We start from the raw sequence: 42,403 nt of genomic DNA, 5'->3' as shown, positions 1-42,403 counted from the left end.
ACTTTTGTGGCGGTTCCTTTGTTTATCTACATCCTTATGTCATCGTACTCTGGACCGCGTATGGCATGCGGTACATACGGACATGTCGGCTTGATTTTCTTATTGTTCTCTCGGGCCATTGCGACAATTTCATCGACGAGGTCTTTTGCGAGGCCTCTGTTGCGCTGTTCCGGTACTGTATAGGTGCCGGTCACATCATAATAGTCTTCTTCATCTGTATAGATCAGTTCTGCGATGGATTGACCTTCTTCTTCAATATAGAGTTTGCCCGGTTCTTTCTTCATCATATTATCATCCTCCTAGGACAATGCCTTTGTGATCTGCGGCACCACTTGCTTCTTGCGTGATACCACACCTTCCAAAACTGCCGAGTTTTCATCCAGTGAAACATCGAATGCTTTTTCAACGGAACTTGAATTCTCCCCAAGGGCAAGTATCTTCGAGTTGGAGTTGATGATGTCAGTGACGACGAGGACGAACAGACCATAGCCCTCTGACTCGATCTGAGCTCTTATCGCGTCTTCAAGTTCCGTTTTCCTGTCAAACACTTCATCGACATCGACGACGTTCACTTGGGCGATACGTGTGGTGCTTCCTCCCATATCGAAAGATTTCGCATCCCCTGTAATCAACTCCTCAGCTGACTTATCGCTTGTTGAAGCGCCAGCTTTCAGCATTGCCAGGCCGAAGGACTCGATATCGACATCAGCAATCTTCTGGAGTGCTTCTGCTGCCGCTTCATCTTCTTTCGTCGTGGTAGGGGATTTGAATAGCAAAGTATCGGAAATGATGGCCGACAACATGAGTCCAGCCATTTCCCTGGAGATCTCCAGATTATTTTCCTCATATACTTTCTTCAATATCGTTGCAGTGCACCCAACCGGTTCTGCACGGTAGTACAGCGGCCCTTCCGTGTGGAAGTTCGAAATTCTGTGGTGATCGAAAACCTTCACTATTTCAGCTGATTCGATGTTTTCTGCAGATTGCTGGAATTCATTGTGGTCGACCAATATAACGGGGGTGCCCGCTTCAAGCGTCTCCAGATACTCTGGAGACGATACGCCGAATTCATCGAGTGCGTATTGTGTTTCAGGGTTCACTTCGCCAAGGCGGTAACTTTTCACATCATTGTCGAGCTTGGATTCGATATCCGCTGCGACGATGGCGGAAGTGATCGTATCTGTGTCTGGATTTTGATGACCGAATATCTTCGTTTGAGTCATGGTTACATTCTCCTTTAGGTTATGTTCTACTATTCCCATTTTATCACCGGACCATGCATTCATCTAGGGTTCTATTGTGGCACCAAGTGTATTTTTGAAGTGGTCGAGTGCGTAACGGTGCCCTTCCGGATTGAAGGAGGCCACACATGATTCCGGCACGACGATGCCATAACCATGGTTGTAGGCGTCAACCGCCGTGTGCATGATGCAGATGTCTGTGACCAGTCCGGTCAGCGTTACGGTGTTGATGCCCCTTTCCTGAAGCAGCTGATCCAGAGGTGTGCCGGCAAATGCGCTGTAGCGTCGCTTGTCGAGGAAGAATACATCGGGGTCTCCCTTGATGGTCTCATATGCCTCGCGAACGGTGCCGTAGAGTTCGCGTCCCGGCATGCCCTCTATATTGTGCGGCGGGAACAGCCGGGATTCTGGATGGTGCATGTCTTCTTCGTAGTGAAGGTCCATCATAAAGAAGATGGGCGTGCCTTTTTTGTGGGCTTCCCTGATTTTTTCGGCGATGTCCCCTTGGATGGCGCGCCCTGCTTCTCCCGCTGTCAATTTGCCGTCGGGTGCAGCGAAATCATAAGAGTAGTCGATGACCAATAATGCATTTTTCAATTTCATTTCCTCCTTTATGTTGTCGGGTGTAGTGCTGCCTTTATTGTGCCACATTTGGGCGCTTGTATCTAAATAATATATCCATCATCAGAACCAGGGTGATTGCTGCGGCAAAGAAGATGAAGTAGAAGGACCCTTTGCTGGCACTGATGACCGCACCTCCAATGACCGGCCCGACGATACTGCCGAGACTGAACATGATGCCAGCCATCAGATTGCCAGCCGGCAAGTTATATTTGGGTGTGATGTCGGTCATGTAGCTGATGCCAAGCGAATACATGGAACCCACGGCGACACCTGCCAGGATGAACAATATAAGCAGCATGACAAAGGAAGTATTGAACGCTTCCATGGCCAAAAAGAGCAGGATGCCTGTGGCGAGCAGAATGGGCATCAGGCGCCGGCGGCCGATGCGGTCGCCAAGTATGCCGATCGGTACCTGAAGCAGTATGGCACCGAGGCTGAAGGCCGGGAGTATCCAGGTGATGGCCGACAGGCTGAAGCCATTGCGGATGGCGAATACCGGAAAGTTGCTGTTCAAGGATGCCTCGAACACACCAAACAGCATCGGGAACAAAAAGGCGATCCAACTTGTGGCGAGCACATTTTTGAAATTGCGGAATGTATTGAAGACGGTGATCGGGACCCCGGAATCGATTGGTTTTGCGTCTGATGCGTCCCTCAGCAGAAAGATGAGTGGCCAGCCGACCATGGTCAACAGACCCGAGACGATGAACGGGAGCGGCTCCCATACCGTAACAAGTTCACTGATTTTAGGGCCAATCATGAAGCCGAAAGAAAAGAACAGGCCATAGAATGCGACGATGCGGCCGAGTTTATGCTGCGGCGTCGTCTGGGTAAGCCACGTCTGGGTGCTGAAGTGCAGCACGTTATCCCCGATTCCGACAAGGAGCCGGAGCAGGAACCACAGCCAGATGGTCTCAAGCACCGGAAACAGCAGAAGGGAGAGCCCGACTATGATGCCGCCGGTGATGATCATCGGCTTGAATCCATATTTCCTGAGCGGCGCTTCGATGAAAAGAGATGAGAGCAGGACACCTATGTAAAGCCCTGAAGCATGAAGGCCGTTCAGCGTGGCATTCACTTCCTGCTGTTCAAATATGAAAGAAATAAGCGGCAGCAGCATACCTTGTGAAAACCCCGATATCGCGACGATAAATGAAAGTACGATGAAGCGCATCCTGAAACTATCCAATTTCATGTGATCCCTCCAGTCATTTCTGTTTGTATGGAAGTCAGATGTGCTAAAATGAGTATAACTGATTTTAGCACTCCATGGAGGGACGAGACAAAATGTATCAACACGAAGATGACAGTTTCATGCTGCACACTGATCTATATCAAATCAATATGGGCAAGACCTATCTGGAGCAAGGACTTGAGGACCGTACGGCGGTGTTCGACCTGTATTTCCGCAACATGCCATTTGACAATGGCTATGCGGTCTTTGCCGGACTGCAGCGCATCATCAATTTCCTGAGCAACCTGAAATTTACAGAAAGTGATATCGACTATCTGCGCTCCATCGGCTACGAGGAGACTTTCCTAGACTACCTCAAAGATCTGAGGTTCACCGGCAAGGTACGTGCTGTCGAGGAGGGGGAGGTCGTCTTCAGCAACATGCCGCTCGTGCAGGTCGAAGCGCCCATCATAGAGGCTCAGCTTGTCGAAACCGCTTTGCTCAATATCGTCAATTTCCAGACGCTCATTGCCACAAAGGCGAGCCGCATGCGCCAAGTTGTGCCGAATGACACGCTGATGGAATTCGGTACACGCCGAGCCCATGAGTTCGATGCGGCCCTATGGGGTGCACGGGCGGCCGTCATAGGCGGCTTTGATGCCACGAGTAATGTCCGCGCAGCGAAGCTGTTTGGACTGGAAGCGAGCGGCACGCATGCGCATTCCATGGTGCAGGCCTATGGTGACGATTATGAAGCGTTCAAGGCATATGCAGAAACTCATAGGAACTGTGTCTTCCTCGTAGATACGTTCGATACGTTGAAGTCCGGCGTGCCAAATGCCATCCGTGTGGCGAAGGAGTACGGCGATAAGATCAATTTCATCGGTATCCGACTGGATTCCGGGGATATCGCCTATCTGTCAAAAGAAGCCCGTAAGATGCTGGATGAAGCAGGTTTGACGGAAGCCAAGATCATCGTTTCGAACGACCTGGATGAAATGACGATCCTGTCACTGTTATCCCAAGGCGCAAAAGTAGATGGTTGGGGCATAGGCACCAAACTGATAACAGCCTTCGACCAGCCGGCACTCGGAGCAGTCTATAAGCTTGTGGCGGTTGAAAATGAGGCAGGCGAACTCGAAAACAGGATAAAAATTTCAGGGAACCCCGAAAAAGTGACGACGCCCGGCAAGAAGAACGTCTACAGGATCATCAACCGCAATACCGGCATGTCAGAAGGTGAATACATCACCCATTTCGGGGAAGAGATGAAAGAAGATCCGCTGCTGATGTTCCACCCGATCCATACGATGAAGCGCAAGCTGATCCGGTCATATGAGGCGGTGGAACTGATGAGGGATATATTTGTCGACGGGGAATGCGTGTACGAGCAGGAAACGATCGATGAGATCAAAGCCCGGCACGCCGCAAGCCTCGAAGTGTTGTGGGAGGAATATCAACGCTTCTTGAATCCGGAGGAGTATCCGGTCGACTTGTCGAAGGAATTGTGGCAGATAAAACAGGATCTTATAGAAGAAGCAAGCAATAAAAAATTGGAATAAGGAAGTGATGCAAGTGTTGCAGCAGGAAATAATGGAGAAACTTCATGCCAAACCCCAAATAGAACCTGAAAGTGAAGCGCGTGAGATCATTGATTTCATTAAGGAGTATGCGCTGAAGCACCCGTTCATCAAGTCGTTCGTGCTCGGCATCTCAGGCGGCCAGGACTCCACCTTGCTCGGCAGGTTGGCTCAGATGGCCACAGATGAGCTGAATACGGAACGTGAAGGGAAGTATGCCTTCCACGCATTGCGCCTGCCCTATGGAAAGCAGAACGATGAACAGGATGCCATCGATGCACTAAATTTCATCCAGCCGACCTACAGGGCGACAATCGATATAAAACCTGCCGTTGATGCGAGCATCGCCGCCCTGTATGAGGCAGGTTACGAGTTGAGTGATTTCGTCGAAGGCAACGAAAAGGCGAGGGAACGCATGAAGGTCCAGTACGCTGTCGCCGCTAAAACAGGCGGTGTGGTACTTGGCGCCGACCATGCGGCTGAAGCCATAACCGGCTTCTATACAAAGTATGGTGACGGGGCAGCGGATCTGATGCCACTCTATGGCCTGAACAAACGCCAGGGCAAGCAGATCATGAAATACCTGGGTGCCCCGGACCACCTTGTCAATAAAGTGCCGACAGCAGACTTGGAGGATGACCAGCCGATGATCGGGGATGAAGAGGCGCTCGGCGTCACCTATGATGCGATTGATGATTTCCTCGAAGGACGCGAGGTCTCCCCAGAGGACTACAGGACCATCACCGGGTGGTATAAACGGACGCAACATAAACGCGATCTCCCGTATCATAGATATAGCCGACCTGCCTATGACCAGACGGACACCAATTAAAAAACTCAGATCAGAAAGGTAGAATGGAATGATTGCAACGATATCTGAAAACCCCTGGCTGATGGTGCTGGTCATATTCGTCATCAACATCATCTATGTCAGCTTCCTGACGATGCGGACGATTGCGACCTTGAAAGGCTACCGCTATACCGCAGCAAGCTTCAGCATCATGGAAACATTGGTCTATGTCATCGGTCTCGGCCTCGTACTTGAGAATCTTGACCAATTCCAGAATGTCATCGCCTATGCCCTCGGTTTCGGGGCAGGGATCCTTGTCGGACTCAAGATAGAGGAAAAACTGGCACTTGGCTATTTGGTCGTAAATGTCATTACAGCTGAAAAAGACAAGGATCTGCCGACCAACATACGGGACCTGGGTTACGGGGTGACCCACGGCTATCAATACGGCCGCGACGGCCAACGTACGACGATGCAGATATTGACACCGCGCAAATACGAACGGAAACTGATTGCGACCATAAAGGAACTCGATGAAAAGGCGTTCATCATCGCCTATGAACCGAAGAACATCAATGGTGGTTTCTGGACCAAAGGGGTCAGACGTAAACGTCTGAAGAACTACGAACCTGAAAATGTAGAAGAAGTGTTGGAAGAAATCTACGAAGAAAAGGAACTGGAAGATGACAGGGATGCCAAAAAAGAAGAAATTTAGAGTAGAGCGCGATGAATCACCGGCTGATTGCCTGGCGCGCATGCGGGAGGCGGGCTATACTCCTGTCCGCCGCATGGAACAGCCAGTCTTCATCGAGCGGGGAGGCCGACGTGTGGTCGACCATCAGGAGATTGTATTTGAAGGTAAAAGGATTGAAGAATAGACGGGTAAAATGATTTACCCGTCTATTTTTTCGAACGTTTTTAAATTATATATATAAAAAGTTCGTTTTATGAGATATTTTGTTATAATGAGATAGAAATAAATCTAAGGAGTGTTTATATATGATCTCCCGTTATTCGCGAGAAGAGATGTCAAATATCTGGACAGAAGAAAACCGTTTTGAGGCATGGCTTGAAGTTGAGATACTGGCTTCAGAGGCATGGGCGGAGCTCGGTTACATACCAAAGTCGGAAGTACAGGAAATCAGAAAGAATGCAAAGATCGATGTGGAGCGCATCAAAGAAATAGAGATGGAAACACGCCATGATGTCGTCGCATTTACACGTCAAGTATCGGAAACGCTTGGAGAAGAACGCAAGTGGGTACACTATGGCCTGACTTCGACGGATGTGGTCGACACGGCACAGAGTTACCTCATCAAGCAGGCGAACGAGATTATAGAAAAAGATCTTGAAGCTTTCATCGAAGTGCTTGGGGAAAAGGCAAAAGCGCATAAGACGACCTTGATGATGGGACGTACACATGGGGTCCATGCAGAACCGACGACATTCGGCATCAAAATGGCCCTATGGTATATGGAAATGAAGCGTAATCTCGAGCGCTTCAAAAATGTCCGCAAAGAAGTGGAAGTCGGCAAGATGAGCGGGGCGGTGGGCACGTTCGCCAACATACCGCCTGAAGTAGAGAGCTATGTATGTGAACACCTCGGGCTCGGGACAGCTGAAGTCTCTACCCAGACGCTGCAGCGCGATCGTCATGCCTACTATATTGCGACGCTTGGATTGATTGCGACGTCCATCGAGAAGTTTGCGGTAGAGATCCGCGGCTTGCAGAAGACGGAAACACGCGAAGTCGAAGAAGCATTCGCCAAAGGCCAAAAGGGGTCAAGCGCCATGCCGCATAAGCGTAATCCGATCGGCAGCGAGAACGTGACTGGATTGTCCAGGGTGCTCCGCGGCTACATCACCACCGCCTATGAAAACGTACCGCTCTGGCATGAACGTGACATCTCCCATTCATCTGCTGAGCGCATCATGATGCCGGACGTCACCATCGCACTCGACTACATGCTCGGGCGTTTCACGAACATCGTCCGCAACCTGACTGTGTTTGAAGATAACATGAAAGCGAACATCGACAAGACCTTCGGCCTGGTCTACTCCCAGCGCGTCATGCTTACGCTGATCGATAAAGGGCTTGTACGTGAAGAAGCGTATGATCTGGTGCAGCCGAAAGCAATGGAATCATGGGAGACGAAAGTGCCGTTCCGTGAACTTGTCGAAAAGGACGAACGCATCCAGGAATTGTTGTCACCAGAAGAAATCGAGGACTGCTTCGATGAAACACATCACTTAAAACGCGTTGACATCATCTTCAAGAGGGCAGGTTTGGAATAAGCGTGCATTGGATGCCTGAAATATGATAATCTGAAACCAAAAGGGAACAAGGGAGCTTTTCGATGGGTAGATTATTGAAGTTTATGGTGCTGTTTCTGCTGGTTCTACAGGCAGCCGCCTGCGGCAGAGGATTGGAAGAGGCTGAGACTCGACCGCACGAGACTTTCGAGCGCGCCTACGATCCGGCTGAAATCGGTAAGCTTCAAGCAGTGCCGGATATAGCAGTGGTGGACGGCCTGACCTATGTGGACGGCATACTTATTGCCAACAAAGAATATGCCCTGCCTGAAGACTACAATCCTGGACTGCAGCCGGAAGTGATCGAATCCTATAAGCAGATGTTCCGCGACGGGGCTGAGGAAGGGCTTGATTTCATCATGGTCAGCGGATTCAGATCCTACGATTATCAAGTCGGCCTATACAATAGATATGTGGCAAGGGAAGGCAAGGAAGCGGCCGACCGCTACAGTGCCCGGCCGGGGCACTCGGAACATCAGACCGGCCTGACGATAGATGTGGGTTCGGCGGAGAGCACTGCGAACCTGAAGACGGAATTTGGGGAAACGCCCGAATATAAATGGATGAAAGATGTAGCCCACGAGTACGGCTTCATCGTCCGCTACCCTGAAGGGAAGGAAGATATTACAGGGTATATGTACGAACCATGGCATCTGCGCTATGTCGGAGATGAAGCGGAAGCGATATACGAAAGTGGACTGTCCCTTGAAGAATATCTTGGCATCGACTAGAATGACCTGGGCCCTGAAACCCAGGTCATTTTTTTATTCGCAGCTTCTGAAATCATCCATATAGCAGGCCAGGATGCCCGTAAAAATGCTATAATATGTTTATGAATTTTGATGGGAGTTTTGTATATGATGGAAGAGTGCAGACATGTATTCAAACTGGATCCGGCCGAAGAAATCGGGGATGAGGCACTGGCCCGCATCTGTGAATCCAATACAGACGCGATAATCATCGGCGGAACAGATAACATCACTGAAGACAACGTACTCAATCTGATGGCACGTGTCAGACGGTTCGCAGTGCCACTGGCGCTTGAAGTCACCTCTCCTGAAGCCGTCATACCGGGTTTTGACCACTATTTCATTCCAGCGGTATTCAATACGGGGGACATCAAGTGGCAGCATGGCATCATGCTCGATGCATTGGCAGACTATGGGCATCTGCTCGATTATGATGAAGTCTCCCTGTTGCCGTACCTCATCATGAACCCTGACAGTAAAGCGTTCAAGAAAGCACAGGGCAGGGAAATTACGGAAGAGATGCTGCCGCATTACATCAACATGCTGGATAAACTATATCAAGTACCCTACATATATATCGAGTACAGCGGCGTGTACGGAAACCCTGAACTGATGAAGCGCGTGCGTGAAAATACAACCCGTTCCCACATAATATATGGCGGTGGGATATCGACCAGGGGACAGGCAGAAGAAATGGCGGAGCATGCCGATACAATCGTCGTCGGCAACGTCATCTACGATAGTATGAAGAAAGCATTAAAGACAATCATAAAATAAATTGGAGTTTTGGATATGGATCTCAGCTTGATGAATAAGGAACAGAAAAAAGCAATAAAGACTACAGAGGGCCCGCTTCTGATCATGGCCGGGGCAGGAAGCGGCAAGACGCGCGTCCTGACGCACCGCATCGCCTATCTGCTCGGCGAGAAGGAAGTGCCGTCACGCAACATCCTTGCGATCACTTTTACGAATAAGGCAGCGCGCGAAATGAAGGAGCGGGTTGCAGCCCTTGTTGGCGGTGGGGCGGCGAGTATGTGGATATCAACCTTCCACTCCATGTGTGTTCGAATACTAAGGAGCAACATCAACTACATCGGATATGAAAACAGCTTCTCGATCCTGGATCCGACAGATCAGAAATCAGTAATCAAAGATATCCTGAAGCGGCGCAATCTGGATGTCAAGCAACACAACCCGAGAAACATCATCGGCTACATATCAGACAAGAAGAATCAACTCATCAAACCGGACCAGGCAATCAGTGAAGCGGCTTCCTATCCGGATACCCTCTATAGTGAAATGTACAGCGACTACCAGCGCATCCTCTACCGCAATAGTGCACTTGATTTTGATGATCTGATAATGCTGACGATAGAACTATTCGATAAGGAACCGAAAGTGCTTGAACATTACCAGAACCGCTTCCAATATATACATGTAGATGAGTATCAGGATACAAACCACGCCCAATACCGGCTCATCAATCAACTGGCCAAAAAATACCGCAATATATGCGTCGTCGGGGATTCCGACCAGTCGATCTATAAATTCCGCGGCGCGGATATTACAAATATCCTCAACTTCGAGGATGATTATCCGGAAGCGACCGTCATAACACTCGAGCAGAACTACCGCTCAAGCAAGAACATACTGGACGCTGCGAATGCAGTCATAGAAAACAACACAGAACGGAAACCCAAAGCCCTGCGCACTGCGAGGGACGGCGGGCCGAAGCTGCAGCTCATGGTATCGGACTCGGAACGTGGTGAGGCGGAAACGATCATCGGCAACATCCAATCACTCTCAGACGAGCATTCCTACAGCGATATGGCCGTTCTGTATCGGACCAACGCCCAATCACGTGCCATAGAGGATGCCTTGGTCAAATCGAACATCCCCTACAAGATGGTGGGCGGGATGAAATTCTACGACCGTAAGGAAATCAAGGATCTCATGAGTTATCTGAAGGTGATATTGAATCCGAATGATGACATCAGTTTCGAGCGCATCGTCAACACACCAAAGCGTGGCCTTGGGCCGAAGACGATCGATAAGCTGAAGGCCCATGGCCAGAACACGGGCATCAGTATATTTGAAGCAATCAAGGAATCCGATTTCATCGGTATACCGAAGACAGCGGTCGTCAAACTCATGGGGCTTGTCGATTTGCTGGAGGGCCTGAAGCACAAATCGCGCTTCCTGACGATCACGGAACTTGTGGACGAAGTCTTAAAGCATAGTGGCTACAGGAAGATGCTTGAAGGGGAGAAGTCGATTGAAGCGACAAGCCGGCTTGAGAACTTGGAAGAGTTTAAGACGGTCACCATGGAGTTCGATCGGGACAATGAAATATCCGACGAATTGCTCTTTACTTTCCTGAGTGATATGGCGCTCGTATCGGATCAGGACAGTGTGGAAGATGACTCGGGTGTGACGCTTATGACGATGCACGCCTCAAAAGGCCTGGAATTCAAAGTCGTCTTCGTAGTCGGACTGGAAGAAGGCATATTCCCATCGAGGCGGGTGGCCTATGATGATAGGGAACTCGAAGAGGAACGGAGGCTCATGTATGTTGCATTGACCCGGGCCGAAGATCGGCTATTCCTCTCACGTGCCAACAGCCGGATGATCTTCGGCAAGACGGAGTCGAATATCCAGAGCCGTTTCCTCTCTGAAATACCTGAGACGCTTGTGGAGGGGAAGGAAGCTGTTGGAGGTTCTGCTTCTGATGGCATGAAGAAAAGGAGCGGGAAGCCTAAAAGGAGCCGCGTGCTTACAAACAACAGTGGGGTCACTTTTTCAATTGGGGATAAAGTGGAACATAAAAAATTCGGTGACGGCATCATTTCCGGCATCAAAGGTGAAGGGGATAGCCAGGAGCTTGATATCGTATTTACGAAAGCGGGAGTCAAACGTCTGCTCGCCAACTTTGCACCGATAGAGAAGAAGGAGTAGGTTGATTCATGGAAGAAAAAATTAAAGCACTGCAGGATAAGCTCAACCGCTATAACTATGAATACCACGTTCTGGATGCCCCTTCTGTTCCGGATAGTGAATACGACAAACTGCTGCATGAGCTCATTGAACTTGAAGCGGCATATCCTGAATTCAAAACGGATACTTCACCGACGGTAAGGGTCGGCGGTGCCGTACTCGACCGTTTCAGGAAAGTCCAGCATGATACGCCGATGCTGAGCCTGGGCAATGCTTTCGATGAAGACAGCCTGCGCGCTTTCGATAAAAGGGTCAGGGAGGCTGTAGGGGAAGTCGAATATATGTGCGAACTGAAGATAGACGGCCTGGCCGTCTCCCTGAAATATGAAGATGGCAAATTCGTCCAGGGCGCAACGCGCGGAGACGGGACGGTCGGCGAGGATATCACGGCCAACCTCAGGACGATCCGGGCAATCCCCCTGGAACTGACCTCATCGTTATCCTTTGAAGTGCGCGGCGAAGCCTATATGCCCAAACCAGCTTTCGAAAAATTGAATGAAGCACGAGAAGCGAAAGGAGAAGCTCTTTTCCAGAACCCGAGGAATGCAGCTGCCGGTTCTTTGCGGCAACTCGATCCGAAACTTGCAGGCAAACGGAATTTATCGATCTTCCTCTATAGTGTAAATGATTTGAGTGGGCTTTCGGCAAAGACCCAGGATGAGGCGCTGAAGCGGCTCGATGGGGAAGGGTTCAAAACAAACCGTGAACGTCGCCTTGTCGATGATATCGAAGGGGTCCTCGATTATGTGGGGTACTGGTCGAACCGGCGCAACGATCTTGATTATGATATAGACGGCATAGTAATCAAGGTCAATGCACTCAATGCACAGGAACAGCTTGGGTTCACCGCAAAATCACCGCGCTGGGCAATCGCATATAAATTTCCTGCTGAAGAAGTCGTGACGGACCTACTCGACATCGAGCTGACCGTCGGCCGTACCGGTGCGATTACACCGACTGCGCTATTGAAGCCGGTGAAAGTGGCGGGGACGACCGTCGCCCGTGCCTCACTCCATAACCATGAACTCATTGAACAGAAGGACATCCGCATCAACGATAAAGTGATCATAAGGAAAGCAGGTGACATCATCCCGGAAGTCGTGCGGCCGATACTGGAGGAACGTACAGACCAGAAAGTCTATAAAGCACCGACAGAATGTCCAGGGTGTGGCCATGAAACAGTCAAGCTGGAAGATGAAGTGGCCATTCGCTGCATCAACCCTGGATGTCCGGCACAGCTCGTTGAAGGAATGATCCATTTCGTCTCGCGCACTGCCATGAATATCGACGGACTTGGGGAGAAAGTCGTCAAACAGCTGTTTGATGCCGGCTTGATCAATGATGTTGGCGATATTTATGCGCTCACCCGTGAAGATCTGCTTCCTCTAGAGCGCATGGGAGAGAAAAAGACTACGAATTTGCTTGAAGCGATCGAAGCATCCAAAGCCAATCCGCTCAGAAAGCTACTCGTCGGACTTGGCATACGGTTTGTCGGGGCAAAGGCTTCAGAACTCATCGCACAGGAATTCGGTACGATGGATGAAATCATGGCGCAGCCGAAGGAACGGCTTGTCGAGGTTCCAGAAATCGGTGAGAAGATTGCAGATTCGATAGTGACCTATACCCATCATCCCGATTTTCGGGCACTGGTCGATAAACTGAAGCACTACTCAGTGAATATGACGGAAGAAGTGCAGGAAGCAGCGAGTAATGCATTTGAAGGCATGACCTTCGTCCTGACCGGTAAACTCGAGCAGTTGACCCGAAATGAAGCCAAAGCACTCATTGAGGATGCTGGAGGCAAGGTGGCAGGCAGCGTATCCCAAAAAACGGATGTGGTTGTCGCCGGAGAAGAGGCGGGAAGCAAACTTGAAACAGCGCAATCGCTTGGTGTAAGCGTATGGGATGAAGCGGAATTTTTAGAGAAAACGGGGCGACAGTCATGATGAAGAAGAATCTTTTTGCCATTTTTGCCTTGTCGCTTATACTCACGGCATGTGGGAGTGAGGAAGAGGTTTCAGAGAATGAGAAGGAGCGTAAATCAGAAGAAGTCAATACGGCCCCTGTCGAAAAACAGGAAGAAACTGTGACTGAAGGGGCTTCGGATACAGTCCATTACCGGACTGTAATTCCCTACGAGATATCTCCGACAAGAGGACTGACGAGTGCCAATATGCCATCTTCCTATGACATCGAAACATTTGAAAAGGGATTGTTCGAACTGAGCAAGGATGTTTTCCCGACAAAAGAATATGCATTCCGGGAAGGCCAGATATTTACAGAAGAAATGGTGAAAGGCTATCTCGGCCGGCGCTATACCCAAGACGAGATAGCAGCGATGAGCGAGGAGGAGAAATCCCAGAATAATGCATTCAGCAATCTGGGGTTGAATCCCTCTGCAGAAGGCGAGACAGATCCGGAAGCCATTGCACAAAACGCCCCGATCTATCTGTCGCACATATTGGAGCAGAATTATATGAGTGGTGAGGGCGATGAACTGGCTCTAAACGGCATGACCATCGGCCTCGCGATGAATAGTGAATACCATTACCAGAAAGAAGAGCATGGACAGGTCTTCACTGAAGAGTTGGATAAGGCGACCGTCCAGCAGCAGGGCGAAAAGATGGCTGCAGAAATCCTTGAGAGGATCCGGGCGAATGAGGACTACAAAGATCTGGAAATTGTCTTTGCGATCTTCATACAATCAAAGGAAGATTCGATCACCCCTGGAAATTTCGTATCCACAGGCACAGCGGCGCCGGGGGAAGATAAAATAGGAGGTTTCAAGGAAGTCGATGAAAAATATATGCTGTTGCCTTCCGGCGAAGCCGGCGCCATCAGCGAAGAGGTCAACAGTGACTATAAAAACTTCAACCGCAAACTTGAGTCCTATTTCGACAGTTTCACAACTTCCATCGGCGAAGGGTACTTCAAAGATGGAAAGGTTGAACATATTTCCATCGAAATTCCACTCGACTACAGCAGCCGGGGGGAAGTGATCGGACTGACCCAATATGTAAGTACACTCGCAGAAGAGCATTTCAGGGATATAGAAGTGGAGATATCGATTAAAGATAAGAATAAGGCATATGCACTGATTACAAAAAATGCAGAAAACACCGTAGAAGTCCATATATATGAATAAAAAGATCCTCAGTCCAGAAAGGACTGAGGATCTTTGATGATATATCCTGTTTATCTGTTGTTTTTCAGGATGTCGGTTGTTTCGTCGAATTCGGCTTCCATTTCCTTCGTTATACCAGTGCCTCTAGTCATTTTACTTACTATGACGGCGGCAAGTGTAGATACGATGACGCCAGGTATGATTTCATAAAGGCCTGTACCGAAAGTGCCTGCTGCAATCCAGATGATGACGGTCGCAGCCCCTGCAATGATGGAAGATACAGCGCCGGAACGCGTAAGACCTTTCCAATGGAGGGACAGGACGACCAGTGGTCCGAATGCAGCACCGAATCCGGCCCAAGCGTTAGCTACGATGTTAAGGATCACGGATTCGTCATCCCATGCGATGATGATCGCTACGACTGCAACGAGGATGACGGATAGACGTCCCAGTAGGACGAAGTGCTGATCCAGCTCTTCTTTTGTCTTAGATTCGTTCGATAGCGTCTTCCTTCTCATTATCTTATAGAAATCTTGGACAAGCGAGCTCGAAGTGACCAGCAGTTGGGACGAAATGGTGCTCATGATCGCCGCCAATATGGCTGCCAGGAAGAAACCACCGATAAGAGGGTGGAACAGCACTTGGCTCATCAGTATCAGAATGGTCTCGGGATCGGATACAGAGTTTGCTGTTGCGTCGGTGAACGCAATACCAAGCAGACCTGTTATGGTCGCCCCAAGTAGCGAGATGCCCATCCAGACGATGCCGATGCGACGCGCCTTAGGCACTATCTTGTGTGACTTGATGGACATGAAGCGCACAATGATGTGCGGTTGGCCGAAGTACCCAAAGCCCCAAGCGAGGTTGCTCAAGATGGTTATGAGTGAGACGCCACCGACAAATGACAAGTAGTTGATGTCAGCTGCGTTGCCAAGCTCCTCAATCTTGACGAATGGTTCGATGCCCTGACCCGTCAAATTCAGCCAAGCGACGATCGGAATCAAGAATATTGCGATAAACATGATCGTCCCCTGGAAGAAGTCGGTCAGACTGACTGCCAGGTAGCCACCGAAGAATGTGTAGATGACGACAACACTGGCTGTAACGAACAGTCCCCAGTGGTAGGGAACGTTGAAGGCGCTCTCGAAGAGTTTACCTCCGGATACCATTCCACTTGCAGTATAGACTGCAAAGAATATTACGATGACGACGCCTGAAACAATTTTCAGTATGTGCTGGTCGTCCTTAAAACGATTTTCAAAAAAGTCCGGAAGTGTAATGGAATCATTGGACACTTCAGAATAGACGCGGAGCCGTGGTGCGACAACCCAATAGTTGACATAGGCCCCTATGGTCAGACCGATGGCGATCCAAAGACTGGAAAGCCCGACGCTGTACATGCTGCCAGGCAGCCCCATCAGCATCCATCCGCTCATATCGGATGCCCCTGCCGATAACGCAGTTACCCAAGGGCCGATATTACGGCCACCGAGCATGTAACCGCTAAGATTGGATGTCGATTGCTTGTATGCATAGAATCCGATAATGATGAGGATCAAGAAGTAGAGACCCATCATTATGTACTCCTGCAATCCAGCTGTAAATGTGAATTGTGCTGAATTCAGTATCATATTTTATCTCCTCCCCCTTTGATACGATACAAAACCTAAAACGCCATTGCAAACAGTTTTCATGGATTTCCAATCCAAAACAAAGCAAAAACCTTGACGCTATAGGCCTGTAGTAAGTATAAAATTACACAGTTTTATTATACTATAAAGAACATTCATTAAAAGGAAAATTTAGAAAATAAAGAAAACTATTTTACACTTTTAGGGTCAAATCACCATAAATGTTGATTGAATGGATTTCTACAATGATTTTTGTTAAAATTTAAATGTTGTTTATAAAGAAATGGAGGGAACATAATGTCCGAAATAAATGTGGATACAGTAAAACACGTTGCGAATCTCGCACGTATCGAAATGCAGGATGAAAAAGCTGCAGAAGCCCTCACGGAGGAATTGAGTAAAATCGTCGACTACGCCCATCTTCTTGATGAAGTGGATTTGAGTTCGGCGGAACCGATGTTCCACGCTTTGGACTTGACGAATATATTGCGCGAAGACGTTGCAGGAGAGCCTTTGTCCCAGGAGGAAGCGATGCGCAATGCAAAATCAGTTGAAGATGGCCAATTTAAAGTGCCAAAAATGTTGTAAGGAGGACTAAAGTGAATATATACGAATTGACGGTAGAAGAACTGTATGGAAAAATCCAGGCCAAGGAAATCAAACCTTCTGAAGTTGTGAAGGCATTGTTTGACAGGATTGAAGCTTCCGATGACACAATCGGCTCTTTTTTATTTGTAAACAAAGAAGAGGCAATGGCGCAAGCTGAAAAACTGGATCAGCTGCAGCAGGAAGATAAGATGACGGGAGCACTTTTCGGGGTGCCGATGGGAATCAAAGACAATATCTGTACAAAAGATATATTGACCACATGTGCAAGCCGCATGCTTGAAGACTTCACCCCGGTCTATGATGCGACAGTCATGGAAAAGTTGAATGAGGATAATGCCGTACTCATGGGCAAACAGAATATGGATGAGTTTGCGATGGGGGGGTCCACTGAAAATTCCTACTTCAAAATTACACGCAATCCCTGGGACCAAAAGGCAGTGCCTGGCGGCTCATCAGGCGGTTCGGCCGCTGCTGTGGCAGCAGGTTTCGTACCGTTCTCCCTAGGGTCTGATACGGGTGGTTCCGTCAGGCAGCCAGCCGCATTCTGTGGTGTCGTCGGCATGAAGCCAACCTACGGACGGGTGTCCCGTTACGGCTTGGTGGCCTTTGCCTCTTCACTCGATCAGATTGGACCCATTACGAGAAATGTGCGCGACAATGCAAAGATACTGGCGCACATTTCAGGTTCCCATACAAAAGATGCGACGAGTGCGCCGAATATGGATAATGATTTCCTGGAAGGTATAGACAAGGATATCAGCGGCATGAAGATAGCAGTACCGAAGGAATTCATGGAGAGTGTCGATTCCGAGGTTTCTGATTCTGTGAAGAAAGCGGTGGAGACGTTCAAATCCATGGGCGCGACTGTTGAAGAAGTGTCGATCCCGCATACGAAATATGTAGTCAGTGCATACTATCTTATTGCTTCAAGTGAAGCGAGCTCAAACTTGGCGCGTTTTGACGGAATCCGATATGGCTACAAGGCTGAAGGTGCCGAAACGTTGGAGGAGCACTATAAGAAAACCCGTGCAGAAGGCTTCGGAGATGAAGTTAAAAGACGCATCCTGCTCGGTACATTCGTATTAAGCTCCGGCCATTATGATCAGCACTATATCCGTGCCCAGAAACTAAGGAGCATCATAGAAGATGAGATGAAGGGCATATTCAAAAACTATGATCTGATCATCGGACCTACAACACCGACTGCAGCCTATGACCTCGGGGAGAAGGCAGATAATCAGCTGAAGATGTATAAAGATGACATCTTGACTGTCCCCGCCAACCTTACAGGAATGCCTGCCCTGTCGATTCCATCTGGTCTCGCCAGCTCCGGCCGTCCTCTCGGCCTGCAGCTCATCGGAGATCATTTTGATGAAAAGAAAATATATAATGCAGCATATAAATTCGAGACGCAGTACAATCTCCATGAAGAATTGAAGCAGCTGCAGATGGAGGTGCAATAATGCATTTTGAAACAGTCATCGGACTTGAAGTCCACGTAGAGCTCAAAACGAATACGAAGATGTTCTCAGATGCACCAGCGCATTTCGGCGCTGAACCCAACACCAACTTGAGCGTCATCGACCTGGCCTATCCAGGCACGCTGCCTGTGCCGAACAAGCAGGCTGTTGATTTCGGCATGAAAGCAGCGATGGCACTCAATATGGATATTGCGGACGTCACAAAATTCGACCGGAAGAACTATTTTTATCCGGACAATCCGAAAGCTTATCAGATTTCCCAGTTCGACAAGCCAATTGGCGAAAATGGTTGGATAGACATAGAAGTCGGCGGGGAAACCCGGCGTATCGGCATCACGCGTCTCCACCTGGAGGAAGATGCCGGCAAGTCGACCCATAGAGACGACCATTCCCTGGTAGACCTCAACCGTCAAGGGACGCCGCTCGTCGAAATCGTTTCCGAGCCGGACATCAGGACGCCGGAAGAAGCTTATGCCTACCTTGAAAAACTGAAGGCCATCATCCAATATACAGGAGTTTCCGACTGCAAAATGGAGGAAGGATCGCTCAGATGTGATGCCAACCTCTCGCTTCGGCCATACGGACAGGAAGCGTTCGGCACCAAGACAGAGCTCAAGAATCTGAACTCCTTCAGCTTTGTCAGAAAAGGGCTGGAATTTGAAGAGAAACGCCAAGAAAAGGTTTTGATGAAAGGCGGAGAAATCGCCCAGGAGACGCGTCGTTTTGATGAGAAGACAGGTGAAACCCTGCTTATGCGCGTAAAAGAGGGGTCAGATGACTATAGATACTTCCCTGAACCCGATCTGGTGCAGATCCGCATCGATCAGGAGTGGAAAGATGAAATCAAGGCGCAGATTCCACTTCTGCCGGACGCACTTAAAGAGAAGTACGTTGAAGAATATGGCCTGCCGGCATACGATGCACATGTACTCACTCTGAAAAAAGAGACATCGGACTTCTTTAATGCAATGGTGGAAACCCATGGGTCGGATGTCAAACAGGCATCCAATTGGCTGATGGGAGGCGTCAACGAATACCTCAACAAACAGCAGATGGAATTGTCCGAGACAAAACTGACTCCTGAAAATCTATCGGGTATGATCAAATTGATTGAAGAGGGCACCATTTCAAGTAAACAGGCTAAAAAAGTATTTAATGTGCTTGTCGAAAAGGGTGGAGAGGCCAGGAAAGTCGTTAAAGACCTTGGCATGGAACAGATCTCAGACCCTAAAATACTTGGTGATATGGTGACCGCTGTACTCGATCAGAATCCACAATCGATAGAAGATTATAAGAACGGCAAGGACCGGGCAACCGGTTTCCTGATCGGCCAGATCATGAAACAGTCAAAAGGACAGGCGAACCCGCAGAAGGTCAATGAGATACTTCTTGAAGAAATCAATAAGAGATAACAGTCGACAGCGCTCGAGTGGCCGATCCACTCGGGCGTTTTTTGACTGTGATCCCCTACAAAATGGATGCCTTTGATTCGTCTATGCATTATAGGGACCATATATGGTATTCTGATATAGATATATTAAAAATTTAGTCATTAGATTGATGAGTAATGACTGGTATTATGAATGACATATTTGGGAATGATCATAAATGGATAAAAACATTGATTATATTAAAATAACAGAACATTATGTGGAGGCTTCACTCCGGATACTCAACTATTTGAAGTCGAGTGTCAAAGAAATCCATCACATCGGTTCGACGAGCGACGTGTATATGGACATGGCTGGTGACATTGATGTGCTCGTCCTGCTGAAGAATGGGAAAGGATATGCGTTGGCTGAGGCAATTGCAGAAGAAGGCTTCACGCCCGTAAGCGACCTTCCTGAAATTTTTTCTGAAGAAGTCGTACTTGAACATGAACATGGGGATCACAAGGTGAAGTTTATCCTGATGCATCACACATCCGATAAGAAAGATGCGATCCTTCATTGCAAGAAGGCGATTGGGGAGAATGAGAAGCATAGAAGGCGATTCAGGCAATTGAAGACAGCATTGAGCAATCAAAAAATCACTGGCGCAGAATATGAACAGGAGAAAGCGCTGCTTTTTGATGACATACTGAATGAACAAGAGGAATTGGATAATGTATAGGATGGTATTCATCGGCAACTGCATCCTGATCCTACTGATGATCCTCGTATCCACGACCGGTAATATCGGGCTCACACGGGTGCTGCAGGTCATCGTTTTCATACTCAGCGTCTATCTATTTTATGGCTACACTAAAAGCAGCAGTGGGAGGAGAAAATGAAAACAGCCAGAATCATATATAACCCGACCTCAGGCAGGGAAATATTCAAAAAATCATTGTCTGAAGTCCTGGAACGGTTCGAAGTCAATGGCTACATAACAAGTACGCATGCCACAACACAAGCTGGAGACGCGACCCTCGCAGCGCGAAAAGCATGTGAAATTAATTTTGACCTCATTATTGCCGCAGGGGGTGACGGGACTGTCAATGAAGTGGTGAACGGTATGGCTGAATTCGATCAGCGTCCGGCACTTGGCATCATCCCCATGGGTACAGTCAACGACTTCGCCAATGCACTCCATATCCCTGCAGATCTGATGGAAGCTGTCGATACCATCATCCATGGACGGGGGGCACGCATCGATATAGGACTGATGAACAGCAAATACTTCATCAATATCGCAGGCGGCGGTAAAATCACTGAAGTGTCCTACGAGGCGCCAAGTAAATTGAAGGCCATCATCGGACCGCTTGCCTATTATGTAAAGGGGATTGAGATGCTACCTCAGATCAGAAGCAGTAACGTCAGAATCGAATATGACGACAATGTATTCGAAGGCAAAGTCATGCTGTTCCTTTTAGGATTGACGAATTCAATCGGCGGATTCGATAAACTTGTTGCTGATGCCAAGTTGAATGACGGGAAATTCACCCTCATCATAGTCGAGGAGGCAAGCCTGACTGAGATCGGGCACATCATGACGCTTGCGACGAGGGGGGAGCACCTCAAGCATCCTAAAGTACATCTGTTCAAAGCTGAGGAAATCGACATTTCCTCATTTGAGGAAGTGCAGCTCAATCTGGACGGTGAATTTGGAGGGATTTTACCCGCGCACTTCACCAATCTGAAGCAGCACCTTGAAATCAGGATGCCTGAGGCATTCTATCTGGAGAATATTGCAGAAACCGAATAATTCGCTGTTCTATGGTTTTAAAGGCTGATAAAAGGTAATGGATGGCTTAAGTGCATAATCGATATGTACATCCATCAAAGAAGGGGGCTCACCCTATGTTCGGCTTAACAGATCTTATAGCCCTCGTAATATCGGGTTTCATCATACTGCCAGTGGTGGTGGCCCTAAGGGAGACGGAGTACGTCCTGGCCGGTTTTCTGTTTGGGGCCAAAAACAGCAGGTTGACTCTGGGGTCCGGTCCTCGGCTTTTTAAGGTTGGCATACTGGATGTACGGAAACACTATCATCTCTACAGCTGGTTTTCCTACGATGAATTGAAGAACCAGAGCCGGGTAGCCTATGTGCTGGTCTACGCCAGCCCAATTCTTGTCAATGTCGTGATCGGGCTGACGATCAACGCATTACTTGCAAATGGCTATTTGGCAGAACAGGCGACTTTCTGGAACAGGTTCATCTTCTATATATTCTATTTCATCCTGTTCGATACAGTACCCATGAAGACAATCAATGGCATGCCGAACAACGGTATGCTGATATATGAGATGCTTAGATTCGGTAAACGGACGGATCATAATAAAGAACCATTCATCCCTTCAACGTCCGTAGTCGAAAATGAATACCAGGAAGAGATGCAGCAGTTGGAAGAAGAAGTGGAGAAGGCAGAAGAAATGCAGGAACAGGCAGAGGAGGAAAAACGAGAAGCCAGACAGAAAAAAACGGAAGGAAGAGAAGAAGAAGGAAGAAGCGGAAGAAGAAAAGCAGGAAGAGGAAGAGAAGAAGGAAAAGGCCCGGAAAAAGCAACGGAAAGAAGAAAAAGAACGGAAGAAAGCTGAGTGCTTGGCACTCAGCTTTCTTTATTTACCTTATCCATCGTATTCAGGGTCCCTATGGGAAGGGTAGAGGCTTAGACCACCATCCGCCACTATCGTCTGGCCGGTGATATATACGGATTGCTCGGACGCCATGAAGGCGGCGATGTTGGAAATGTGTTCAGGTTCACCGACATAGCCCATCGGTACAAAATCATCGGCGCCCTCCTTTTCTTCAGGGGTCGAGAAGAACTCTTCATTTATAGGTGTGTTGATGCTGCCCGGGGCGATATTATTGATCCTGATGCCAAGCCGTGAATATTCAAGCGCCAACGACTGCGTAAGCAGCTTGACCCCGCCCTTACTCGCTGTATAATGCGCAAAATGGGGCCATGGGATAATTTCATGAACGCTTGATACATTGATGATCGTCCCTTTTTTTCCTGTGTCGAGGAAATGTTTCAAGGCCTCGCGTGAACCGATGAATGTGCCGCGCAGATTGGTGTTGATGACCTTATCGAATTCATCGACCGACAATTCGTGGCTTTTGACATCTTTTTGGATGCCGGCGTTATTGACGAGTACGTCGATGCCGCCGAATTTTTTGATGGTATCATCAATCAGATTGATGATATCCTGTTCTTCTGTGACATCACATTGCATTGTTGCAACGCGAGATTCTTCATTGCCGTTCAGTGATTCCACCAACCTTTGGGATTCTTCGCTGCCACTATGGTAGCTGAACATGACATTCATTCCTTCTTCGTGGTACCTCTTTACAATCGATTTGCCGATACCGCTCGAACCGCCTGTCACAACTGCAGTCTTTCCTGCCAAATCTTTATACATGCATGCATTCCTCCTGATCATTTACTTTATCGTTTACTTAATATGTATACCCAATTTTGCTCCCCCCAAGCCTAAGTGCAGATGATTTGATATAATGACAGCAATAAGATTTGAAGAGGTGTCCGATGAAACTAACAATTTTTGCAACGAGTGATGTGCATGGTGCGATATATCCGCACGATTACTTTAATGACATATATAAGTCCAAAAGTCTGCTGCATCTGAAATCTTTCATGGATGCTCATCGTTTAAAGCATCCGGATGATATCGTAATGACTGTCGATAATGGGGACTTCCTCCAAGGGGATGTATGGAATGATTATGACTACCGGCATAGTGATGACCCGCTCCTCGCCATTGAAGTGATGAATGACATATATGATGTAATCGGCCTTGGCAACCATGAATTCAACTTCGGCCTCGATTACCTCCTTAAAGCCTATCGTCAGGTTGAGGCGGAGATCGTCAATGCAAATGTCGACTTCCATCAACACGCGCTCGGTGATATTATAAAAAGATATGTCATCATAGACAAACAGACGCCAGAAGGATTGCTCAGGATCGGCTTTTTGAATGTAGTGCCCACCCAGATCATGAAATGGGACGCATTCCACCTTGAAGGTAGGGTGGAGGTCGAGGATATGAATAGGACGGTAAAGCATACTGCCAGAGAGATGAAGGAGGCGGGTGCCGATATCGTCATTCTGATGTCCCACTCCGGCATGAGCAAGGATCCTGACCATATCAGGCTCTATGGTGAGAACCAGACATTCCTCATGACTATGGTGAAAGATGTGGATGGCATCATCTTCGGGCACACCCACGAATTCTTTCCAGACCGAAACTTCGAAGCGCGGATTGATGCGATTGATTTCAAGCGTGGTGCCGTCAACGGGAAACCGATGGTGCAGCCGGGTGTTTCAGCGAGCCACTTAGGGTGCATTGAGTTCGACCTGGGGGTAGATGATGATGGGGCTTTTGAAATCAAGAATTCGAGGGCACATCTGATTGAATCCGAAAGCCTCACTCCAACTAGGGAGACGTTATCAAAATATGAAGCTTCCCATAGGAAGGTACTGGATTATCTTTCCGAACCGATTGGCCATATAGATGAAACGTGGCATACCTATTTCTCCCGCATCATTCCTTCCAAAGCAGTCCAAGCCGTAGCGGAAGCCAGCAAGGCATACGCCGAAACACTCATCAGTCGCGGCGACCTGGAACGGTTACCGGTGCTCGGCTTCAATGCTGTCACGAAAGCCGGCAGGGATGGACCGCATGACTTCACAGTCTTGGCGGGAGGGGAACTTACCCTCAGTGCAGCGATTGACCTCTATAAACATACAAACTCGATGGTCATCATCAAGATAGATGGAGGTATTCTCAAGGAATGGCTGGAGTGGAGCGCCTCCCAGTTCAATCAGGCAAATGAAAATGAAGATCTGCTGAAAGCCAATAGTTCCAAAAACGGTTTTCCAAGCTATAACTTCGATACATTCTTCGATCTGGAGTATACATTCGACATCTCGCGCTCGGCGCGCTACAGTGGAACGGCGAAGAAAATCAATGATAGTGAACGTGTCACCGAAATGAAATACCAGGGCAGGGACATAAAACCGGGGGATTCCTTCATTGTTCCGGCAAACAACTACAGGGTAGCCTATACCCCGTTCCTGAGAGACGCCGAAATACTCCATGAATCACAAAGGACCGTACGGGATATCGTCATCGAATATATGAGGACGAATCCACATTTTGACCATAAGAGACCGATGACCATCATCCCGGGCGGCACGTATATGTTCAAGACCGCCTCACATGCAAAAGCATATGTGGATGAACAAGCAGTCAGGCATACCGAAGAACTTGGCAACGGGTTCAGCTGGTATGAAATTGACTTAAAGGAGGATAAGCATGGCACAAGTGGCAAAGAATGAGCGATTCACCGCAACAGTCGAAGATTATACGCACGAGGGCATGGGTGTGGTGAAGATAGAAGGCTATCCAATTTTTATCCCGGATGTGCTGAAAGGTGAGGAGATAGATTTTAAAGTGGTGAAGGCCAACCGTAAATTCGGTTTCGGCAAGACACTTGAGGTCAAGGAGGCGTCAAACAACCGAATCAATCCGCCATGCCCCTATTACTTCCAATGCGGCGGATGCCAGATACAGACACTCGATTATCTTGAGCAGCAACATTTCAAGACAACTACCGTCGACAAGGCGATCAACCGCATGGGAAAACTCGACCTCAAGATAGAATCCATCATAGGTGCCGAGCCCCCATTCAATTACCGCAACAAGTCACAGATACCCGTGCAATTCAATGACGGCAAAGTTGAAATGGGATTCTACCGTCCGCGTAGCCATGACATCATTGATATAGATGACTGCCTCATCCAAAAGGACATCCATAATGAACTGATGGTATTCATCAGGGATGAATTCAACAAAGCAAGGATATCAGTCTATGATGAAGCATTGCACCAAGGCCTGGTTCGGCACGTCATCATCCGCTCAAACCACGACGACAGCGAAGTGCAGGTGGCCTTCGTCACGAACGGCAAGAAAAACCTCTTCGGCCCGGTCATTGAAGCAATCACAAAACAATTCCCGATGGTGACAAGCATCGTCCAGAACATCAATGACAAGAAGACGAATGTCATTTTCGGAGATGAAACCATAACATTGTACGGCAATGCGTACATCACCGATACACTGCTCGGCAAGCAGTTCCGCATCAAAGCGAAATCCTTCTACCAGGTGAACCATACGCAGACGGTAAAGCTTTATCAAAAAGCAATTGAGCTGGCTGACTTAAAAGGTGACGAAACGATCATCGACACATATTGCGGCATCGGGACGATCGGATTATGTGCAACAGACAGTGCGAAAAAGATCATCGGCATCGAAAGTGTGGAGTCGGCTGTCCTTGACGCAAGGGAAAATGCAGTATTGAATGGTGTGGATAACGCAGAATACCACTTGGGCAAATCGGAAGATGTCATGAAGCGGCTCGTCAGCCAAGGCGTCGAACCTGATGTCGTCTTTGTGGACCCCCCGAGGAAAGGATGCCACCCCGAATTTCTGGAAGCTTTGGCAGAAGTGGCGCCGGAGAAGATTGTATATGTATCATGCAATCCAAGTACCCTCCAGCGAGACTTGAACTACTTGACGGAGCATGGCTATAAAGCCGGACCGGTCACACCGGTCGATATGTTCCCACAGACGAATCATGTAGAAGCGGTGGTACGCCTGGAATTGAAATAGACTGGGAGCGTCTGCCTCGACATCACATGATTTTCTGCGCAAAGGGTAAAAGTTAATATGATTTCAAGGAGGTGCCATTTATGGACGAGCAAATGAATTATGGAGAAGATTATAAAACCGTGCCGGCTACATCCATCAAAAGCGGCACAGGCATCGAAGTATTGCCGGATCTTTTCACCTACACAATACAAATAGTCAATATACATCTTGTCGGTGATCCGAAGACGGGTGACTTTGTGCTGGTGGATGCAGGCATGCCAAACGCGCACGAGAAAATCATTTCAGCCGTTGAAGATCGTTTCGGGGAAGGACGCCGGCCACAGGCGATCATTTTGACCCACGGCCACTTCGATCATGTAGGAGCCATCATCGAGCTGGTGAAGTATTGGGATGTTCCGGTCTACGCCCACAAGCTGGAAATGCCGTTTCTGACCGGCAAGGAGCCCTACCCGAAACCGGACGCTACCGTTGAGGGAGGGATGGTCGCCAAGACATCGCCGATTTTCCCGGTAGATCCGATTGATTTGGGAGATAATGTAGAACCGCTTCCCGAGGACGGTAGTGTACCGCATATGCCGGAATTCAAATGGCTCCATTCACCAGGGCACACCCCGGGTCATGTCGCCCTATTCAGGGAGCGTGACAGGACATTGATTGCAGGCGACGCTTTTGTTGCTGTCAGACAGGAAAATCTATATGAAGTATTGACGCAGGAACTGGTGATCAGCGGGCCACCGAGATATCTGACCACAGATTGGCCATCCGCCAAAGAATCCGTGGTCACTCTTGAAGCGCTCAAACCGAGTGTTGCAGTGACCGGGCATGGGAAACCCCTCTCCGGGGAACTGTTGGCTGATGGCCTGAAGGAACTGGCTGAGAACTTTGATGAGATGGCGAAGCCTAAGCATGGCAAGTATGTGGACTAACCACATTGGCAGATAAAAGATGATTGTTGTAAGAAGGAAGGAAACATATGAAAAAAGATAATTTTTGGCATGAACTGCCGCGTCCGTTCTTCGTGTTGGCACCAATGGAAGAAGTGACGGATGTTGTATTCCGGCATGTCGTTGCAGAAGCGGCTGCTCCGGATGTTTATTTTACGGAATTTACAAATTCAGACAGCTACTGTCATCCAGAAGGCATCGACAGTGTCCGGGGCCGACTGATGTTCACTGAAGATGAACAGCCGATCGTCGCCCACATCTGGGGGGACCGCCCAGAACACTTCCGCCGGATGAGCATCGGGATGGCTGAAGAAGGATTCAAAGGCATCGACTTGAATATGGGGTGCCCTGTTCCTAACGTGGCTGGAGACGGTAAAGGGAGTGGATTGATAAAGCGTCCGGAAATCGCAGCAGAACTCATACAGGCGGCGAAAGCCGGCGGCTTGCCGGTCAGCGTCAAGACACGCCTTGGGTATGAAGAGACCGACGAGTGGAGAGAATGGCTCAAACATCTATTCGAGCAAGACATCGCAAACCTTTCCATCCACTTGCGTACGCGTAAAGAGATGAGCAAGTGTGATGCTCACTGGGAACTGATTCCAGAAATCCAGGAAATGCGCGACGCAATCGCCCCGGATACGCTGCTGACCATCAACGGTGATATTCCCGACCGCGAAACGGGCATGATGCTCGCCGAAAAATATGGGGTGGATGGCGTCATGATCGGGCGGGGGATCTTCAAGAACCCATTCGCGTTCGAGAAGGAACCGAAAATGCATAGCAGTAAAGAACTGCTTGATCTACTGAGGACACATCTCGATCTGTATGATCGCTACAATAGAGAGGTGCCCCGCAAATATACTGCCCTGCACCGCTTTTTCAAAATTTATATAAAAGGGTTCAGGGGCGCAGGCGCGCTTAGAAACAGTATGATGGGCACAAAATCGACCGAAGAAGCGCGGGCTCTGCTTGATGCGTTTGAACTCGAGGAAGCAGAAGAACAGAAAGTATGACATCCTCAATTTTGACATGAACTCCTGATTAAGCATCAGGAGTTCTTTAAGGTGGGAATTATTTCAGGAGTCATGGGATGAGGGGAGTCGCATCCAGACTCCAATAGGCACGCTGCTTTAACAGCCGGGTGAAGAATGTTATAGTATAGCAATGAAGTAGGGATTAAAAGAAACGAGGGATCATCATATGAATAGAGTCGACAGCATTGTTGATTTGATCGGGCATACACCTATGGTGAAGCTCAACAGAGTTGTGCCAGAAGGCGCTGCTGATGTCTATGTAAAACTTGAAATGTTCAACCCGAGCAAAAGTGTAAAGGACCGTGCGGCCTTCAGCATGCTGGACCAGGCTGAAGCGGATGGATTGATTGAGCCGGGCGGAACCATCATCGAGCCAACAAGCGGCAATACCGGTATAGGGTTGGCGATGAATGCGGCGGCAAAAGGCTATGACGCGATTTTCGTCCTGCCTGACAGCTCAACGAGTGAACGCATCAACCTTCTGAAGGCGTATGGCGCTGAAGTGGTGCTGACACCGGCTGAGGAGAAGATGCCGGGGTGCATCCGGAAGGCTAAGGAACTGCATGCTGAACTGCCTAACAGTTTCATCCCCCAACAATTCGAAAACAGTGCCAATCCGGATATCCACCGGACGACGACGGCGATTGAAATCCTGGATGATTTCGATTATGATCTCGACGCATTTGTCGCAACAGCCGGCACAGGCGGTACAATCACAGGTACCGGTGAAACTTTACGGGAGCACCTTAAAGACTTGCGCATTGCTGTGGTGGAGCCTGAAGGCTCGCCTGTACTGTCGGGGGGCAAGCCTGGTAAGCATAAGCTTGTCGGGACGAGCCCTGGCTTTATCCCGAATATATTGAATACCGATATATGGGATGAAATCATTCAAATAAAGGATGATGATGCAGTCGATATGTTCAGGAGGTTGGCTAAGGAAGAAGGCATTTTTGTCGGGCCTTCTGCGGGTGCTTCTGTATTTGCAGCGATTGAGGTCGCGAAGAGACTTGGCCCCGGTAAACGTGTGGCAGCAATTGCACCGGACACAGGGGAACGCTATATGAGCATGGGCTTAATAGAATAGAAAAAACGGCAGATCCATTCTGCCGTTTTTTTATGACCAAATGTACCGCTGGTGCGGATTCAAGCATTTAATACTGCTTCGTAGATAGCCTTGTCCGCTTCTGTGAATACATTGAAGATGACCTTGGTGAAATGATGCTCATGTGTTTTGAGCCATTCATCGACCGTCCATACAGCAATTTCTGCTGCATGCTCTTCCGGAAAATTGAACTCACCGGTGGAAATGGCCGGGAAGACGAGCGTTTTGACGTCTCCCTTTTCTTGTGCAATATCAAGGCATGACCTATAGCTGGATACTAGAGTTTCTTCATGTCTGCTTAATACTTCTTCTCCATCGGAGAGGGCTGGTCCAACGGTGTGGATGACGTACTTTGCAGGGAGATGGTAGCCTCTCGTGATTTTGGCATTCCCAGCTTCCTCATCCGTTTTCTGTCGATGGATGATTTCGGCTCCGTCATCCCTGAGCATTGGACCTGCTGCTGAGTGGATGACGTTGTCGATGCACCCATGGAGCGGCTGCATGCATCCGAGCAATTTTTCATTGGCGGCGTTGACGATGGCATCCGCTTCTATATTTGTAATGTCGCCCTGCCATAGGGCCATCTTATCCGCTTCCTTGAAACGCGTTTTAGGAAACTCGGATTGAATGCTTCTGATTGTTTCAGGAGATATCTTTTCTTTCTCCTCTTTTTCAATATGGAGGAGTTTGTCAAGCAGCTGCATCATTTCCTTATCGAGGGGGAGCGGTTGCCTGATATTGAGCAGTGCCCGGATAAGTTTACGCTGGGCGGTATAATCTTCTGGTATATCTATATCTTGTGTGCCGGCCTTTTCATTGCGCAGCATAAGAAGCACACGTTCAGCGAGCACCGCTTTATCATCGATGTCACTCATAGCTGGAGCGAACGGTTCTTCCAACCTGATCGCTTTCTTGTAGTTATCCATATTGATATTTGCCATTTCAATCACCTCACCGTATATTTTGTCATGAATATTTGAATAATGCCATGTATCCGTTTCAGAAGGATTTGTTCGATTACAACGATTCAGGAAGTAAAATCCATAGAGAAAGGGTATAGTGAAAGAACACAATTTAACTGGGAGGAATGGGATGATTACATTTTTGAAACTTGTTCTGATCGGCTTCATTTCAGGAGTGTTGCTTGCGGCAATTATGAAGATTGTGAGGAAGGCGACGGGAAATAAAGCGGATATACTACTCTACAATATGGATTATATACCAGTACTTAAACAATGGAGCGATAAGAGTATAACGGGTATCCTGTTCCATTATGCAACGTGCATATCGAGTGCGGTGGTGCTCTACTATATCTTGTTGCCGCTCGGCCTTGAGTCTTTGGTGTGGCCCTATATGGTTGTCTTCACTGCGGGAGGCGGCGTGCTTTATTTTCTGAGTGCATTGACTGAAACACCCCCTTCAAAGGATGATGCGGCTGCATGGTTCTACTGGACTCTCGGTCATGCGATATTCGGTTTTGCAGTAGGGGGGCTCATCGCAATCTTTATATAAAATAAGGTCACTTGGCAATTGGCCCATATAAAATTCAACATACAATTGTGGTAGTATCGATGGATATTGTAGAATGATGATAAAGAGAACAGATGGAGGGTGCTTGAGTGTCGAACAATAAAGCTGAAACATATGAAGTGAAAATAGACATGCTTGATAAGAAGGGCTCCGGTAGGGGGCACGTCTGGCGAGACGGGGGTGGCATCAATCCGAGGAAATTGAAGCTCACCGTACCCCAGACATTGATTGGAGAAGAAGTACAGGTGACAGTAGCGAATCCCGACCGAAAACGCGCCAGGGCACTGCCGGATGAAATCATCAAGCCAAGTGTGGAGCGCACTGTAGCGCCCTGTCCCCATTTTGACAAATGTGGAGGGTGCGTCTGGCAGCATTGGGATTACCAGGGGCAATTGGCCTATAAGGTGGCCGAAGTGCGCCGTTTTCTCGCGGGGAATGGGTTCGACCCCGATGTTGCAGCAGATGCGATCGGTATGGAGACGCCTTGGGAATACCGCAATAAGATGGAATTCACTTTCGGTCCTGAAGGCGGGCTGGGGCTGCATGAGCTCGGCAATTTCCGGAATGTCATCGACCTGGACACATGTCTGATAGCAGGTGGTCCGATGGTGCAGGCGATGCTTGAAGTTTCGCGGTGGCAGAAAGACCATGACCTCCCAGGTTATGATAAGGATGCGCACGCTGGACTGCTGCGCAATCTCATGACCCGATATTCACAGAAAACCGGAGAACTCATGCTTGCGATTTTCGCTACCGACTCCCCAAAGGCGCATCAAAAGGCAGTGGATGACCTGATATCGCGGTTGAGCAGCAAATTCAGTGGACTGGTCAGCTTCATGTGGATGGAGAATACAGATTGGGCGGATGTGGCGCAGGCAGAGCATACACACCTCCTTTATGGCCGTGATTACATCCATGATGAGATGTATGGCTATAAATATCGGATTTGGTTTGATACCTTCTTCCAGACGAATCCTGAACAGGCCGAGAAACTTGTTGAATTGGCGATTGAGATGGCAGAAGTGGGAAGTGAAGATCGCATGATCGACCTTTTCTGCGGCGTCGGCACCTTCTCCTTGCCTTTCGCGAAGCGGGTTAAGGCGCTTGCAGGCATAGAGATAGTGGAGACATCCATTGAATCGGCAAAAAGAAACGCTAAAGACAATGGCATCAATAACACTTATTTCCTGGCAAAAGATGCCCGCCGCGGAATGGATGAGATTTTACAGACATGGGGGACCCCTGATCTTTTGATGCTGGACCCACCACGTTCCGGTGCTGGTGGCAAGGTGATGCGCAGAATTGGACGACTCGGCACCGACCGCGTCGTCTATGTATCATGCAACCCGGAAAGTTTCGCTGAAGACATCACTTGGCTACGCGAATATGGCTATGAACTCAAGAGGGTCCAGCCGGTTGATCTGTTCCCACATACTGTGCATATAGAACTTGTCGCATTGCTCGAGAAGGCATAATGTCCGATCCAGAATGTAATTAGCCTAAACTTCAAGGAGGCAGTTATGAAACAATATCGCTATTCACTTTCTCCAGGTTCGAGGAAACACAAGGTTCTTATAGAAGATGAATCCGGGGATGAGATTGCACAGATCGACCGCACGGTGCTGAGGAACTGTGAGAGGCGTAATACTTACTCCTATACTTCTGCACAAGGCAGGATAGTAAAGCTCGGCCTAAAAAAGCGGAAGTTCCGGGATATGAATATATCCAAGTACATCCTGCAGACAGACCAGGGAGAAATGGTCTTCAAGGAAAGACCCGGCAGCAATCTCCTCCATTTTCGTGTGGACGGCAAGATTGATGGGCGTTTCCTGAGCATAGAAGAGGATTGGGCGGGCGATATGGAAGTCTACTACCATGGACGCCATGTTGCCACCGTCAAGGAAGATGTGGCCGCCAGGGAGACACTGATCCTTTCTGATCCGCAATTTGATGGGGAATCTCTGCCATTCTCAATCGTTGTCCTCATGTACTTCATGTTTAAGCTCTATAAAAGGGAACCTTGGCAGATGGCGGATATGCTATCCTGACTAATTGGAGAGGTTGGATCAAGCGTTGCACATTGAGTGAACAAAAAAATCACCCAGTCCGTGGACTGGGTGATTTAATATGACCCCGAGTGGATTTGAACCACCGACCCCTTGCCTGTCAAGCAAGTGCTCTCCCGCTGAGCTACGGGGTCTTGATATAATTTCTACATGTTCAAATTTACAACGGAGATATGGATTTGTCAATGGCATTATAATGGAATGTGTACATTTTACACATTCTTTTGCCCGTGCCCATAATTTAAAGCGTTGAAAACTGAAAGTACTGGAGGTTCCGCATGGATTTTGTATTTCTTATATTATCATTTATCGCAGCTCTCATATCATTGGTTATGTTCATTAAAGGTGTGTCCCTATACATATCGGGCAAAGGATACAAAAAAAGTTGGCAGACAGCTTTGATGCTGATTACGGTCGCCGGTGTGCTGGCTATACTGACTGCGCTTATGGACAGCAGTTCGACGCTTGGAACCGGCCTCCTCATTACAGCACTGTACGCCGTTTCTACAGCCATTGCGTTCGGTGTCGTCTATGCAGTGAAGAAGGCTCGTGGAGAGTCATCAAAAGGTTATTTGAGGTATGCTGCCATTGCACTTTTCTGTGCCATTGCAATGTTGGCAGTTTCGATATTCGTAGTTGATGATACAGAAAGCCCTGCGCGGGAAGCGCCTGGGGCATCGGGGTCGGATGGGGAACGGACTGTGGTCACCGTTGCTTCGTTCATAGATGGTGACACCACGCGTTTTAATTTTGAAGGCAATGATGTTTCGTTCCGTTATCTGCTGATAGATACGCCGGAGACGAACCACCCACGGATTGGGGAGCAGCCCTACGGTAAAGAAGCATCGGCACGGACGAAGGAAATTTTGAGTGGGGCAGACACTATAGAGGTCGAATTCGATGTCGGACCGAAGCAGGATCATTACGAGCGCTACCTCGCCTATATCTACGCAGATGGCAAGATGGTCAATGAAACCCTTGTCAGGGAAGGGCTTGCACAAGTCCGTTATATAAATCCCCCCAACACTACACATCTGGACCGGTTGGAGGAAGCACAGGAGAAGGCCAAAGAGGAATCGCTTGGCATCTGGTCACTTGATCAGCCCTTTGATTCCGAGGCCCACCAAAAAGATGAGAATCGTGGAAATGGCGATACAGGTACAAAAAACCAGTTCAGGAACTGTACAGAATTGAGGCAGGTACACCCCGACGGGGTGAAGGAGGGGCATCCTGCGTATAGCCTCAAAATGGATGGCGATCGAGACGGGTATGCGTGTGACTGAATCAGGCCATCATGTTTAATGCTTCCTGGAAACGTCAATATACTAAGTATAGACTACAAAGGAGTTGAGCTTTTAATGGAACCATTGTATCAAGTTACGATGATCAACACGGGTGGCCGCGATGGCGAGGTCCATAGCGAAGATAAATCCTTTTCGATGAATGTCAAGCAGCCGAAGCAGATGTCGGGCGAAGACACGAAAGAAACGAATCCCGAACAGCTATTTGCAGCAGCATATAGTGCATGCTTCAACAGTGCGCTCGACGGTGTCTTAAAAAAAGCGAAGGCGGATGACGTCAAGCGTGCGGTCAAGGCAACAGCAAAACTATTGAAGGACGAGACGGATGGAGGCTTCAAACTTGGAGCTGAAGTCGAGGTGGAATTTGAAGGAGTAGAACAAAGTGACGCAGACAAGTATGTAGAGGATGCGCACAAACTCTGCCCGTATTCCAAAATGGCTCAAAATGGTATAGACGTCAAGATTAATGCCACTACCAAGTAATAACTCAAAAGGGATGGGAGCTCGGCCCCCATCCCTTTTTCATGTCATGAATGTTATAATACATTGATAAAACCCATCAAATGGAGGAGAATACTCTGGTTTATCTTATTTGTGCACTCTACATAGGAATCATCTTATTGGCGGTCTATCTTATGACCCGAAAAGAAGAAGGGCAGACAAAGATCGGCGTCCGGGGGTATTTTGCGGTAGTCACTGCATTGTTTCTTACAAGTGTGGTCTTGTTTACCCTTTTTGATGTCGGCGGTGGAAACCCGCGCTTCATTCTCATATTCTCATACCTATTCGTCATCCCACTCCTGATGCTTATCGGCTACAAAATACTAGGTTACATCAAAGGATATACTCAGGCACAGCGTCTTGCGCTTGGTTTCGCCGGCCTTTTGAACTTGCTGGTATTCGGATATATACTGCTGTTCATATTCACATGGCTGTTCTACTATATGATTTAAGCGTGAAACATATTTGAAAAGCCCGGACGTCCTCTTTCTTATCAGGGGATGCCCGGGCTTTATTTAGTTATGTCACACTATAAAGGGTCAGAAGATGAGTGCGAGCATTGCTATCAAAATGCCGATTGATGCCATCCTGATGGAGAATCCAATGTTCATTCTGGTGATTTTATAGGGGTTGAGCCCCATGCTCTGTGCGGTCATGGTGGCATTGATGCCATACGGTGCAGCAGGGGATATGCCCATGCCGCAGACGATCATGACCAAAGAGATGCTCAATGCATTTTCAGGCGTCAACACCGGCACCAGCACCTCTGCTAAAATGGCGAGTGTCGCCACTGGGTGAACGCCGACCATCGCAAGGCCATAGATGACGATCATGATGAGTATCAGGATCAGAACAAGCAGGTGATCGACGTAGCCGAAGACCTTTTGCATCATGGAGGGGGCGGCACTGCTGTTGAAACCGCCTGCGAATATGCCCAGCGACAAGAATAGGACGGCAAAATTTTGAAGGTGATTATTATGATCCTTCCAAGTCGACCACCCCGTTTTCAGGAACAGCCTGAACCGGCGCATGATGAGCGCGGCGGTAAAGGAGAACGGCAGTATGATTAAAGCAATGGTCATGATGAAGTCGAGGGCAGCCCAAGTGTTGAGGATCATCACTGCCCCGAGGAAGCTGACGAGCAACAAGAGCATCTTTAAGAGTGTCCTGATTAGCCGCTTGCTGTCGATTTCCGGGGACTGGACGTCAAGTGTCATGCCTTGAAATTCTTTTGTGGCAATGAACAGTTCAATCAGGCCTACGAGCAGGGAGACGGCGATGAGCCATGGCAAAAGTGTAAAGTAGGAAGTGCCTGTCGAGTCGACAGTGAGGCCTACAATCACTTCAAGGGGGCTCCAGATTACAGCCAGGGCGAAGGCGCGCAATGTAGATTTGATGATGAATGTATTCCTGAGTGAATCATCTTCATTCTCGAACAGGCGCCATAAGACATTTTGGATGATGTAGAGTGCTGAGATGTTGAGGAAGATGGCCAGGAAGTATGAAGTGAACATACTTTTGCCATAGATCTTTTCAACCCTATCTGCCTTGTCTTGGATCATGTCCGTGATGCTCGAATCCATACCCCCGACTTTCACGACAATGCCGATCCATGGCAGGATACTGAAGAAGAACAATAAGGGCAGGTTGTCCGTGATATGGGAGGCAACAGCTGCAATGCTGTTGCCTGCTGATAACGAAAGCACTATACCGGCAGTGATGAAGAGAACGCCGATGATCTTAAACAGCCTGGAACCGAAAACCCATGAGATGAGCAGTACCCCAATCGTGTAGACAGTCGTGGTATATGAGAGGAACTCGCTTCCTGTAAAGAATTGCAGCAGGAACAGAAGGAATAAGGACCCATATATGTAAAAGAAACTGTTCAATACACCTGGATTACGCAGGATATTCAATGCAACACCTTCCTTACACCTGGATTACGCAGGATATTCAATGCAACACCTTCCTTCGTATTATATATGAGGCGATCTGAGTGACCTATGGGACAGGTGAAATCCTATAGGTATGAAAAATCATTCAGATCAAGCACTGTGTCTTGCCCTGTGAGGTGATTCGCCACTTCACGGCCGACAAGGGGGCTTGCGGTAAGACCTGTTGCGCCCATGCCGTTTATCACTATCGTCCTATCATCTACGGCACCGATGAAAGGGAGGAAGTCACGCGCATATGGCTTTAGACCGACCATCATCTTGATGTCTTCTATGGTGGAATCGGGGAAGTATCGCTCAGCGAGATCCCTTAGATATCGGTAATTTTCTTCTGATGGTTCCGCAGAAAAACTATCAGTGTCTTCATGGGTGGTACCAATCGCATATTGATTGATTCCCATTTCGACGATATAGATCGGACCGAGTGCCATGACGACAGGACGAGGCTGTTTGTTGTTCGAATCCTTGAGGCGGAAATGCAGTACTTCAGAGCGCTGGTGGCGTATATGAGGTTCGTGCTGCTGTTCAATGCCCCAGGCACCAGTTGCATAGATGAGGGTGCCTGATGCATTGGAGGGGTCAAATTCCCCATTGATCCATTCCCCGCCATATTTAAGGAAGCCGGCTTTCAAAGCTTTCAATAGTTCAGCCCCCTTGACCTGGCCGCCGCCTTCGACCAGGACCCCTGGATAGAGGTCGGTCAAATCTGGATGCATCTGTGCGACTTCTTCCCTTGAGACTTTCCGGACCGTCCCCATTTCAGGCGCATCTGCCTGTTTGGCCGAAATACGCTTGAAGGCAAGTTCCTGTACATGGTCGTCCTTGAATAGGCTGATTGAACCTTCCCGCCTATAACCACTGTCGAGGCCAGTTTCGGCTTTAAGTGCTTCGATGAACTCCGGATAGTATTTTGCGCTCTCTCTTACCAGGGCATACCATTTTTTGTTCCTCCTCTGGCTGACCCAGGGGCAGATGATGCCCGCAGAGGCCTCTGTGGCCTTGCCGGTATCGTTACGGTCGTACAATCTGACGGCATACCCTTTCTTCGCAAGATGGTATGCGGTGGAGGCGCCGGCGATACCGCCGCCTATGATGGTGAAATCTATCACTCTATACACTCCTGTCTCTAATGCTTTATAGTAGTCTAACATTATTTGATTGTATTATGATACAGTGCATCTGAAAGGAGTTCTACAATGGAAGATAAATATGTATTGGATGTGTTTAAAGATCACTCGGTGCTTAAGGTACTGAATATAATGACCATCTCGATTACGATTCTGTCATTTGCGGTATTTTATCTCCTAGAGCTATTCGCAGCCGGTGGAGGGAGTTCCGCTTTAGCCGGCTTTGACCAGCTTGGTGTGTTCGGAGCAGTATTTTTTGTCATGGCACTTCTTTTTGCCATCATCACTTTCCACGAAGCCATCCATGGTCTGTTCTTCAAGATATTTGCACCATCCGGCCGAGTGCGTTTCGGCTATAAGTCCGGGATGTTCTATGCTGCGGCACCAGGGGAGGTCTTCAGCAGGGGACGGTTCATCATAATCATCCTGATGCCCTTCATCATCATTACCACATTGATGCTGATTCTGATGATGACCACTTCACACGGTGCCTTCAAATATCTTCTTGCCCTCCACACCGGAGCATGTGCAGGTGATTTCTACTACGTGTATCTGCTCATGCGCAAAAATCATATGAAGTTTGTTGAAGATACCGAGGTCGGTATGACGATGTATAGAACTCATCCGGGGGGCATGCACTAGGAACATCTGTTCGTTTTATGTTATACTGGCTTAAATATTTCTGGATGGGTGGATGTCATGGAGAGAAGAATCATTCACATCGATATGGACGCCTTCTATGCACAGGTGGAGCAAAGGGATAACCCGGCATACCGGGGAAAGCCGATTATTGTCGGTGGTAAATCGGTGAGCCGTGGTGTGGTCGCGACTGCGAGCTATGAGGCGAGGAAGTTCGGTGTGCATTCCGCGATGCCGACTAAACAGGCATATAAACTGTGTCCGGACGGCATCTATGTGCGTCCGAGATTCGACCATTACAAAGCTGTATCTAAAATGATCATGGATATATTCCTCGAATATACCGAAGTTGTAGAGCCACTTTCATTGGATGAGGCTTATCTGGATATTACACACCTCGTAGGCCGGCAACGGCCGGCGCGCGCAATAGCACTTGAAATCCAACGGAAGATATTCGAAAAGACCAGACTGACGTCATCAAGCGGCATATCCTACAACAAGTATCTTGCAAAGATTGCATCAGGTATGAACAAACCGGCCGGGACGACCGTCATCCATTACGATAATGTACAGGAAGTATTGTTCAATATGGATATCGGGGAATTTCCGGGAGTGGGCCGCGTGACTGAAGCAAAAATGCATGAGCTTGGAATACGAAACGGCAAAGAACTCCATGAATGGAGTGAGGCCGATCTCGTCAATCAGTTCGGGAAAAAAGGCATCAGCCTATATCAGAAGGCGCGGGGCATCGGTACGTCGGAACTGAAGGTCGAGCGGATACGGAAGTCCATCGGTAAGGAGACGACCTTCAACTACGATATAAATGATGATGATGAGATCCTCAAGGTGATCGGTTCGTTATGCACTCAAGTGAGTAGCCGGCTCGAGCTTCAGCAGTATGCCGGAGGGGTGGTCACCGTCAAGATGAAGACGACGGACTATGCAACCCATACGAGACAGATGATGACGACGAATCCAGTCTTCACTGAAGAAGAACTTTACCATTACGCCTACAATCTCTACCACGAATTGAAATCCCCCGATGAAGCCATAAGGCTGATCGGGGTGACAGTTTCACACTTATCTGACCGCACATACCGCAACCTGACGATATACGATCTCCTCTAATTTGATTTATGTCTGTTGCCAGTCTGGACTTTCTGCGGATTGGAACCCGCTTTTTTATGTTGGACGATCATCTGATAGATGATGATGATCTCATATAGTAAGTGGATTTTAAAAGAATCCTCTTCATCATCCAGTTTGCGGATATCCTTCCTGAGGAAGCGGATTGCAGGATTGGTCATCGATAGGGAGGCGAGATCCAAATGGAGATAGGCGGTGATTTCCTGTATGGCCCTTTTTTCTTCCGGTGTGAAATCCATGGATAATTTGTCGGGCAGGTAGATCAAGTTGCCGAGGTGGGTAAAGTACAGCTTCTTGAACTGGAGTTCACGTTCCAGGCTGTTCAACAGCCGCATCTCTTCACGATTGGATTTATGGTAGCGGTATTCATCTTGCTGATACCTCAGAAGCTTTTCTGAGTTTAGGATGGAGCCTTGGATCTTAGCGTAGGCACGTTCGCTCTTATCGGATTCATATTGGCCTTCGATGAGTTCTCCAAGCCTTCGGATAAGGAGTTTATGGATTTCTTTTGTTGAGGAGGCGGAAAGCGCCTCAATCTGGTCACCATACTTTGGAGGGAGGACCAGAAAGTTGATGAGTGTACTTGTTGCCAGGCCTATAGTGGTTGTAGCGAGCCTTGAAGTGAAGTTATAGACGTAGGCGTCGCCAACTGAAGGCACCATCGCCACAGCAGTGATTGCAGCTACCAGCACCCCGGCCTGTAGATTGAGGTGGTATGTGATGAATATGGTGAGTGTGGCCGCTATTGAATAGGTAAAGGCATTTTCTCCAAGGATATAGAGTGAAGCTACGGCGATGAACGCACCGATGATGGATGCCGGAAATCTGACATATGCCTTTTTTAACGAAGCGTACGCTGTCGGTTCTATCGTCACTATGGCAGTGATTACAGCGAATATGGGGGGCAGGCCCACCCAGAGGCAGATGAGCGCAGTCAAGAATGTCGATAGGCCAGTCTTGATGATGCGGGGACCGATTATTTTTCTTATATCAAATCTCATATTCATGCTTCCTTCTAAAATTTTAAGTCTTTCAATTCTAGTATAGCATGAAGAGTTTGTTATAATAATTGGTGGATACAATATTTTTAAAGTAAGTAGGGTTGATAAATGATCATTAAAACAGAAGAAGAAATGCAGAATCTTGAGGAGATAGGCCGTATTTGCGGCACTGTGCTGAAGCAGCTCGTGGACTATACAGCGCCGGGCATGACAACGAAGGAGATTGACGATAAGGGCGGCGAACTCCTTAAGGAAATGGGGGCAGAAAGCGCGCCGATCAGCGAATACGATTTCCCCGGATATACATGCATCAGCATCAATGAAGAAGTGGCGCACGGCATACCCGGTAAGCGCATCATAAATGAAGGGGACATCGTCAACATCGACGTTTCGGCAAAGAAGAATGGTTATTTTGCAGATACTGGCATCTCTTTTGTAGCAGGCGAATCGGACGATCCACTTAAACAGAAGGTAGTGGATGTCTGTGAGATGGCTTTTGAAGAGGCTTTGAAGAAAATCAAGCCCGGCACGAAAGTCAGTCAGATCGGCAGGGCGGTACACAAAGTGGCAAGACAGAATGGCATGTCAGTCATCAAAAACCTGACTGGACACGGAGTAGGCAGAAGCCTGCACGATGCACCAAAACACATCATGAACTACTATGAACCGGGCAACAGTGAACTGTTGACGGAAGGTATGGTCATTGCAGTCGAGCCATTCATATCTTCAAAGGCATCATTCGTCTCGGAAGGGAAGGATGATTGGGCATTTGAAACGAAAGATGGAAGTTATGTGGCCCAAAAGGAACACACTATCGTCGTCACTAAAGAAGGGCCGAAACTTCTGACGTTGATCGAAGAATAGGCTACACCAAAATACTGTGTTTATGTAATGAAAAGGACCGTATTGGAGATTTGATTTGACCCCCTCCAGGTTTACAGATGAAATAAAACATCTGTAAAACCTGGGGGGGGTTCTTTTATGACTGACAAATATTATTCATTTGAAGAAAAGCTGAGAATGATTCAGGAATTGAGGGTAGGCATCAGTCCAAGCCATATATCCACAAAGCATCAGGTGTCTGTGGAGACACTTAGAAAGTGGCGGATAAAGTATGAGAAGCATGGTGCTGAGGGATTAAAGAAACGGGACAGAAATAGAACATATACCCGCGGCTTTAAAGAAATGGTCGCAAAAGAATATATGAATGGAATGCTCTCCACTCACGAACTCGCACACAAATATGACATACCGTCGAAAACAACTGTTCGGAATTGGATTATACGTTACAATAATGGTGAAGAAATAAGAACGACGAGAGCGGGGGCTTCACCATTGACCAAGGGACGGAAAATAACGTACGCAGAACGGGTTGAGATTGCGCAGTATCATGCACAGGGGGATATCAGTTATCGTGAACTTGCCGAAAGATTCGAGGTGAGCTACCAGCAGGCCCGGAACATTGTTGTGAAGTATCAGGAATATGGTGAAGCCGGTCTTGAGGACAGACGCGGAAAAGGAAAATCAGAAGACCAGCTCACTGAGACGGACCGCTTGAACAGAGAGATTTCCATGCTCAAAGCAGATAAACGAAAGCTTGAGGTGGAGAACGCCCTGCTAAAAAAGTTGGCGGCAC

General features: G+C 48.3%; 42 protein-coding genes and 1 tRNA gene. 32 read left to right on the top strand and 11 right to left on the bottom strand.

All coding sequences use genetic code 11. The features are described 5' to 3' along the window. Positions 1 to 26: 26 nt before the first annotated feature. From ACFFLE_RS07505 to ACFFLE_RS07490, 4 genes are all read right to left on the bottom strand, one after another. The gene (locus tag ACFFLE_RS07505; RefSeq protein ID WP_380570523.1) at positions 27 to 287 is read right to left on the bottom strand and encodes a GNAT family N-acetyltransferase; all 261 of its coding nucleotides are present in this window, start codon (positions 285 to 287) and stop codon (positions 27 to 29) included. Positions 288 to 299: 12 nt separating this feature from the next. Continuing rightward, complete coding sequence (locus tag ACFFLE_RS07500) at positions 300 to 1,223, bottom strand: manganese-dependent inorganic pyrophosphatase (protein WP_380570522.1); 924 nt, start codon at positions 1,221 to 1,223, stop codon at positions 300 to 302. Between the two features lie 63 nt (positions 1,224 to 1,286). Continuing rightward, positions 1,287 to 1,844 carry a cysteine hydrolase family protein gene (locus ACFFLE_RS07495; protein ID WP_380570521.1) on the bottom strand — a complete coding sequence of 186 codons (558 nt, stop codon included), beginning with the start codon at positions 1,842 to 1,844 and terminating at the stop codon, positions 1,287 to 1,289. A gap of 34 nt (positions 1,845 to 1,878) precedes the next feature. Next, entirely contained in the window at positions 1,879 to 3,060 is a 1,182-nt protein-coding gene (locus ACFFLE_RS07490; RefSeq protein ID WP_380570520.1) for an MFS transporter, read from the bottom strand. Positions 3,061 to 3,152: 92 nt separating this feature from the next. On the opposite strand from ACFFLE_RS07490, the gene ACFFLE_RS07485 reads away from it, so the two are divergent. The 10 genes from ACFFLE_RS07485 (at position 3,153) to ACFFLE_RS07440 (ending at position 14,610) form a co-directional block, all read left to right on the top strand. Continuing rightward, positions 3,153 to 4,601, top strand: coding sequence for a nicotinate phosphoribosyltransferase (locus ACFFLE_RS07485; protein WP_380570519.1), 1,449 nt, complete (start codon positions 3,153 to 3,155; stop codon positions 4,599 to 4,601). Between the two features lie 7 nt (positions 4,602 to 4,608). Further along, the gene (gene nadE, locus ACFFLE_RS07480) at positions 4,609 to 5,451 is read left to right on the top strand and encodes an NAD(+) synthase (RefSeq protein ID WP_380570562.1); all 843 of its coding nucleotides are present in this window, start codon (positions 4,609 to 4,611) and stop codon (positions 5,449 to 5,451) included. 28 nt (positions 5,452 to 5,479) lie between these two features. Beyond that, entirely contained in the window at positions 5,480 to 6,124 is a 645-nt protein-coding gene (locus ACFFLE_RS07475) for a DUF2179 domain-containing protein (RefSeq protein WP_380570518.1), read from the top strand. Beyond that, on the top strand, positions 6,102 to 6,287 hold the full coding sequence (locus ACFFLE_RS07470) for an NETI motif-containing protein (protein ID WP_380570517.1): 186 nt from the start codon (positions 6,102 to 6,104) through the stop codon (positions 6,285 to 6,287). Before ACFFLE_RS07475 ends, ACFFLE_RS07470 begins: the two co-directional genes overlap by 23 nt. A 121-nt stretch (positions 6,288 to 6,408) precedes the next feature. Beyond that, positions 6,409 to 7,704: an adenylosuccinate lyase gene (purB, locus tag ACFFLE_RS07465; RefSeq protein WP_380570516.1), complete on the top strand. Its 1,296-nt coding sequence runs from the start codon at positions 6,409 to 6,411 to the stop codon at positions 7,702 to 7,704. Between the two features lie 62 nt (positions 7,705 to 7,766). Next, positions 7,767 to 8,453, top strand: coding sequence for a M15 family metallopeptidase (locus tag ACFFLE_RS07460; RefSeq protein ID WP_380570515.1), 687 nt, complete (start codon positions 7,767 to 7,769; stop codon positions 8,451 to 8,453). Between the two features lie 120 nt (positions 8,454 to 8,573). Further along, positions 8,574 to 9,248: a heptaprenylglyceryl phosphate synthase gene (gene pcrB, locus ACFFLE_RS07455; protein ID WP_380570514.1), complete on the top strand. Its 675-nt coding sequence runs from the start codon at positions 8,574 to 8,576 to the stop codon at positions 9,246 to 9,248. 9 nt (positions 9,249 to 9,257) lie between these two features. After that, positions 9,258 to 11,426, top strand: a complete 2,169-nt coding sequence (gene pcrA, locus ACFFLE_RS07450; protein ID WP_380570513.1) for a DNA helicase PcrA — start codon at positions 9,258 to 9,260, stop codon at positions 11,424 to 11,426. Between the two features lie 8 nt (positions 11,427 to 11,434). After that, positions 11,435 to 13,411: an NAD-dependent DNA ligase LigA gene (gene ligA, locus ACFFLE_RS07445; RefSeq protein WP_380570512.1), complete on the top strand. Its 1,977-nt coding sequence runs from the start codon at positions 11,435 to 11,437 to the stop codon at positions 13,409 to 13,411. Further along, entirely contained in the window at positions 13,408 to 14,610 is a 1,203-nt protein-coding gene (locus tag ACFFLE_RS07440; RefSeq protein WP_380570511.1) for a CamS family sex pheromone protein, read from the top strand. The genes ligA and ACFFLE_RS07440 overlap by 4 nt, the downstream gene beginning before the upstream one ends. 50 nt (positions 14,611 to 14,660) lie before the next feature. On the opposite strand, the gene putP is transcribed toward ACFFLE_RS07440, so the two are convergent. Beyond that, the gene (gene putP, locus ACFFLE_RS07435; protein WP_380570510.1) at positions 14,661 to 16,220 is read right to left on the bottom strand and encodes a sodium/proline symporter PutP; all 1,560 of its coding nucleotides are present in this window, start codon (positions 16,218 to 16,220) and stop codon (positions 14,661 to 14,663) included. Between the two features lie 297 nt (positions 16,221 to 16,517). On the opposite strand from putP, the gene gatC reads away from it, so the two are divergent. From gatC to ACFFLE_RS07400, 7 genes are all read left to right on the top strand, one after another. Next, positions 16,518 to 16,808 carry an Asp-tRNA(Asn)/Glu-tRNA(Gln) amidotransferase subunit GatC gene (gatC, locus tag ACFFLE_RS07430; protein WP_344700638.1) on the top strand — a complete coding sequence of 97 codons (291 nt, stop codon included), beginning with the start codon at positions 16,518 to 16,520 and terminating at the stop codon, positions 16,806 to 16,808. Positions 16,809 to 16,819: 11 nt separating this feature from the next. Then, complete coding sequence (gene gatA, locus ACFFLE_RS07425) at positions 16,820 to 18,292, top strand: Asp-tRNA(Asn)/Glu-tRNA(Gln) amidotransferase subunit GatA (protein WP_380570509.1); 1,473 nt, start codon at positions 16,820 to 16,822, stop codon at positions 18,290 to 18,292. Beyond that, positions 18,292 to 19,722: an Asp-tRNA(Asn)/Glu-tRNA(Gln) amidotransferase subunit GatB gene (gene gatB / locus ACFFLE_RS07420; RefSeq protein ID WP_380570508.1), complete on the top strand. Its 1,431-nt coding sequence runs from the start codon at positions 18,292 to 18,294 to the stop codon at positions 19,720 to 19,722. The genes gatA and gatB overlap by 1 nt, the downstream gene beginning before the upstream one ends. Before the next feature lie 196 nt (positions 19,723 to 19,918). Then, positions 19,919 to 20,422 carry a GrpB family protein gene (locus ACFFLE_RS07415; RefSeq protein WP_380570507.1) on the top strand — a complete coding sequence of 168 codons (504 nt, stop codon included), beginning with the start codon at positions 19,919 to 19,921 and terminating at the stop codon, positions 20,420 to 20,422. Beyond that, positions 20,415 to 20,582, top strand: coding sequence for a hypothetical protein (locus ACFFLE_RS07410; protein WP_344700642.1), 168 nt, complete (start codon positions 20,415 to 20,417; stop codon positions 20,580 to 20,582). Before ACFFLE_RS07415 ends, ACFFLE_RS07410 begins: the two co-directional genes overlap by 8 nt. Further along, positions 20,579 to 21,496 carry a diacylglycerol kinase gene (locus tag ACFFLE_RS07405; RefSeq protein WP_380570505.1) on the top strand — a complete coding sequence of 306 codons (918 nt, stop codon included), beginning with the start codon at positions 20,579 to 20,581 and terminating at the stop codon, positions 21,494 to 21,496. The genes ACFFLE_RS07410 and ACFFLE_RS07405 overlap by 4 nt, the downstream gene beginning before the upstream one ends. 95 nt (positions 21,497 to 21,591) lie before the next feature. Continuing rightward, on the top strand, positions 21,592 to 22,329 hold the full coding sequence (locus tag ACFFLE_RS07400) for a hypothetical protein (RefSeq protein WP_380570504.1): 738 nt from the start codon (positions 21,592 to 21,594) through the stop codon (positions 22,327 to 22,329). Positions 22,330 to 22,359: 30 nt separating this feature from the next. On the opposite strand, the gene ACFFLE_RS07395 is transcribed toward ACFFLE_RS07400, so the two are convergent. Next, a complete protein-coding gene (locus ACFFLE_RS07395; protein ID WP_380570503.1) occupies positions 22,360 to 23,154 on the bottom strand; it encodes a glucose 1-dehydrogenase in 795 nt (264 codons plus the stop codon). Between the two features lie 125 nt (positions 23,155 to 23,279). On the opposite strand from ACFFLE_RS07395, the gene ACFFLE_RS07390 reads away from it, so the two are divergent. The 5 genes from ACFFLE_RS07390 to cysK all read left to right on the top strand — a co-directional run bounded on the left by ACFFLE_RS07390 (position 23,280) and on the right by cysK (position 29,486). Further along, entirely contained in the window at positions 23,280 to 25,091 is a 1,812-nt protein-coding gene (locus ACFFLE_RS07390; RefSeq protein WP_380570502.1) for a 5'-nucleotidase C-terminal domain-containing protein, read from the top strand. After that, complete coding sequence (gene rlmD / locus ACFFLE_RS07385) at positions 25,069 to 26,424, top strand: 23S rRNA (uracil(1939)-C(5))-methyltransferase RlmD (protein WP_380570501.1); 1,356 nt, start codon at positions 25,069 to 25,071, stop codon at positions 26,422 to 26,424. The genes ACFFLE_RS07390 and rlmD (ACFFLE_RS07385) overlap by 23 nt, the downstream gene beginning before the upstream one ends. A gap of 80 nt (positions 26,425 to 26,504) precedes the next feature. Further along, on the top strand, positions 26,505 to 27,350 hold the full coding sequence (locus ACFFLE_RS07380) for an MBL fold metallo-hydrolase (protein ID WP_380570500.1): 846 nt from the start codon (positions 26,505 to 26,507) through the stop codon (positions 27,348 to 27,350). Positions 27,351 to 27,397: 47 nt separating this feature from the next. Beyond that, complete coding sequence (locus ACFFLE_RS07375; protein ID WP_380570499.1) at positions 27,398 to 28,381, top strand: tRNA dihydrouridine synthase; 984 nt, start codon at positions 27,398 to 27,400, stop codon at positions 28,379 to 28,381. 187 nt (positions 28,382 to 28,568) lie between these two features. Continuing rightward, complete coding sequence (gene cysK / locus ACFFLE_RS07370; RefSeq protein ID WP_380570498.1) at positions 28,569 to 29,486, top strand: cysteine synthase A; 918 nt, start codon at positions 28,569 to 28,571, stop codon at positions 29,484 to 29,486. A 59-nt stretch (positions 29,487 to 29,545) separates the two neighbouring features. Here cysK and ACFFLE_RS07365 read toward each other — a convergent pair whose 3' ends face one another. Beyond that, the gene (locus ACFFLE_RS07365; RefSeq protein ID WP_380570497.1) at positions 29,546 to 30,445 is read right to left on the bottom strand and encodes a protein-ADP-ribose hydrolase; all 900 of its coding nucleotides are present in this window, start codon (positions 30,443 to 30,445) and stop codon (positions 29,546 to 29,548) included. A 151-nt stretch (positions 30,446 to 30,596) separates the two neighbouring features. Here ACFFLE_RS07365 and ACFFLE_RS07360 point away from each other — a divergent pair, with 151 nt between their 5' ends. The 3 genes from ACFFLE_RS07360 (at position 30,597) to ACFFLE_RS07350 (ending at position 33,082) form a co-directional block, all read left to right on the top strand. Beyond that, on the top strand, positions 30,597 to 31,016 hold the full coding sequence (locus ACFFLE_RS07360; RefSeq protein WP_380570495.1) for a hypothetical protein: 420 nt from the start codon (positions 30,597 to 30,599) through the stop codon (positions 31,014 to 31,016). 107 nt (positions 31,017 to 31,123) lie between these two features. After that, on the top strand, positions 31,124 to 32,509 hold the full coding sequence (gene rlmD / locus ACFFLE_RS07355) for a 23S rRNA (uracil(1939)-C(5))-methyltransferase RlmD (RefSeq protein ID WP_380570494.1): 1,386 nt from the start codon (positions 31,124 to 31,126) through the stop codon (positions 32,507 to 32,509). Between the two features lie 45 nt (positions 32,510 to 32,554). Continuing rightward, positions 32,555 to 33,082: a hypothetical protein gene (locus tag ACFFLE_RS07350; RefSeq protein WP_380570493.1), complete on the top strand. Its 528-nt coding sequence runs from the start codon at positions 32,555 to 32,557 to the stop codon at positions 33,080 to 33,082. Positions 33,083 to 33,162: 80 nt separating this feature from the next. On the opposite strand, the gene ACFFLE_RS07345 is transcribed toward ACFFLE_RS07350, so the two are convergent. Then, a tRNA-Val gene (locus ACFFLE_RS07345) sits at positions 33,163 to 33,234 on the bottom strand. A 144-nt stretch (positions 33,235 to 33,378) separates the two neighbouring features. Here ACFFLE_RS07345 and ACFFLE_RS07340 point away from each other — a divergent pair. The 3 genes from ACFFLE_RS07340 to ACFFLE_RS07330 all read left to right on the top strand — a co-directional run bounded on the left by ACFFLE_RS07340 (position 33,379) and on the right by ACFFLE_RS07330 (position 35,354). Then, positions 33,379 to 34,383, top strand: coding sequence for a thermonuclease family protein (locus tag ACFFLE_RS07340; protein WP_380570492.1), 1,005 nt, complete (start codon positions 33,379 to 33,381; stop codon positions 34,381 to 34,383). Between the two features lie 75 nt (positions 34,384 to 34,458). Further along, entirely contained in the window at positions 34,459 to 34,884 is a 426-nt protein-coding gene (locus tag ACFFLE_RS07335) for an Ohr family peroxiredoxin (protein WP_380570491.1), read from the top strand. Positions 34,885 to 35,036: 152 nt separating this feature from the next. Further along, entirely contained in the window at positions 35,037 to 35,354 is a 318-nt protein-coding gene (locus ACFFLE_RS07330; RefSeq protein ID WP_380570489.1) for a hypothetical protein, read from the top strand. A gap of 87 nt (positions 35,355 to 35,441) precedes the next feature. Here ACFFLE_RS07330 and ACFFLE_RS07325 read toward each other — a convergent pair whose 3' ends face one another. Continuing rightward, positions 35,442 to 36,818 carry a hypothetical protein gene (locus tag ACFFLE_RS07325; protein ID WP_380570488.1) on the bottom strand — a complete coding sequence of 459 codons (1,377 nt, stop codon included), beginning with the start codon at positions 36,816 to 36,818 and terminating at the stop codon, positions 35,442 to 35,444. Positions 36,819 to 36,922: 104 nt separating this feature from the next. Beyond that, positions 36,923 to 37,963, bottom strand: coding sequence for an NAD(P)/FAD-dependent oxidoreductase (locus ACFFLE_RS07320; protein ID WP_380570487.1), 1,041 nt, complete (start codon positions 37,961 to 37,963; stop codon positions 36,923 to 36,925). 87 nt (positions 37,964 to 38,050) lie between these two features. Here ACFFLE_RS07320 and ACFFLE_RS07315 point away from each other — a divergent pair, with 87 nt between their 5' ends. Then, entirely contained in the window at positions 38,051 to 38,623 is a 573-nt protein-coding gene (locus ACFFLE_RS07315) for a DUF3267 domain-containing protein (RefSeq protein ID WP_380570486.1), read from the top strand. A gap of 57 nt (positions 38,624 to 38,680) precedes the next feature. Continuing rightward, positions 38,681 to 39,748, top strand: a complete 1,068-nt coding sequence (dinB, locus tag ACFFLE_RS07310; protein ID WP_380570485.1) for a DNA polymerase IV — start codon at positions 38,681 to 38,683, stop codon at positions 39,746 to 39,748. On the opposite strand, the gene ACFFLE_RS07305 is transcribed toward dinB, so the two are convergent. Continuing rightward, entirely contained in the window at positions 39,745 to 40,767 is a 1,023-nt protein-coding gene (locus ACFFLE_RS07305) for an FUSC family protein (protein ID WP_380570484.1), read from the bottom strand. The two genes, dinB and ACFFLE_RS07305, sit on opposite strands and share 4 nt — an antisense overlap. Before the next feature lie 108 nt (positions 40,768 to 40,875). Here ACFFLE_RS07305 and map point away from each other — a divergent pair, with 108 nt between their 5' ends. Together map and ACFFLE_RS07295 are read left to right on the top strand one after the other, a co-directional pair. Beyond that, complete coding sequence (map, locus tag ACFFLE_RS07300) at positions 40,876 to 41,631, top strand: type I methionyl aminopeptidase (protein WP_380570483.1); 756 nt, start codon at positions 40,876 to 40,878, stop codon at positions 41,629 to 41,631. Between the two features lie 117 nt (positions 41,632 to 41,748). After that, positions 41,749 to 42,403 (top strand): helix-turn-helix domain-containing protein (locus tag ACFFLE_RS07295; RefSeq protein WP_380570482.1); only part of this gene is annotated, 655 nt, incomplete at its 3' end.

Origin of the sequence: Salinicoccus siamensis, assembly GCF_042429615.1 — a bacterium.
GTDB classification, from domain to species: Bacteria; Bacillota; Bacilli; order Staphylococcales; family Salinicoccaceae; genus Salinicoccus; species Salinicoccus siamensis.
The sequence above is the reverse complement of the archived record's forward strand: the minus strand, read 5'-3'. Positions and strand labels throughout refer to the sequence as shown.

What these genes read in the sequence shown, in the direction of transcription:
- ACFFLE_RS07505 (WP_380570523.1), bottom strand. Translation starts at nt 287, where the DNA reads ATGATGAAGAAAGAACCGGGCAAACTCTATATTGAAGAAGAAGGTCAA.
- ACFFLE_RS07500 (WP_380570522.1), bottom strand. Translation starts at nt 1,223, where the DNA reads ATGACTCAAACGAAGATATTCGGTCATCAAAATCCAGACACAGATACG.
- ACFFLE_RS07495 (WP_380570521.1), bottom strand. Translation starts at nt 1,844, where the DNA reads ATGAAATTGAAAAATGCATTATTGGTCATCGACTACTCTTATGATTTC.
- ACFFLE_RS07490 (WP_380570520.1), bottom strand. Translation starts at nt 3,060, where the DNA reads ATGAAATTGGATAGTTTCAGGATGCGCTTCATCGTACTTTCATTTATC.
- ACFFLE_RS07485 (WP_380570519.1), top strand. Translation starts at nt 3,153, where the DNA reads ATGTATCAACACGAAGATGACAGTTTCATGCTGCACACTGATCTATAT.
- nadE (WP_380570562.1), top strand. Translation starts at nt 4,609, where the DNA reads ATGCAAGTGTTGCAGCAGGAAATAATGGAGAAACTTCATGCCAAACCC.
- ACFFLE_RS07475 (WP_380570518.1), top strand. Translation starts at nt 5,480, where the DNA reads ATGATTGCAACGATATCTGAAAACCCCTGGCTGATGGTGCTGGTCATA.
- ACFFLE_RS07470 (WP_380570517.1), top strand. Translation starts at nt 6,102, where the DNA reads ATGCCAAAAAAGAAGAAATTTAGAGTAGAGCGCGATGAATCACCGGCT.
- purB (WP_380570516.1), top strand. Translation starts at nt 6,409, where the DNA reads ATGATCTCCCGTTATTCGCGAGAAGAGATGTCAAATATCTGGACAGAA.
- ACFFLE_RS07460 (WP_380570515.1), top strand. Translation starts at nt 7,767, where the DNA reads ATGGGTAGATTATTGAAGTTTATGGTGCTGTTTCTGCTGGTTCTACAG.
- ligA (WP_380570512.1), top strand. Translation starts at nt 11,435, where the DNA reads ATGGAAGAAAAAATTAAAGCACTGCAGGATAAGCTCAACCGCTATAAC.
- ACFFLE_RS07440 (WP_380570511.1), top strand. Translation starts at nt 13,408, where the DNA reads ATGATGAAGAAGAATCTTTTTGCCATTTTTGCCTTGTCGCTTATACTC.
- putP (WP_380570510.1), bottom strand. Translation starts at nt 16,220, where the DNA reads ATGATACTGAATTCAGCACAATTCACATTTACAGCTGGATTGCAGGAG.
- gatC (WP_344700638.1), top strand. Translation starts at nt 16,518, where the DNA reads ATGTCCGAAATAAATGTGGATACAGTAAAACACGTTGCGAATCTCGCA.
- gatB (WP_380570508.1), top strand. Translation starts at nt 18,292, where the DNA reads ATGCATTTTGAAACAGTCATCGGACTTGAAGTCCACGTAGAGCTCAAA.
- ACFFLE_RS07415 (WP_380570507.1), top strand. Translation starts at nt 19,919, where the DNA reads ATGGATAAAAACATTGATTATATTAAAATAACAGAACATTATGTGGAG.
- ACFFLE_RS07410 (WP_344700642.1), top strand. Translation starts at nt 20,415, where the DNA reads ATGTATAGGATGGTATTCATCGGCAACTGCATCCTGATCCTACTGATG.
- ACFFLE_RS07405 (WP_380570505.1), top strand. Translation starts at nt 20,579, where the DNA reads ATGAAAACAGCCAGAATCATATATAACCCGACCTCAGGCAGGGAAATA.
- ACFFLE_RS07400 (WP_380570504.1), top strand. Translation starts at nt 21,592, where the DNA reads ATGTTCGGCTTAACAGATCTTATAGCCCTCGTAATATCGGGTTTCATC.
- ACFFLE_RS07395 (WP_380570503.1), bottom strand. Translation starts at nt 23,154, where the DNA reads ATGTATAAAGATTTGGCAGGAAAGACTGCAGTTGTGACAGGCGGTTCG.
- ACFFLE_RS07390 (WP_380570502.1), top strand. Translation starts at nt 23,280, where the DNA reads ATGAAACTAACAATTTTTGCAACGAGTGATGTGCATGGTGCGATATAT.
- rlmD (WP_380570501.1), top strand. Translation starts at nt 25,069, where the DNA reads ATGGCACAAGTGGCAAAGAATGAGCGATTCACCGCAACAGTCGAAGAT.
- ACFFLE_RS07380 (WP_380570500.1), top strand. Translation starts at nt 26,505, where the DNA reads ATGGACGAGCAAATGAATTATGGAGAAGATTATAAAACCGTGCCGGCT.
- ACFFLE_RS07375 (WP_380570499.1), top strand. Translation starts at nt 27,398, where the DNA reads ATGAAAAAAGATAATTTTTGGCATGAACTGCCGCGTCCGTTCTTCGTG.
- cysK (WP_380570498.1), top strand. Translation starts at nt 28,569, where the DNA reads ATGAATAGAGTCGACAGCATTGTTGATTTGATCGGGCATACACCTATG.
- ACFFLE_RS07365 (WP_380570497.1), bottom strand. Translation starts at nt 30,445, where the DNA reads ATGGCAAATATCAATATGGATAACTACAAGAAAGCGATCAGGTTGGAA.
- ACFFLE_RS07360 (WP_380570495.1), top strand. Translation starts at nt 30,597, where the DNA reads ATGATTACATTTTTGAAACTTGTTCTGATCGGCTTCATTTCAGGAGTG.
- ACFFLE_RS07350 (WP_380570493.1), top strand. Translation starts at nt 32,555, where the DNA reads ATGAAACAATATCGCTATTCACTTTCTCCAGGTTCGAGGAAACACAAG.
- ACFFLE_RS07340 (WP_380570492.1), top strand. Translation starts at nt 33,379, where the DNA reads ATGGATTTTGTATTTCTTATATTATCATTTATCGCAGCTCTCATATCA.
- ACFFLE_RS07335 (WP_380570491.1), top strand. Translation starts at nt 34,459, where the DNA reads ATGGAACCATTGTATCAAGTTACGATGATCAACACGGGTGGCCGCGAT.
- ACFFLE_RS07330 (WP_380570489.1), top strand. Translation starts at nt 35,037, where the DNA reads ATGACCCGAAAAGAAGAAGGGCAGACAAAGATCGGCGTCCGGGGGTAT.
- ACFFLE_RS07315 (WP_380570486.1), top strand. Translation starts at nt 38,051, where the DNA reads ATGGAAGATAAATATGTATTGGATGTGTTTAAAGATCACTCGGTGCTT.
- dinB (WP_380570485.1), top strand. Translation starts at nt 38,681, where the DNA reads ATGGAGAGAAGAATCATTCACATCGATATGGACGCCTTCTATGCACAG.
- ACFFLE_RS07305 (WP_380570484.1), bottom strand. Translation starts at nt 40,767, where the DNA reads ATGAGATTTGATATAAGAAAAATAATCGGTCCCCGCATCATCAAGACT.
- map (WP_380570483.1), top strand. Translation starts at nt 40,876, where the DNA reads ATGATCATTAAAACAGAAGAAGAAATGCAGAATCTTGAGGAGATAGGC.